The sequence below is a fragment of the Occallatibacter sp. genome (genome assembly GCF_049510455.1).
Classification (GTDB): Bacteria; Acidobacteriota; Terriglobia; order Terriglobales; family Acidobacteriaceae; genus Telmatobacter.
Map to the genome: position 1 here is coordinate 1 of NZ_JBEKYX010000059.1, position 57,671 is coordinate 57,671.

Below are 57,671 nucleotides of genomic sequence, written 5' to 3' on the forward strand. Positions count from 1 at the left end.
AAGCGGAGGCTAGCCTCCGAACCCTAGCGAGGGCAGCACGAGGAGGTTTCAAAATGAAGAGTTTTCGCCTGGTTCTGTTGGCAGCTCTGATGACGGTTGGCCTGGCCGCAACGGCCACAAAGGCCGATGCGCAGGTGGCTGTGGGCGTGGGTATTGGCCCTGCGGTTGTGGCCGCCCCGATGGTCTACGGTCCCCCGGCGTGCGACTACGGTTACTACGCGTATTACCCATACTCCTGCGCGCCATATGGGTATTACGGTCCTAACTGGTTCGCCGGCGGGCTCTTTATCGGCGTCGGCCCGTGGTACGGCTATGGCTGGGGCCGTGGATTTTATGGCTATCGTGGCGGCTACGGCTACAGGGCCGGTTACGGCTACGGTGGACGTTTCGGCTATGCCGGACGGCCCGGTTACGGCGGCTATGGAGCCAGACCCGGATACGGCGCTGCTCCGCGTGGCGGATATGCAGGCGGCGGCGGCCGAGTAGGTGGCGGCGGATACAGCAGCGGTCGCGTGGGCGGTGGCGGCGGCTTTGGTGGCGGCGGACACGGCGGCGGCGGCGGACACCGCTAATCCTAAAGATTCACGAGGTTAAAAGGCCCGTTCTGCTTCGGCAGGCGGGCCTTTTGTCTTGTGCGCGGCAATTATGGCGCTGATGGACAATCGGGTAATGGCTCAGTTTGAAAAATCCCGCAGGGGCTAAAGCCCAAAGACTTTATCAGCCGGATTTTCGGCACGACTCAAGTCGTGCCCTGTTACAAAGCCTGTTCACGGTGAGTTGGCGGGAGTGCTGTCCTACCCATGCGCAAAAAAACGCGCATGGATGGGGCACATGCTGAAGTCGTGCCCTGTTACAAAACAATTCAAACTGAGCCAGTACCGACAATCGCGAGAAAATCCGCATCCCGGTTCAGTCCGGTGTAGCAGGGGCTAAAGCCCAAAAACCTTGTAAGCGACTGTTTCGGCACGACTGAAGTCGTGCCCTGTTACAAAGCTGGTCCGATTTGAGTTTTTCCGCAAGCTGTGAAGTCGTGTCCTGTTACGAAGCTGGTGCTATTTGGGTTTTTCCGCAAGCTGTAAAGTCGTGCCCTGTTACAAAGCTGGTCCGATTTGAGTTTTTCCGCAAGCTGTGAAGCCGTGCCCTGTTACGAAGCTGGTGCTATTTGGGTTTTTCCGCAAGCTGTGAAGCCGTGCTCTGTTACGAAGCCAGGAGAGCCGAACGATCGATAAAACAGGCCTTGCGCAGCAGCGCCATAACAGCGTTTGTGAACAAGGGTTATTGAATTGCGTGGGTCATCACAGTGCCGAGGCTGGCGAGGCGGTCGGCAATGCGCTCGGCGGCGGCGGGGTGGGCCTGCGTTCGAGCGGCCTGCCCCATGGCGGCGAGCCGCTCGGGCGATTGCAATAGTCCGACGATCTTTTCGAGCAGCGACTCCGGGGCGTCGAGCTCCTGTTCCCGGAGCATGAGCGCGGCGCCGGCCTGAACCATGGCTTCAGCGTTACGCTGCTGGTGCTCGTCGGCTGCGGCGGCGAAGGGAATGAGCAAAGCCGGTTTGCAGGCGGCGGCGAGCTCAGCCACCGTGGAGGCTCCGCTGCGCGCCATAACGAGGTGAGCGGCAGCGAAGCGGGCAGGCATGTCGTCGAGAAACGGCTTTACCTGCCAGCGCGCGGGATCGGCTCCGGAGGCCTGGTAAGCAGCTTCTGTGACGGCGCTGTGGCGAACGCCGCTCTGGTGCAGAATGGTCAGGCCGGGCACGGCATCGAGTAAAGCCGGGACAATTTTCGGCAGGGTTTCATTGAAGAGCCGCGCGCCTTGCGATCCGCCGAAGATGAGGAGATGCGGCGGCGCGGGCGGAGGCGGTTCAAGCGTAAAGAACTCGGGCCGCACGGGAATGCCGGTGACTTCGACGTTCTGGAACCACTCGGCAGCCTGCGGAAAGTTTACGGCTGCCGCCTGGACACTTTTGCTCACGAGGCGGTTGGCGAGGCCGGGCATGGCATTGGGCTCAAAGACCATGGTTGGAATCTTCATGCGCAGCGCCGCCTGCGCGGCGGGACCGGAGGCATACCCGCCGACGCCGAAGACTACGCCGGGCTGGAACTCACGGATGAGCCGTTTGCACTCGCCGATGGATTTGGGAAGCTGCCAGAGGGTATGAATGCGCGTGGAGAGCGAAACATTGTTGAGCGGGCCGACATTGATGAGGCGCAGACGGAAGCCGGCGTCCGGAACGAGGCGGATTTCCATGCCGCGCGCCGTGCCGACGAAGAGAATCTCCGCCTGGTAACGATCTGTAAGCTCGCGGGCAACCGCGAGCGCGGGTATGATGTGACCTCCCGTACCACCACCGGCAATCAGCACGCGCAGTTGTGACAAAGTTTGAACCTTTCTGTGGGAGTGCGCGGAAGTGCGCGTCTTTAGTCTATCTTACGAGATATGTTGAGCAGGATGCCGATTCCGGCGAGGGTGAAGAACACGGAAGTACCGCCGGATGAGATGAGCGGCAAGGGAATGCCTTTGGTGGGAACGAGCGAAAGAACCACGCTGATGTTGAAGAATGCCTGCAGCAGAACGGCGGTGGTGAGCCCGAAGGCGGCAAGGCGCGAGAAGGGGTCCTGCACCTTGAAGGCGACACGCAATCCGCGATAGGCGAAGAGGACAAAGAGCAGCACGATGGCGAAGGCGCCGATGAAGCCGAGTTCCTCGGCGATGTTGGCATAGATAAAGTCGGTCGAGGCTTCCGGCAGATAGAAGAGCTTCTGCATGCCTTCCATGAAGCCGCGTCCGGTGAGGCCGCCGGCGCCGACGGCGATGAGCGACTGATTGATGTGGAAGCCCGCGCCCTGCGGATCGGAGTCAGGATTGAGAAAGACGAGCATGCGCTGACGACGCCAGGCGACGCCGAAGAGCAGCATGGCGAGCGGAGGAAGAGAAGCGGCAACGGCAAGCAGGAGATACTTCCACTCCATGCCGGCAACCACGAGCATGAGCGCAGTGACGCCGGCGAGGACAAGCGCGGTGCCGAGGTCAGGCTGCTTGACGATGAGCAGAATGAAGACCGCCGGCATGATGGCTGCGCGCAGGAGAGTGTTTTTCCAGTCGCGCATCTGGTCGAGCCGCGTGGAGAGAAACCATGCCAGGAACAAAATGAGGACGGGCTTGGCGATCTCCGATGGTTGGAAGGTGAAGTGGCCGCCGAAAACAATCCAGCGATGCGTATTATGCGAAGTGTGAAAGAAAAAAACCGCTACCAGGAGCAGCGTGGAGATGGAAAGCGCGGGAAAGATGAAGCGCGGGGAGTTGTAGTGTGAGACATCGACGCGCATGAGCACGATCATTGCGACCACGCCGGCAAGAGCCCAGCCGGCCTGACGGGCAACATCCATGTAAGGCGAGTTATATTGCGCCTGCGAGACGACGGCGGAGGCGGAGAAAACCATTGCCAGTCCGACAAGGACCAACAGAAGAGTGGTAAAGAAGATCCACTTGTCTACGCCTACCCGTTTTGCCATGCGCCTACCTGCTTCACCGTCTATCTACGCGTTCTGCGAAACCTTCCAACCTCGGCCATCGTGCACGAGTTCTTTGAAGACGCGTCCGCGATGCTCGTAATTCTCAAACTGATCGAAGCTGGAACAGGCCGGGGCGAGCAGGACGATTTCGCCGGATTGCGCCTCAGAGGCGGCTGCCTGTACGGCGCGAGCCAGGGTCTCACAGGAATGTATCGGCACGACGCCGCGCAACTGCGACTCGATTTTCTGGGCCGCGGAACCGATGGTGTAAACAGCCCGGACGCGCTGGCGCAGATCGGGGGCAAGCGCTGTGTAGTCGGAGTTCTTGTCCTTGCCGCCAAGGATGAGATGAATGCCGCCGGGAAATGCGGTGATGGCCTTCATCGTGGCGTCCACGTTGGTGGCCTTGGAGTCGTTGTAGAACTCGACGCCGTTGACGGTGGCGACGTATTCGAGGCGATGTTCGACGGCCTGAAAGCGCTCGACGGCGGCACGGATGGAAGCCGGGGGGATGCCGGCGAGGCGTGCGGCGCAGACTGCGGCGAGGACGTTTTCGACGTTATGCGTGCCTTTGAGCGGGATGGCGGCGAGCGGCAAGATGGTCTCCGCAGGCGCGCTCTCCGAGGCGCGGAAGAGGACAGTGCCGTTCTCTACCCATGCGCCCTGCCGGACGGTGCCTTCGATGGAGAAACAGTAGACCTGCGATGTGGCGCGCGAGGCTGCCTGGGCGGTGCGGGCGTTATCGGAGTTCAGAACAAGAAAGTCCTGCGCGGTCTGGCGGGCGAAGATGCGCTCCTTGGCGAGAGCGTAATTTTCAAAGGTGCCGTGGCGATCGAGATGATCCGGCGTGATGTTGAGGATGACGGCGATGAAGGGATGGAATTCCTGCGTGCTTTCGAGCTGGAAGCTGGAAACCTCAAGAACCGACCAGGTGTCGGGTGTGCTTTCGTCGATCAGAGCAACGACGGGAACGCCGATATTGCCACCGACGAGCGTGGGAAGGCCGGAATCCTTGAGGATTTCGCCGACGAGGGTGGTGGTGGTGGTTTTGCCGTTGGAGCCGGTGATGGCGAGGGTTTTGCCCTTGAGGAAGCGGGCGGCGAGTTCGAGCTCGCCGATGATGGGCAGGCTGAAGCTGCGCGCCTGGACGAGCTCCGGAGTATCGAGCGGCACGCCGGGCGAGACGACGATGAGGTCCTGGCGGCGGAACGTGAGCAGGCCGTGGCCGCCGGCTTCGACGTTGATGCCCTGGTCGAGCAGCGCGGGGATGTCCTTGGCCAGGGCTTCCGCGCTGCGGACGTCGGAAACGGTCACATACGCGCCGCGGCGACGCAGAAACATTGCCGCAGCCAGGCCGGATTTACCGAGCCCGACGACGAGCACTTTTTTGCCTCTGAGGTCGAATTCCTTGCCGTCCATGATGGGAGCTTTCTCCGCGAGCCGGAATTGCGCCGGCCCTCGATGTTTCAATTTTGTACCTCGCCCGGCAGGGCGCGAAGCTGTTAACGCAATTTGAGCGTAGTGAGTGCAAGCAATGCAAAGACTAGCGCGCCAATCCAGAAGCGCGCAATGACTTTTGACTCAGCCCAGCCGAGCTGTTCGAAGTGGTGGTGAATTGGAGCCATTTTGAAGATGCGCTTTTTCCGAAGCTTGTAACTGCCCACCTGGAGTATGACGGAGATCGCTTCCATGATAAAGATTCCGCCGATAAAGGGAAGAAGAAGTTCCTGGCGGATAGCGATGGCGACGGTGCCGATGGCGCCGCCGAGAGCGAGCGAGCCGACGTCGCCCATGAAAATTTCCGCCGGGTGAGCGTTGTACCAGAGGAAGCCGATGGATGCGCCGACCATGGAGCCGCAGAAGATGGTCAGTTCGCTGGCGAGCGGCATGCGCTGGAGCTCGAGGTAGTCGGCGTAAACGACGTGGCCGCTGACGTACGTGAGGACTGTGAGCGCGCCTGCGGCGATGATGGTGCAGCCGATGGCCAGACCGTCAAGGCCGTCCGTGAGATTGACGGCGTTGGACGAGCCGAGCAGCACGAAGACGACCCACGCGACAAAGGGGACGAAGGCGAGCAGCGCGAGGTGCGGTACATGATCGAACCAATGCAGCATGAGGTCCGGACGCCAGCTCTTGATAAATGGCACATTGAGGGCCGTTGAAAACATTCGAAACTGCTGGAGAACGATGAGCGCGGAAGCAACGAGGACCGCGGCGAACGCCTGGCCAAAGAGCTTGGCACGCGGGGTGAGGCCGAGACTGCGGCGCTTGACTACTTTTATGTAGTCATCGGCGAAGCCGACTGCCCCGAAAGCGAGCGTGGCAAACATGACGATCCAGACAAGCGGGTCCGTTAGATCCGCCCAGAGCAGCGTGGGCAGCAGAATGGCGATGACGATGAGCAGGCCGCCCATGGTGGGCGTGCCGGATTTCTTCAGGTGCGACTGGGGCCCGTCGTCGCGGACGTACTGGCCGATCTGAAACTCGCGCAGCTTGCCAATGACATACGGGCCGATGAAAAGCGTGATCAGCAGCGCCGTGAGTGAGGCAAAAACGGTGCGGAAGGTGACGTAGTGAAAGATGCGAAATGGATGGAAGAACGGGTAGAGCTGCCGGTACAGAAGCCAGTAAAGCAAGGTGCCTCCAAAGGGGGGCTAGAACGCGAATTTCAGTCGATTTTACAGGCCGGGATGCGCTCCGGGCTGAGTCTTCATGGGAGTTTTCCGCGCTGCGTACTGTTTTCGATACGCCGTTTCAAAGGCTTGCTCGCGGTCTGCAACGAACCTGGTGTAGCCGGCGGGGTCGATGAAAGCATTTTTGTCGCCACGCTTCAGGCGGGCATACTTCTCCGTCAGATCGAAATAACTGGCGTGCGCGCCGAGGAAGATGTCGCAGGGGAGGGATTTGAGGACTGCGAATTGATGACGGAAGTCGTCGGCGATGTGCGGGTAGGTTGGATTGCCGATGAGCTTGTAGCTTTCGAGAATGCTTGGACTGCCTACGATGACGACGTGGAGCGGCTTGCCAGGTCCGGACCCGGCTTCAGTTTCGTCGAAGGTGTAGGTGACGGTGCCGGGAGTGTGGCCGGCGGTGAGATGCGCAACGAGAGTTGTGCCGCCGAGGGTGATTTTTTCGCCGTCATGCAGGATGCGGTCTACGTGGGCGGGCGGATACCACATGGATTTATCGCCGGCGAATCGGAAATCGGTGCGACCGCCGGATTCGATGGCGCGTACGTCGGCGTCCATGACGAAGTACTTGGCGTGGGTCTGTTGCAGAATGGCCGCGCTGCCGGCGCTGTGATCGGGGTGCGCGTGGCTGATGAGCAGAATTTTGATGTCGCTGAAGTGGAAGCCGAGGGCTTCGACGCTGTGCTTGATTTGCGCGGGCGAGGTGATGAGGTTGCTGTTGATGAGGATGTTTCCCTGCGGCGTGGCGATGAGGAATGCGGCCAGCTCTTCACTGCCGACGTAGTAGAGATTGCCGGCGATGCGAAAGGGCGGAAACGGGCGCGTCCAGGAGGGATCGATGGAGAATGCAGGAGCGTCTGCAAAAGCCGGCACGCAGAGACACAGAAGTGCCGCGATGAGTAAGGAACGAACGAAACGCATTGGATTAGTGAGTATTTGGTGAATCATTTTGGATACATTCAGAAACAAAAGCGAAACCTCAGGGGCTAAAGCCCAGTGCCATTTCCTGGGTATTGCGGCACGACTCAAGTCGTGCCCTGTTACAAAACCTCGCCAAGACGATTCCCGAAACACTGTCTACTCCTGTGCGGGGGCGGATTTCAGGATTTCGATGGCGCGCTCCAGGTGAACACCGCGCGAGCCTTTGATGAGAACCACGTCTCCTTCGCGGAGATTTGCTTTGAGCCAGTTGCCGGCGGCTTCAGCGTCCGGAAGAAAGGCTGCGGGAACGCCTGCGATGGCTGCGGCAGTGACGAGATGCTGAGCGTTTCCGCGCACGCCGACGACGAGATCGATGCCGGCTTCCGCGGCGGCTCTGCCGCAGGCGGCATGCAGATCCGGGCCGTGGGAGCCCATTTCAAGCATTTCTCCAGCGACGAGGATGCGGCGCGCGGCGGGACGGGCTGCAAGCGTGAGGATCATGGAGAGCAGCGCTTCGGGGTTGGAGTTGTAGCTGTCGTTGAGAATGGTTGCGCCGCGAATGGCGAGAATTTCGCCGCGTTTGTCGCCGGCGCTGAGTGTGGCGAGTGCGGCAATGGCGGCGTCGAGATCCACACCTGCTTCAAGAGCGACCGCGATACCAGCCATGGCGTTGAGCGCGTTATGCACGCCGAGGAGCTGAAGAGTGAGGCCGGCTTCGCGCTCATCCGCGCGAAGGTGAATGTGGATACCTTCGGCGTCTTCTATCGCGGAGAGTACCTGCGGATTGGCGCAAGGACCGCGGCCGAAGTAGACGACTTTGCCGGCGAAGTCGCGGCCGAATTGCGAGACATACGGATCGTCGCAGTTGAGGAAGGCCATGCCGTTGCCGGGCAAGGAAGCGACGAGCTCAAATTTGGCGCGTGCAATGCCGGCCCTGCCATCCGCGAAGTTCTCAATGTGCGCGGTGCCTACGTTGGTGACAACGCCCCAGTCAGGTATGGCGATGCGGGCGAGCGCTTCAATTTCGCCGGAGTGGTTCATGCCCATTTCAAGGACGGCGATCTCATGCTCCGGTTCGAGCTTGAGGAGTTGCAGAGGCAGACCATAGTTGTTGTTGAGGTTGCCTTTTGACTTGTGGACGTGAAACTTTGCGCTGAGGGCGGCGGCGACGGCATCCTTGGTTGTGGTCTTGCCTGCTGAGCCGGTGATGGCGACGATGCGCTTGCCCCATTGACGACGGACGTGGGTGGCAAGGGATTGCAGCGCGGTGAGCGGGTCTTCCGCGATGAGCAAGGGAACGGCGAGAGCGGCGTCTGGCAGCGTGGCGACTTTAAGTCTGGAGACGACGGCGGCGACTGCGCCGCGCTCGATGGCGGAGGTGACGAAATCGTGGCCGTCAAAGCGATCTCCGCGCACGGCGAAGAAGAGCTCACCCGGAGCGATGGTGCGGGAGTCAATGGAATAGCCCTGCGCGATAAGTGCGCCTGCGTGTGGAATGGCGGATGGCGCTTCAAGAACCGCGGCTGCACCGATTGCCGCTTCGGCTAGTGTGAGCTTCATTGTGTTTCTCCATAACCCAAACCGTATCCAAGCTCAGCGAGAGCTGTGCGGGCGACTTCAGAATCATCAAAATGAATTGTGCGGTCAGCGAGAATCTGTTCCGTCTCATGGCCTTTGCCTGCGAGAAGAACGACATCGCCGGGCTTGGCAGATTCAAGAGCGAGGCGAATAGCGGTGGTGCGGTCGGGTTCGATGACGTAAGGCTTGCCAGTGGCCTTGAGTGCGGGTTCGACTTCAGCGAGGATTGCCAGCGGATTCTCCGAGCGCGGATTGTCGCTGGTGGCGACGACAAAGTCGCTTCCCTCACCCGCGGCCTGGCCCATTTTGGGGCGCTTGGTGCGGTCGCGGTCACCGCCGCAGCCGAACATAGTAATGACGCGGTTGCCGCTATTCACGCTCTTGCGCGCAAGAGAGATGAGATTGCGGAGTGCATCGTCGGTGTGAGCGTAATCGACGATGACGGAGAAAGGCTGACCGGCGTGAACGGGTTGGAAGCGGCCGGGGACGGGCTTGAGTTGCGGAATGGATGCAACAAGCTGATTGAATTCAACACCGCGCGCGTGGGCGGCGGTGAATGCGGCGAGAAGATTGAGGATGTTGACTTCGCCTGCGAGGCGCGACTGAATGTTGGCTGTGCCGAATGGAGTTTCGAGTGCTATTTCAGCGCCTGCCGGTGTGAGCTTGTAGGTGGAGGCGCGCCAGTCGCCTAGCGCGATGCCGTAGGTGCGAACTTCTGCTCCGGCTTTGTGCGCGGCGATGGTTAATTCTTCCGCACGCGGGTCGTGCGCATTGATGACGGCGACGCGCGGAGCGGGATAACGCGTTCCGTCAAAGAGCAGGCGCTTGGCGGCGAAGTAATTGTCCATCGTGCCGTGGTAATCGAGATGGTCGCGGGTGAGATTGGTGAAGATGGCGACATCGAATGCGACGCCGATGGCGCGGCCCTGATCGAGGGCGTGACTCGATACTTCGGTGATGAGCTCGGTTGCGCCTTGCGCTGCGCCTTCGGCCATTAACTCGAAGAGGTCGCGGGATTCCGGCGTGGTGTGAACCGAGGGGAGAATCTGGCCTGCGACGTGATATTCGATGGTGCCGACTAGAACGGTTTTGCGGTGTGCGTGATTGAGCAGCGATTCCGCGAGGAAGGCTGTGGTGGTTTTGCCGTTGGTGCCGGTGACGCCGATGGCTGCGAGCTTGCGCTCCGGATGATTGAAGAAGGCTGCGGAGGCCTGCGCGAGGGCGCGACGGCCGTGCGCGACTTCAAGAATGGGAAGGCCAGCGTTATAGACGAGCAGATGATCGAAGGTTGGAGATGAGTCCGTGATGATGCCGAGTGCGCCGGAGGCGATGGCTTTCTCGACGAAGCGATTGCCGTCTGTTGTGCCGCCGCGCATGGCGACAAAGACCGAGCCGGGGCGGACGCGGCGCGAGTCGTATTCGATGCCTGTGATGGGCGCTTCCTGCTCCGTGAGGGGCGCGCCTGCGGAGCCTTCAGAGGCGATTTCCGCGATGAGATCGTTCCAATTCATACTGTGCTCGATTGTAGAGTTTTTATACGACGGTATGTACGTTTGCGCAGGGGCTAAAGCCCCATTTCTTGTTGAAACTCATTTGGCACGACTGAAGTGGTGCCCTGTTACAAAGCAACGCGCATTCAACGGGCGCAATGAACGACGATGCGGGTGCCGGGCGCGACCATGGTTCCCGCCGCAGGAGCCTGTTCGCGGACGGTGCCACTGCCTATGACTTGTACTTCGAGGCCGGCATCGCCGGCAATGACGATGACCTGGCGCATGGGAAGGCCGATGAGCGAAGGCACTTTGAGAGTGTTCGCCGTGGGGATGATGACGGAAGCAGAGGATTGCGTTGGCGGCGTTGCGGCGGGCGACGGTGGTGTAGAGACGGTTGTTGCTGGATTTTGTGCGGGTGCTGAGCTTGCGGCAGGGGGCTGAGGTGAAGTGGCGGCTTGCGCGATTGTCTGCTGCACAGGCTGCTGACGCAGCGGATCGTCGCTGGGCAGGTCGTTGATTGCGGCGTAGAGCGCGTTTACATCGGGGGAGTCGCCGTGATCGTCTTCGGCTACGGACTTTCCGGAAGCAGGGGGCGTCTTTTGTGCGTGCACCGGCTCATCGTGCTGCACGCCGAGGTATTCGAGCACCTGCTGGGCAACTTCCTGAAAGACGGGTGCTGAGACCGCGGCGCCGTAGTATGAGCCGCCCGCCTTGGGGTTATCCATGACGATGGCGACTGCGATTACTGGGTTGTTGACGGGCGCGATGCCGGCGAAAGATGCGACGTGCATGGTTTTGGAATACTTGTGCGTGGCGGGATCGATCTTTTGCGCAGTGCCGGTTTTGCCGCCGGCGGAGTAGCCGTTGAGTTGCGCATCCTTGCCGGTGCCGTAGAGGATGACGCCTTCCATCATCTGGCGCATCTGCGCGGCGGCCATGGTGGAGATGACGCGATGCGCTCCGGTGGGAAGCGGATTGGGAAGCTGGCCGCCGGGCTTGAATGGCGATGGCTGCGGCTGCGCGGCCGGCTGGGCGCCCGATTGGGGCGCGGACATGAGGACATGCGGCGGAAGATAGATGCCGCCGTTGGCGATTGTCGAGACCATGGAGACAAGCTGAACGGGCGTTACGGCGATCTCCTGCCCCATGGCGATGGAGCCAATCGACGATGGGCCCCACTTGGTCACGGGACGGAGCAGGCCGCGTGTCTCGCCGGGGAGTTCCACACCGGAGCGCGAGCCGAAACCGAAGGAGCGCACGTAATCGCTGTACTTGTCCTGGCCGACCTTGAGCGCCATCTTGATTGCGCCTACGTCGCTGGAGATTTCAAGAGCCTTGTGGACGGGAATGACGCCGGGATGCTCGCCCTGGTTGTCGTGGATGACGCGGCCGGCAAGTGTGATCAAGCCGCCCTGGCAATCGACCATATCATCGGGCTTGGCAACACCCGCATCCATCGCGGCTGAGTAGGCGACAAGCTTGAAGGTTGAGCCGGGCTCATAGACATCACTGACGGCATGGTCCCGCAGCAACGCGGGCGTGGTGCGGCGGAATTGATTGGGATTGAAGGTGGGCCGGATGGCGAGCGCGAGAATCTGGCCGGTATGCACATCCTGAATCACGATGGTTCCGTTGTCGGCGTGCGTGCGCGCCATGACGTGATCGAGCGCGCTCTCGGCCATGAACTGAATTTGTTCGTCGATAGAGAGCACGAGGTTCTGGCCGGGCTGCGGCTCGCTCTCCGTGGAGCCGAGAATGTGTCGGCGCGCGTCCATGGCGGTGTACATGCGGCCCGGCACGCCGTGAAGCTGCGGCTCGAATTTCTGCTCGATGCCGCCGAGGCCGGTGTCGTCGATGCCAACATAGCCAAGCACCTGTGCGGCGATTTCAGTGTTGGGGTAGGAGCGCTGAAATTCCTTCTGAAAATAGATTCCTTTGAGATTGAGAGACTTGATTTTTGTTGAAACATCCGGCGTGACGCGGCGGGCGATCCACGCGAAGCCATTGTTTTTGGCGAGGCGGGCGGCGATCTGGTCTTCGCCGGTGGGAGCGTCAGCGGGGTCTGTGTGGACGATGGAGGCGAGTGTGGAGGCTGCGGATTTTTTGTCGTTAATCTCCGTGGGAACGGCGTAGATGGAGTCCACCTGCACGGTCATGGCGAGCTCGTGCAGATTGCGGTCATAGAGGATGCCGCGGCGGGGAGCTACTTCAAAGGTGCGCTGCTGCTGCTTTTGCGCGCGGTCAATGTAGTCGTGATGATGCACGATCTGCAGCCAGAAGAGACGAAATGCGATGGCGCCGAGCCAGACGATGAAGAAGAGGCAGACAAGCCAGAAGCGCGCGCGCCGCAGGGGTACGGTGCGGGGAAGTCCCGAGTTGCGCGTCGAGTAGGAACTCGGGATCCGGTTGGGCATTGCGGCGGGCTGCATCGGTGGTGTCACTCCGGAATCTATCTCTGGGTTCGAGTTTAGATGCAGAGCGCTTATTGTATGGGCGCGGCCTGCGGTGCGGCTGGAGGCGCAATCTGCGCGAGGGAGGGAGCGGCGTTTGTGCTGTCCAGAGCTGCATTTGGATGCACAACCTGCCCTGGCTGCGGCGAAGCAAGACCGTACTGACGCGCCATGCTGTCAATGCGCGAGGGCTGCGTGAGCTGCGCTTCCGAGAGGCGAAGCTGGCGGTTCTCTTCGCGGAGCTGATCGAGCTGCTGCTTTTCGCTTTCGACGCGATAGGACTTTTCAATGGCGCTGAAGTGCTGCAGGCCGTAAAACATGATGAGCGTGAAGAGCACTGTAACAGCGGCTGAGAAGACGCGCATTTCGCGGACACGCACGGGATCCGGCGCCTTGACGAGACGCGTGTTATCGAAGTGCCGGGTGAAGTAGAACTCCGGCGTGCGCACTCCGCGGCGGCGCGCCGGCTGGCTGGCCAGCACGTCTGTATTGCGCTCTACCGCGCGCGACCGGATGCTGCGGCCGGTTTCAAAATAAGTTGTCGCTGCTGCCGCCATGTTTTACCTCCGCCTATTCGTACTTACTTCTTTTTCCGCCGCTCTAAGCTTTGCGCTGCGTGAGCGCGGATTGCGTTCTGTCTCTTCTTCTGCTGCCGTGGCCGGTTTCTTTGTTAACAGGTTCCAGATTCCCTTGTGCGCTCCCTCGCGCAGGCTGTCTTTGACGAGGCGATCTTCCAACGAATGAAAACTTATGAGGGCAACTCTTCCGGAGGGCTTAAGCAACTTTGGCGCGGCCTCCAACAAGTCCCGTATCTCGTCCAGCTCGCGATTGACTACGATTCGTATGGCTTGAAATGTGCGCGTTGCGGGATGGATCTTGTCCTGTTTCATCGCCGGGGCAGCCTGGGCAACAATTCGCGCCAATTGCGCTGTTGTTGTGACAGGCCGCCCGCGGACAATGGCTCTGGCGATTCTCCGCGACCTCCTTTCCTCTCCGTATTCGTAGATGAGGTTGGCGAGTTCGCCTTCGTTCTCCTCATTTACCACCTGCTCGGCGGTGAGGCCGCTGCGCGTGTCCATACGCATATCTAACGGGCCATCCGCCATAAAACTGAATCCCCTGGGCGCTTCATTGAGCTGCATGCTGCTCACGCCGAAGTCTGCCAGCAGGCCATCGAGCGATGCGGGCTCGACATGCCGCTCAATCGAGCTGAAGGCTTCGCCGATCAACACGATCCGCGGCGCCTCGCTGCCGAGTTCGCTGCAAACTTCGTCGAGCCGAGCTTTTGCCAGCGCCAGGGCTTGGGGGTCGCGGTCAAATGCGATCAGCCTGCCCTTTGGCCCGAGCCGCCGCGCGATCTCCGCGGAATGGCCCGCAAGCCCGAGCGTGCAGTCGGCGATGGTGCTGCCGGGCTGCACCCTGAGAAATTCCAAAGTCTCTGTCAAAAGAACCGGCACATGGCGTACGTTCGGACCCACACTCGCCTTCGTCATGCGCTCCCCCCTGAGGGGTTCAACACCTAATCTTTGCGGCGGAGCAATTCCGCCATGGTGCGGCGATCGTCGGCGGTGAAGCTTTCCGCCTGCATCGCTGCTTCAAACTTCTGGCGATTGTGGACCTCAATGTGGTCCCGCATGCCAATCACCGTGACTTCGACGTCGTCCAGACCGGCTGACTTACGCAATAACTGCGGCAGAACGATGCGGGACTGTGCGTCCAATTCCACCTGCTGGCCCCAGTAGCTGGTGCGGGCCAGATATTTACGGGCGGCCTCTTCAAACTCGCTCGAAGCGGCGAGCTGGTCTTCCCTCTTCAGCCATTCCGGCAAAGGCCAGACCTGGGCAAAGTCGCCTTCGACGCTTGTCACGTAAAACTCGTTCACCTGCGCGGACTCCGCCAACTGCTTGAAGGCAGAAGGCAGCTTGAGCCTTCCCTTCTCATCGATCTTGGCTGGATGATTTCCGCGAAACATTGCTTTACCTGCTGCCTGAGGCGACTTTCATTGCCTCGTTGCCGAGATTGCTCAGAAAAGTGAGCACAATTGGTTCAATCGGCGTATCTTCTAAGTGGAAATAGGATGTCTTAATCCACTACACTCCATTTGGCTCCACTGGAGTGATATTAGCTTAGATTCAGTCTCGAACCCAAGGGAAAAATGGAGGCTGGTATTCGTCTTATGGAGACGGCGTCAAGAGGGTGAACCAAGCCTGCCAGCTTGGGGAGTTTCAAATCGGGAAACACAATATATAGTGTTTATTGCTTTGATTCCGCCAGTACAGAGTATGCATCGCGGGTGCTTGGCAAAGAGCGGGACTCAGTGTATGGCGAATAAAAAGCGAAGTTCGGCGATGATTGATTAAGGTAGTGTCTCAGTTTGAAGAAACTGCCTCAGGGGCTAAAGCCCAATTTCATTTTTATGGCCGTTTCGGCACGACTCAAGCCGTGCCCTGTTACAAAGCAATTCAAATTGAGACACTGCTTTGATTAAGCGCCTATTGGAGCGGCGGCACGATTCTTCCGGTGCCGCTCGACAACGATGACAATCAGATAGATGAGCACAACGACATTGATGATGAAGATGCCGACCCGCGTCCAGGTGAAGCGAAGCGCGAGTTCGCGGATCTCAATGGGCAGAAACGATGCGGTGATGGCGAGGGTGAGATATTCGGCCCAAGCCTTTTCGAGGTAGAGGCCGACACCTTCAACGATGCTGACCGCGGCATAGCAGAAGGCGCCGAGGCCGATGCGGCGCAGCGCGGGGTCGTCGAGGAGCGAGGCCTTATCGAAGACGAAGTTGACGAAGCGGCCTTCAGGATTGAAGCGCAGGTCGGAGATCAGGCTGGAGAGGAGATCGCCGACATCTTTGCCAACGAGGCGGAGCGCGCCGACGCCTACCGCGGCGAAGACCAGGGCGATGAATACTTTATAGGCCGCAATCATCACCAGACCTTTGTCGTGACGCTTGCGGGTACGCGCGATATGCGTGGAAGAAATAGTCATGAAGTCGGAGCTAAGGTTGGTTTTATTGTACGGGAAACGACAGAAATCATTTCTTCAGCGTCAGCAAGGCCTCACGATCCAGTACGTTGCCGTCGAGGATCAGGTTCACGATGCGGCGAACGTTCCAGACGGTTGCGGCGGGGTCTCCGTCGAGGACGAGTATGTCTGCGCGGCGGCCGGGAGCGATGAGGCCGAGATCATTCCAGTTGAACTGCACGGCGTAATTACTGGTGGCTGAGGCCAGGGCTTCGCGGGGCGTAAGGCCGAGACGAACGAGCATCTCAAGTTCCGTGTGCATGGAGATTCCGGGGAAGGCTCCTGAGACCGGAGCGCCGGAGGCGGCGAGATAGTGCGGATCAGCCGCGAAGAAAACTTCGTTGATGCGCCAGAGGCGCATGGCGGATTGATCCGCCTTTTTGCGCTGGCCCTCTTCCATCCATCGCTGCGAGACGTTGGGCAGGTGATGAGCCCAGTTGGAGATGGAATAATCCAATTCCCCGGTCTCGCGGTTGGGCGGGTTGAACATGTGCATGGGATCGAGGAGGGCCGCGGCGGGCTCATTCCAGAGGTTGCGATGGTCGGGAAGCTGCTGGTAGTAGATGCTGAAGGTGGGCATGAGCGCGGCACGATGCTCGGCGACGAACTTTGCATAGTTGCGCACGTGCGTGTCAGTAGGCGGCACGCGCTGGGAGTAATCGAGCGCGGTGGTGGCTGCTGAGCCGATGGGATCTTCGACGAGCGGACGTTGCAGTTCATCGGGGATAACGCCCAGCTCGTAGCGGCCCATGTGGAGAAGCGCATCGACGCCGGCCTCAATGCCGACACGATAGGGCGTGGAGGCGAACTCGCCGTAAGTGACAATGCCCATCTGATGCGCATGAGCGACGACCCACTGCGTGTTGGCGGCGGTGAGATTGGGACCGAGCCAGAGAATACGCGTGCCGAGCTTTGCGGTATCGGCGAGCTGGCGGAGAGTGTCCTGGGGATCAAGCTCGGTGGGACGCGGGCCCTCGTGGAGTTTGTCTTTCCAGGCGGGGTCTTCGGCGAGCAGGCTCCAGTCATCGGCGATGCCGATGGAATCAAGCAGGTAGATATTCGGCGAGGGATTGGCGTGCAGATCGACGTGGCCGCGACGGTCATCGGAGCTGGCGACGACGGTGGTGACGCCCATGTAGAGATTGGCGTTGGCTTCCGCCTGGCCGGCCATGCCGGCGAAGCCGTCGATGAGGCCGGGGACGATGTATTTTCCGGTGCAGTCGATGACGCGCGCGCCCTTGGGAATGACGATTGTGCTGCGCGGGCCTACATCGGTGATCTTGCCGTCGTGGACGATGACGACCGAATCATGCAGATCGTTTGCCGATTTGCCCCAGTTCGAGAGATCGACGACTGTGCCGCCCGAAAGGACGAGCGGAGCGGTCTGCGACCAGGAGAGAACGCCGCCGAGAACCAAAGCGAAGAACCAGGCTAAGAAAAGACGATCATGACGCATATAGATAAGTGCCTGAAGTGGATTGTCGCATGGTGGGAAGGCGATTCCCCGCGAAGGCGGCCGCGGCGGCGACGATGAAGATGGGAAACATCTGGATGGTGTAACGCGGCTCAGGGTTTTCCATTGTGCTGAGCAAGAGGCAGCGCATGACGAGATAACCGCCGAGCATCCATGCGAGGGGAACGCGGCGCTGCATGAAGCCCCATATCGCGGCTAAGACGAATGCGAGGTTGATGAGACCGAGCGCGATGGCGGCGATGGTCTGGCCGGGATGCCGATTCCAGGACCACCAGTCGACTTCGAGATCGAATTCGAGAGTGCGTGGGCGAAGGAGCATATCAAAGACGCGGAGGACGGGAACACCTACTAAGCATTGGACGGGGTGGTTGTGAATTCGCTCCCGCGCGAGAGCTTCAAAGCGGTTGTCGAGGTCGGCGGAGATGGAGTGGGTCTGGTTGTACTCGCGGATGAGGGCCTGTGTGCGCTGCCGCTGCGCGGGTGAGTCGAAGGCGCGGGCGGGGATGTCGTCCATGTCGATGGATTCCGAGCCGACGTTCCAGAAGACGTTTGCGGTGGTGATGAATTCGGTGGACCAGGTGCGGAGCCAGTCGTAGAAGCCCTTGTTGAAGCGCTCGCCGGGGTCGTTGAGGTGTCGCGGGGCGAGTGGTTGAAAGACGTGGAAGGTCTGCCAGTTGCGGAGGGTCCAGATGGCAATGGGCGCGAGAGCTACGGCGGCGTAAATGACTGAGGGGGCGATGGCGCGGCGGATTGCTTGAAACGAGACAGGACGCGCGGTGTACCAGAGGATGCCGGCGGCGAGGGCGATGAATTGCAGAATGCCGTCGGGGCGCAGGAGCATGGCGAAGGCGGAGGATGCGGCTGCCAGGAGCAGGAACCCGATGCGGATGCGGCTGGTTTCGTTTTCTGCGAGGACGCGGCCGGTGGCGTAGATGCCGAGGGCCAGGGCGAAGACGGAGAAGGATTCCGTGAGAGCGATGCCGGCGAAGGCTGCGGTGAAGGGGCAGAGCATGGCTAGAGCCAGGGCGATTTCGCCGGCGCGGGGGTTGAGGTAGCGGCGGGCGAAGGACGCTAGCAGCAGGCCGGAGAGGATGTCGGTTGCGGCTTGCGTGACGAGTAGAACTGTTTGCCAGCTTGTGGCGAAGGCCGATTCGAAGAGGCCGAGGAGGATGGGGTAGCCGGGCAAGCGGAAGAGGGTTGGCGCGAGGTCGTCCGGAGTGCCCTGGCCGTAGACGCCGTAATGCAGGAGATTGTGGCCGAGGGCGAGGTAGTCGGTGGTGTCGTCGTCCGATGGCCGAGGGAACCAGATGAGGAGCAGACGCAAGGCGAGACCAAGCGCGATCCACAGCCAGATACGCCGGGAACGTGTGAACCAGGGGCCCAATCGGAGCATGATCTGGAGGATACAGGAAGACAGGGACTATGGGGACTGAGGGACTTGAACTGTAAAAGCCGGTCCTTCCCTCCGTCTGATGGGCTGTGTTCAGCGACTGTCTGGGCTTTGGTTGGTTGAGGGGAGTGCTATCCCCGGTCTCAAAATCGAGACCCTTCGGCTGCGCTCAGGGCAGGCTCTGAGGCACCCGGCGACTGCGCCAAGAATGGGACACCTGAGTGTTATGGTGAGCGAACGAGAGACATGGGCAAGAACAACTGCCGATAACTATGACACTGAGCCGTCACAGGCGGCGTTCAGGCCACAAGGAGAATATTCATGTCCCAAGTCAAGATTAGTTGTAAATACTGCCCACCTCCCCCTCAGAAGTATCCGTTTGGTGACGGAAAGCAGGACTGGAAGATGCACCCGTCATGGACTTCGGGCGTGGACGCTCTTAATACTTACAACGACTGGGTAAGCGCCGTTGTTTTTCCCATTGCGTTCCAGTGGATTGAGGAGCACAAGGCAGAGGTTTACGCGACGGTGCCGGACGAACTCCGAGATGATGTGGGCGTAGTGATTGCTGCCGCATTCAAGCTGATCGAAGAGCTGCCGGCCTACAAAAACGGCCTGGAAAAGAGAGCGTATCTCGAAGCGGCGGCGGCGAATGAGCCGGATGGCACGGCGAGGATCAATCCGGTGTGGACGGGCATTGCGAAAAAGATTCGAGCCGGCACAGAAGAAGCATTTGAAGAGCAATCTTCGGTTCTTGGGAATCCGTTTGAGAAGTACTGAGGAAAGGACCATCCCGCTGCCAGCAATCGGAACAAGATTGCTGGCAGCAGGAAGCTAGACTTCGTGAAGCGGGGCATCCATCTCGACGGGAACAATGCAATTCCGTCCATTGTTTTTTGCCTGATAGAGAGCTGCATCGATGGCCCGGATGACGGCTTCCGTTTCATGGTGAGACGAAGAGGCTGAGGTTACGCCGAAGCTTGCGGTTACCTGGAGGATGGTTTCGCCATCCACGATGCGGGCTGACTCTACGGCCTGGCGTAGTTGTTCGGCGCGGTGAAGGGCGCTCTCCATTCCGCAATTGGAGAGGATGAATAGAAATTCCTCGCCGCCGTACCGGCCCGCATAGTCATAGGAGCGCAGATCACGCGTGAAGATGGCACCGATCTCCTTAAGGACAAGGTCGCCTGCGAGGTGGCCATGACTATCATTGATCTTCTTGAAATGGTCGACATCGACAAGGATCACGCTGAGTGGAGTTTTTTCGCGTAGTGAGCGGTTGATCTCTTCGCCGAGGCGATCGACGATGGCGCGGTGATTCCAGAGGCCGGTTAAACCATCGTGCTCGGCCTTATGACGCATGCGGTTGCTTTCGTGCTGTAGTTCCAGCTTCTCCTGTTCCAGCGCGTCCTGACGGCGCTGGTCCTCGCGAATGCTGTTATAGACCGCATAGACAATGGCGATGAGGAGTAGCGATCCGGCGAGCGTGGAGATGGTGATTCCATTGCCGTCAATGAAAAAAAGGGGCGAGTCGACTCTGGACGAGATAGGCCAGTCGGTAAATTGGCGGCCTTGTTTTACGACGTTGACGAAGGCGATCATCATTCCGTCGAGGAAGGCGAGGATGGCTACCAGCCAGCGGGCCGGATTGAACTGCCTGCGCTGAAAAAGCGCATTGCCCACCAGGAACAGCGGAAAAGCTTCAAGCGCAACCGAGATGGCAGTCGATATGGCATCGGAGGTCTGAGCGAATCCAGTCCATTGGGGATTCCATGTGAGGACAACCAGGATTCCATCCAGGAGAGAGTTGACAAAGTAAATGCAGGCGAGGATGCGCGTGAGGCGGCAAATGGCGTGGTTTTCACGGAGAGGAAGAAGCCAGAGGAGGAGAAACCAGAGCGATATATCCTGTACGGCGCCGACAAGCTGGTCTGCTCCCATGGCCAGGCCGTAGGGCCATCCCATGTGTGCGTTGAGGAGCAGGACAGTTGCCGGTTGAGCAAGAGCAAAACCCGCGGTCCAGAAGAGAATCCATCGGGCAGGAGCCCGCAACCAGAGAAGAAAACTCAGGAGAGCAATGACGGCGCAGAGGAAATTGGCGCCAAATTGGAGTTGGCGGCTGCGCAGCCACTGAAACTCCTGTGCGGCCCTGGCAGTGGCAATGGCTTCAGAACTGCCGATGAGAGGAGCGGCACCAAAACCGCCATTCTCGCCGGAGTCGTGGGAGAGCAGAGGGGCTTTCCAGACGCGCACGGCGAGGACGCCATGCTGAAGCTGGCCGAGGCTGAAGGTCTGCACCGGCTGCGAATAGTACCAGACGGCGCCGGGCGGCAACTTGCCGTTGTGGCCGATGAGTGCGCCGTTCCAGTAGATTTCGTATGCGTCATCGACTGTTGGAATCAGGAGCGAAAAGGGCGGCGAGACGCCGGGAGCCGGGGTGAATGCGATGTTGCAGCGGTACCAGGCAAAACCTGTGAGACGGGCATGACCCTGAGCGCCCCAGGGCCGGTCTGCGGTCAGTTGTTCCCAGCTTGAGCTGTCGAATGCCGGGTTGGCCCATGCGGGATCGTCGCCAGGATGGAATTGCCAGGGGCCGCTGAGAGGGAAGGTTCCTTTGCCCAGGCCTTCGATTGCATTGGGCGCGGCCGGTGCGAGCTTTGCGCCTGCCTGCTCCGCGTGCAGCCCATGCAAAACGAGGGCAAGCATGGCGAGGGCAGCTATCTGGCGAAAGGCTCGACGGCGCGAGGGCATACTACTCAGCATACAAATTGTATCATCGGCTTGGCACGAGAAATTCAGATGGGGTGGGGGCTATTCCGTGGCCTGAAGCCCCGGCTCCCTCCGTTCAGGAAGCGACGAGGGTGCGGCGTTTGCGGGGAGCGAGGAGCGGGACGAGCTGGGACCAGGCTTCTTCTACGCTGACGCCGTGCTTCTGGCGGAGGGCGTCTACTTTGCCGTGCTCGATGAACCGGTCTGGCCAGCCGATGCGAACTACGGGGACGTGGCTGTCCATCTCTTCGAGGGCTTCCATGACAGCGGAGCCGAAGCCGCCGGTTTTGGCGTGATCCTCAAATGTGACGAAGGCGGCTACGCGGTTTGCGAATTTTGCGAGCATCTCGCGGTCAAGCGGCTTGACGAAGCGGGGATTGATGAGCGCGGCGGAGAAGCCTTCGCGGCTTAAGCGCGCGGCGAGGTCTTCTGCGAGGGGCATCATGTTGCCGAGGCCGAGGATGGCGACGTCTGAGCCTTCGGAGAGGATCTGGGCTTTGCCGACGGGGAGCGGTTGCGGCGTGGGTTTACGTTCGACACCTGGGACGGCTCCGCGGGGATAGCGGATGGCGGATGGACCGGAGAGAGTGAGCGAGGTCTTCATCATGTCGGCCAGCTCGTCTTCATTGCTCGGAGCCATGATGGTCATGTTGGGAATGCTGCGCAGGTAGGCGATGTCGAAGAGGCCGTGGTGCGTGGGGCCGTCGTCGCCGGAGAGGCCGGCGCGGTCCATGCAGAAGAGGACAGGCAGCTCCTGCAGGGCGACGTCGTGGACGATGGGGTCGAAGGCGCGCTGGAGGAATGTGGAATAGATGGCGCAGACGGGACGGAAGCCGCGCGTGGCCATGCCGGCGGCGAAGATGACGGCGTGCTCTTCCGCGATGCCGACGTCGAAGTAGCGGCTGGGGTGGTGCGGGCGGAAGTGATCGAGGCCGGTGCCGTTGGGCATGGCGGCGGTGATGGCGACGACGCGGGGGTCCTGATTGGCTAGCTCAACGAGTGTGTTGGCGAAGGCTTCCGACCAGGTGAGCTCGCCGGGTTTGGTGGTGCCGGTTTCGGGATCGTAGGGTCCGAGGCCGTGGAACTTCTTGGTGAGGTCCATGGCGGGCTGAAAGCCACGGCCTTTTTGCGTGAGGACGTGGAGCAGGACGGGGCCTTGCGCGTTCTTGAGGAACTTGAAGGTTTCGACGAGCTGCGGGAGATTGTGGCCGTCGATGGGGCCGTAATACGAGAGATTGAACTCCTCAAAGAGAACTGAGGGCCAGAGCATGCTTTTGGCGGCTTCTTCTGCGCGGCGCAGGACTTTGACGGCGGTTTTGCCGCCGATCTTTTTAACGATGCGCTGGGCGGAGTTGTGCAGGTTCTCGTAGTGCGGATTGGTGACGATCTTGTGGAAGTAGCGGGCGATGGCGCCGACGTTGCGGTCGATGGACCACTCGTTGTCATTGAGGACGATGATGAGGCGCTTGGTCTGCTCGGCGACGTTGTTGAGAGCTTCAAAGGAGATGCCGTTGGTGAAGGCGGCGTCTCCGGCGACGGCGACGACGTACTCCTCGCCTCCGGCAAGATCGCGGGCGGCGGCCATGCCGAGCGCGGCGGAGAGAGCTGTCCCGGCGTGGCCTGCGCCGTAGGAGTCGTGCTCGCTTTCGGTGCGGAGCATGAAGCCGTTGAGGCCGTGCGGCTGGCGGAGTGTGTCGAAGCGGTCGCGGCGGCCGGTGAGGAGCTTGTGGGTGTAGGCCTGGTGGCTGACGTCAAAGACGAACTTGTCCTGCGGCGTGGAGAAGACGTAGTGCATGGCGAGGGTGAGCTCGACGACGCCGAGGTTGGGCCCGAGATGACCGCCGGTTTTGGCCAGGGATTGGATGAGAAAGGCGCGAATTTCCTCTGCCAGGGTCTCCATCTGCGCGAAGCTCAGGAGTTTGAGATCGTCTGGCGAGTGGATTGAGTCAAGCAGTGCTTCCATGAAATTCCTTAACACCGGGGAGTCGCATAGGTTGCAGGGGAGGATGCTTCCCTGCCCTTTTTTGCCGAGCCGAGGTCTATCTTTCAGTATATCAATGCGGAGATTTTGAAAAACGTCCGTTAGGGGCTAAAGCCTTATGAAGTTTTTATAACTTTTTCGAGACGACAAAGGTTTTGCCTAACACAAAATCTCCGCTGCGATTAGACGCTTTTGCCAGAACATTGGATTTAGGATGAGGGCGGAGAGATACATGAATATCAGAACGAAATTATTGGTTGCGGTGGTTTTGGCGGCTGGAGTGACTACGGCGGCGTGGGGGCAGTTGCTGACGCCGCATGAGCCGGCGAGTGCGATGAATCCGCTGGACCCGACGATGCGGCCGGGTAAGGCTGTGCTGCTGGATCTGGAGGCGAAGTTTGCCAAAGATGTGGCAGAGCGCGGGGGAGAGGCGTTTGCGACGTGGTTTGCCGAGGATGGGGTGTCGATGAGCAATGGGGCGGCTCCGCTGATTGGGAAGGTGGCGATTGCTAAGTCGGCGAAGTGGGACCCGAAGACTTACCAGCTTGCGTGGACGCCTACGGATGCGGTGATGGGGCCTTCTGGGGATATGGGCTATACGTGGGGGCACTATGAAGGCAAGAGCAAGGATTCGAATGGGAATCCGGTGCTGACGGCGGGGCGGTATATGACGATCTGGCGCAAGGGGAGCGATGGGAGCTGGAAGGTGGTGCTGGATGCCGGGGCGAATGATGTGCCGGAGGGTGGGGATTGCTGTAAGTTGCCTAATTAGCAAAAAATAACTTGACACCTTGAAACTTCGAATGCATTATTCCGACGCGGGGTGAAACTATGTCAAAACTAAAGGCTATCGCTTTGAGCTCTCTATTTGGGCTATTGCTCAGTCGGCTGGCATTCACACAGTCTTCCCGCATGTCGACTTCAAACAACGTTGTAGATACCCTTAACAAAGCGGCTGAGGCAAATGATCTGGAGGGAATCCGTACGTACAGTAAACAAGTAGCTCTGCTGTTTGTCGCAGACTATACAGACAGAGCTTATGTAAGGTTATTTGCCGACCGTCTTAATGAAGCAGAGGTAATGGCGCGACACGGAGAACGGGCGTTGGTTTCCGAAGAGCAAATTGCAAACTCTTTTAATGACATTATGAAACGAGTGGGAGCCCCAGGTAGTCTACGTACCAATCCTGAAACAGTGCATAGATATCGAAATGCAATTTTACAAGGCGGAAATGCAACCCGGTTGATTTCCGTCAAGAGCAATGGACATAATAGCAATCCAGCTGAAGCAGTATTTCTATTGTATCTTTTGATATTCAACAACGCTGCCTTTAACAATGCAATTCCCACCGGACAAACCCCTGTGAGTAACCCACATATCACATTAATTCAACACCAAAAATCAGATCCTAATGTTCGCAACCTTCTCTCAACCTACTCCAAGAGCCATTCAAAAAGCGAATTAAGCGGACTATTCAATACTGTTGCAAATGAGCTTAATTTCTAAGGGAGGGCATCATGAGCGCAAAGTCACTTATCCTCTTGGCGCTAATCCTTTTTGCATCCATTGAGATAACTGCGTGTAAACAAGCCGTTAACTCAAGCCAGGGATTTTCATTTGAGACCGGCTCGAACTATGCGTTCAACTGCACACAAGAATCTCCCACTTGTGTCTACTCTCCTACTGTTCCATACCCTGGCATACAGGTGAACGGCTTTTATCAGTATGACGACACAGGTGCGGCCGGAACTGTTCAGACTTTTAGCGAATACACGCAAGGCGCCAACGCTAGTTTTTATGTTAGCAATGGCAGAGCTCCGGCAGTATGGAATGTATTTTCAATTTGGCCCGTTTATTGCGGAACTAGCAACTTATATGCCCAAGAACCAAACTGGCTTGTGCCCGGTGATACTCTTTATGAGTATTTGAATGCAGACGAAAATATTCCTAATTTATCCACAACTGAAATCACTTGTACTACTTATCAGAATGTGGCTCCAGCTTCATCCCGCTTCGCAATAGTAGGTAACCTTCCAGCATCGATCTCACTAAATTCGCTTACGCCTTATGTTACGACTGATGGCGAACCGCTCCTCTACGTATACGACCAAAACGGAAATATTGCAGCACAGGAGACGGCCTCGAGTATCACAAGTGGTGGTAGTTCCGCCACATTTCCGTTTCCTACCAGTCTCGGCCAAGGCGCCTATGGGCTAGCTGTTGTAAATCAGGCTGGGAGCGGAAGCATCCAACCAGCAAGCACTAACTATTTATCAATTGCGAGCAGTCAGACCGTTACAGGCAGTCCGTTTGGCGTGGCTGTCGGAGCGCGGCGGCGAGGGATTTACGGCTTGGTTTGCCGAGGATGGGGTTTCAATGAGCAATGGGGCGGCTCCGCTGATTGGGAAGGTGGCGATTGCCAGGTCAGCGAAGTGGGACCCGAAGGAAGTGGGACCCGAAGGTTTACCAGCTTACGTGGACGCCGACGGAGGCTGAGATGGGGCCGAGCGGCGATATGGGATATACGTGGGGGCATTACGAGGGCAAGAGCAAGGATGCAAATGGGAATCCGGTGCTGACGGCGGGGCGGTATATGACGATCTGGCGCAAGGGGAGCGATGGAAGCTGGAAGGTGGTGCTGGATGCGGGGGCGAATGATGTGCCGGAGGGTGGGGATTGTTGTAAGTTACCGGGGACGAATTAGAAACAAAAATAATTGAATTAAATTCCAAAAAGGTCTTGACGAGCTGCTGTTTTGGTGCATTAATGAAGGCGCTCCGTTAATGCCACTATTGCTTGCGCGTTCTCTTGAGGCTACTGATGCGTGCAATTAAAATGCTCTCCGGATTGGTCTTTGTTGCGGCACTAGCAGTCTGCCTTTCTTCAATGCTTGCCGCACAGCCAGAACATTGTGCACAGAACTTATTCTGTCTGTTCAACCAGGAAGCGGCTGTATCCGATCACGCGGGGATTCACAAATACAGTGAGGATTTAATTGGATTGATCGTGCCTAATCCGGGAGGCGACAACTCTCTTCATAAACTTACGAGCCAGCTTGCAGACCGTCTCGCCAAAGCGGAACAAGGAACGCGTGACGGCACAGGAAAGCTCGTTACCGAGGCAGTCGTTGCCAAAGCCTTCAATGAACTGGCGCAGGAGATCGAGGCTCCGCCCTCAGCGAAGATTGACGAAGCGGCCATTCACCAGTTCAGAGCACACGCCGCGTCGATCAAGGCCTTTCCCGCATTATTTTCAGCGGACCGCAATGGGACGAATTGCAATCCGGGCGAAGCTGTATTTCTCCTTTCCCTCCTAATCTCGGATAACGGTGTACTTCTCAAAGGAAATCTAGACAGCGCTGTTGCGTTGATGAAGTGGAACGGTCAGCAAGGCGGGGGCGGTGTCGGTGTCTCTCGCATTGCACCTATGTATTCAAGTACGCAGGATCTGCTTGCCAGGTATTCGTCCCATCACAATTTTGGCACGAATAAGGCGCTGTTCGACCACGCAATGAACACATTGAGCTTTTGAGAGGAGGGGTATGCTGTCGAAATTTACGTTGAAGGGAATTTTATTTCTCGCAGTGGCTTTCGGACTTTCAGGCTGCGGACTGTTAGGCGGAAATCCAACGCAAGGCATCGCACTTTTAGCCAAGAATTGCTATGCCGCAAGCTCGTCAACCGTCAATCACCCTGCGTGCCTTCCTGGCACAAACTTGACAGTCACCCCATACGTTCCAGTGTGGGGAAACAAAATTAACGATTATTACAATCTAAACACGAATCCGATAGTCGATGAAACTCTCGGTTCGGTAGACGCCTTTGGGAATGATGGGCTTCAGCCTTATATATCTCCTGAGAACGGGCCACTTATCATAAATAATGGAGAGGCGCCCGCATTTTGGAATATAACCTGGCTCGTGCCATGGGATTGTGGTTCCAACTCCAATCCCCAAACCGGCCCAATCCTAATAGAGCTGGGATACTACAGCACCGATTATTATTCAGGCACAGGGTATGAAATGGAAATTGAGACGAGTCAGTTAAATGCGCCGAATCAGCAGCCAATACCGAATTTTTACAGCACGAACAATGGATTAGAACTAAATTGTTACATTGCTCCCCCTTACATCATGCCAGCCTCTACTCGGTTCGCGATTTTAGGAAATCTTCCGAGCACTCTTACACTAAATTCCCGGGCACCGCTGATTACGCAGTACGGGATGCCACTCCTATACGTATATGACAAAACCGGAAATGTTGTAGCTACTCAAACCGCAACCATCGTCAGTAATGACGGTACACAAGCGACCTTTCCATTTCCTTCATCTCTTACCGAAAGCGGCTATTCATTAGCTATCGTCAACAGGAATGCAACAAGTACCGGGTTTGCACCCGCTGGCGATAACCTGCTGTCTATTGCCAGCAGCCAGACGATTTCCGGTAGTCCTTTTGGCGTGGCTGTTGGCGCGCAGACTACTGAGACGATCAATTGTGTCTATGTTGAAGTGGGAAATCCACCTCACCAGACTACGCAATGCACGACGAGTTCTTCCAATCCCAACACTATCCCGGTTGTTTCTTTGTATTCGGCCAATCAGGTTATGATCGGCAGCACGCTCGTGAATGTGGGCGCTAACCCTACTGCTGTTGGCACCTACGCTGTCAGCCCTGTGACCAACACGACGAGTAACGGCAGTGGCTACGTTACAACGATTCTCTCAGGATCGCTGCGCGCCATCGTAGCCAATTCCGGGTCCAACACGGTCACGATTCTCAATACAGTTACTTACGCGCCCGTTGCCACTGTGACAGTGGGAAACCAGCCCGTTGCCCTGACGGTCGACAGCACTGGAGGATATGCGTATGTCGCCAATTACACGGACAGCACAATCTCCCGCGTCAACCTCAGCACCAACACTGCCGCAGGAACCGTCACCGTGGGCGGACATCCAACGTCGGTAGCGCTGACTTCTGGAGGGACGCTGTGGGTGGGAGGAGTAGGATTTCTTACCGAAGTCAACACATCCACTATGACGGCAACCGCGACTGAGGCGATCAGCGGCAAAACTATTGTCGGGCTTGGCTACAGCGATTCGGTAGGCCAGATTGTGGCCACTACAGTGGACAGCAGCAACAACGTTTACGTTGACCAGATAGCTCCCTCCAGTGTTACGGCCGGCGGAACTTACGCCACGGTTGCTTCCAACCAAGTTTCCAGCGTGGGCACGCACCTGAATACACACACGGAAGCGCAGGTTCGGTCTTTTACGAATACTCTTGCAAGCCAGAGCATTTTGAATACAAATCAGCCGGGCGCGCCGCCACTTGTAGTTCAAGACGGTTGGGCTGTGGTTACCGCGACTCCAACCGGATTCAGCATTACGGACATAACGGGCAACGTTGTTCTTGTGTCGGAGCAAACGCCGTCCCCTATCACGGCAATTGCGATTGATCCGAATCTGAATGTTGTCTATCTCACGATGCCGGATTCGAATACGCTCCTGAAGGTCCCGTTGCCGGGCACAAACTGATTCACATCTCCGTGTGGAGGCGCGTGAGAGAATTCGGGGACGGCGTTCAGGCTGTATCGAGCTAAAATTCAGACGCCGTGGATGTGATGAAAGCTTTATGTCCATTACCGGCAATGCACTGAATTTGCTGTTTGGCCGCCCGCTGGCAACGAGCGAGGAGCGCGCTGAACATATTGGCCCGATTGCGGGCATCCCGATTTTTGGCCTGGATGCGTTGAGTTCCGCGGCGTACGGGCCTGAGGCGGCGCTGACGCTGCTGCTGCCGCTGGGGTTGATGGGCGTGCAGTACATTGTGCCGATCAGCACGGCGATTATTGTGCTGCTGACGATTGTGTTCTTCAGCTATCGGCAGACGATTGAGGCGTATCCGCATGGCGGCGGCTCGTACACCGTAGCCTCAGAGAATCTGGGTCCGAATGCGGGGCTGCTGGCGGCTGCGGCGCTGATGATCGATTACATTTTGACCGCCGCGGTGGGTATTTCAGCGGGCATTGGCGCGCTGATTTCCGCGATGCCGAGTTTGCAGCCGTACACGCTGGAGATGTGCCTGGCAGTGCTGCTGATTCTGACGATTGTGAACATGCGCGGCGTGCATGACACGGGCGTGGTGTTCATGATTCCCACATACCTGTTTACGGCAACGCTGCTGATTGTGATTGGGGTGGGCGGGTGGCATGTGCTGGCTTCGGGCGGGCATCCGCAGCCGATTTCGCAGATGCCTGCGATACCGCCGGCAACGGCGACGATAGGACTGTGGCTGCTGCTGAAGGTGTTTTCATCCGGCTGCACGGCGATGACGGGCGTGGAGGCTGTGAGCAATGGCGTGATGGCGTTCCGCGAGCCGACGCGGAAGAACGCGAAGACTACGCTGACGATCATTATTGTGCTGCTGGCGATTCTTCTGGCGGGGATTGCGCTGCTGTGCCGGTCGTATGGGATTGCGGCGACTAATCCGGAGGGCAAGGGCTACGAGAGCGTGCTTTCCATGCTGACGCGCGCGGTGATGGGGCATGGATGGTTCTATTACGTCACGATTGCGAGCGTGCTGCTGGTGCTGGCGCTTTCGGCGAATACGGCGTTTGCGGATTTTCCGCGGCTGACGCGAGCGATTGCGTTTAATGACTACATGCCGCATGTGTTTCTGCTGCGCGGACGGCGGCTGCTGTACTCGTGGGGGATTTATATCCTAGTAGCGCTGACGGCGCTGCTGCTGATTGTTTCTCGCGGTGTGACGGACTGGCTGATTCCGCTGTATGCGATTGGCGCGTTTATGGCGTTTACGCTTTCGCAGGCGGGGATGGTGGTGCACTGGTGGAAGCAGGACAGGACGAAGACGCGCGGCGTCGGGCTGAAGATCTTTCTGAATGGTCTGGGTGCGTTTGCGACGGGCATTACTACGCTGGTGGTGCTGGTGGCGAAGTTTCTGAACGGCGCGTGGATCACGGTGATACTGGTGGCGGTGCTGATTCTGCTGATGAAGTCAGTGAAGCGGCACTATGCGGAAGTGGATAAGGAATCCGTGCTGAACCGGCCATTTGCACGAGCGGAGACCGGACACCCCATCATGATTTTGCCGGTAGACGGCTGGAACCGGATTACGGAGAAGGCGCTGTCATTCGCGATGTCGTTGTCGAGCGATATTCGCTGCGTTCATGTGCAGGTGGGGGACGAGCCGGATACGATCTGCACGACGTGGGATGAGTATGTAACGGCTCCGCTGAAGGCCGCAGGCCGGCCGGTGCCGCAACTGAAGGTGATCAAGTCGCCGTATCGGACGATTCTGCAGCCGATTCTGGACTATATTCACGAGGTGGAAGGCGAGACGGATCACCAGAAGATCTGCGTGCTGGTTCCGGAGATGATGGTGAAGCACTGGTGGGAGGGTTTGATGCACAACCACCGCGCGAGCCTGCTGAAGGTTCTTCTGCTGGTGAAGGGAAATCCGCGAACCTTCGTGATCAACATTCCGTGGTACCTGGATACGCATTCGCACTGAGTGTGGGTGCGTGGCGCGTGTTGCGGCTTTCGTTTTGCCGCGCGCGGCGTCCTAGGACTTGGCTGCTTCCGGCTTCGTGGAAGCAGGGGTAACGGGATAGTCTATAGAGGTACCGGACCACGCCAAAGGCAGCGGCTCCAGCGGGAGCGGCGAGCGTGTGCCGATTGAGGAGAATTGCCCTTTGAAGAGCAAGTGGTTGTTTTTGGTGTTGGCCGCGGGAATGCCGCTGGCCGCATTGGCCCAGATTGCACCGGATAAGCCGGCCCCTGCGGAAAATCCCGATGCCGGACTGAAGTGGCAGGTCTACGCAGGCGCGAGTTATACAAGCATTAACCAGGTGAACCAGTCGCGGTACGGATTGATTGGCGCGGATTTTGGGGTGGCTCGCGATTTAGGCCGGTTCTTTGCCGTGGTAGCGGATGGATCGTACTACCCTGGCTCATACGCGTCGGGGAACCCTGGGAACCCGAAGGTGAGCATGGTTCTTGCCGGGCCGGAGGTGCATGGGCCGATCCTTGAGAAGTGGAACCTGTTTGGCCGCGTGCTGCTTGGCGGCGCGCATACCGGCGGCACGGGACAGACGCCGGATATCTCCTTTGCCGGCGGGCTGGGCGGCGGCGTGGAGTATCAGTGGAGACCCCGTATCTCATTCCAGGCTTACGGCGACGACATTGCGTCGTCATTTTCGTTGATCAATAACTCGCCGGAGCTGGGCTACTCGCCGCATCGGCTTTGGAATCCGCGCGCCGGGATCAACGTGGCTTACAGGTTTTAGAGATTCCGGAAATTCAACTGGATCAAGAAGCGGCCCGAGTCCTGATGGATTCGGGCCGTTGTTTTTGCTCAGGCCTGCCGGCGGGCCATCGATGGCTGCTTGCCGAAGGCTATTTATGGAGTTCGATGGTGAGGATCTGGCCGTCAATGGTTTTATCGGTCGTTTCGGCGTATGAGATGAGCGCCGCGCGGCCTTCAAAGTCCTTGCAGGGATTCATGGAGCCGGTTGGGGTGAAGCCGACTGCGCTGAGATCGATCTTCATAAAGTTGTTGTTGTAGAGAGTGACGGTCTGATTGCGCGCCTTGAGCTGAAGCTCGATGACAGCGGGATAGGAACACGTTACGGACTGGATGATGCCGGTAAGAGAGTGTTTTGGACCTGAGGCCGTGTCAGGATGCTTCGGCGTAGTGTCGGCTGCGACTTTCTGCACGATCCGGACAGTTTGAACTCCGGGCTGGACTCCAGCATCGACGCCTGGAATATCGGCAGTTGTGACAACCTCCCCTTGCGAAGGCTGTGCGGCGTGGGCGCGAGCCTGCTGAATCTTGGTGACCTGAGAGATGCGGCTCTGGACAAGATTTACTTCGCTGGGGGTCTTTGCGACTTTTACGGCAGTCTGGAGACCGGAGAGAGCCTGGTCGAAATGGCCCTGCGTCATGAGCACATTGATGGCGTTGAGGCGGTAGTACAGGTTGGAGGGGTCGAGCCGAATGGCCTGCAAGGAGAGCTGGAGGGCTTGATCGCGCTTATCAGGCTCCCGGACGTAGAGGCCGGAGAGGCGGTCATAGGCGGGAGCGAATTTGGGATTGAGCTTGATGGCGGCCTGCAGGCTGGATTCGATGAGCGCGTCATCTGCAGGGCTACCGCCCTGCGACATGGCGGCGAAGTAGTAGTTGGCGAGATAGCTCTGGGAATCGAGCTTGACGGCCTGCGCGTACCACTTGCGAGCATCTTCATGATTGTTCGCTCGCAGCTCGATGTTGCCCATGGTTTCCATAGCCTCAACGTTGTTGGGATCGGCCTTGAGGATGGAATCGATGAGGGCGCGGGCTTCCTGCTCCCGCTGGACATCGGCGAGGACATCCGCGCGGGCGGCATCGGCCTGGAACTGGGTGAGCGTGCGAACGGTGTAAGTGGACTCGTCAATGGGCGCTGCGGCGGAGTTGAGGACGAGCTCTTTGTAGTCGCCTGCGCTGATGTAGCCCTCGAGTTGGGACTGAAGCTGCTTGAGATTTCCGAAGGCTTGCTCAGCAGCTGCGACCGAATCTGCGTGATTGGCTACGAGATTGAGGTAGTCGTAAAGGCGGTGGGTTCCCTTTTCCTTATCGGTCATCTCGAAATAATGTGTCAGGGCCCAGGATTCCGCGTAAAAGACGGAGCCTTTTTCCTCTTCGTGATAGTAGGGCGAGCTGGCATCGATCTTGAAGAGCACGGGAAGCGGGATGAGCTTTTGCTGGCGCAGATAGAGGATGTCGTCGGAGCTTGGCTTGCCCAATTCTACGTTCTTGTCGTGGATGGTGGTGTTTTGAAAGAACTCGGCGATGCCTTCGTTGAACCAGAGTGGAATCCAGTCCGCGGCGGAGCGGAAGAGGAGGTGGGTGTACTCGTGGTAGACGGTGGCGAAGGGGTTTTCCTGCTCGGCGTCCAGGCGCAGAAGGATGTAATTCTTGTCGGGCGTGCTGAGGAAATAACCGGCCAGGTTGAGCTGGCCCTTGGCTAGATAGGCCTGGGGCTCGAAGGATTGAAAGGTCTTTCCGTTTTTGGCGGCGAAGATGAGGATGGGTTCCGGCGGATCGACATCGAACTTTGGAAAGAGCGTGGAAAAAACCCAGCGCATGCGCTCGAACTGATCGAGGGCGTGACGGCCTGATTTCTCTCCGGCGTTGGTGATGACGTTGAAATGAGGGCTGCGGACTTCTACCCATTGATCGGGCGCAGCGAGGGCCGGAATTGAGACAAAGCTGAGGAAAAGAACCAGGCGAAACAAATGTGGGCGCATGAGAGCGGACAGTGTAGCAAAGCGAGAGATCGGATGGGCAGAAAAAACGTGGGCTGTGTTGGCTGTGTCAGCGGGCGATTGAGTAGCGCAGGCGGAGGGTGCCGCTGGGGAGTGCGGAGGATTCTTCGAGGCGTAATGGACAGCGGCTGCCTGCGGGGAGCAGCGGAGTTCCGGAGCCGAGCAGGATGGGGATGACGCTGAGTTCGACTGTATCGACCAGGCCGGCGTCGAGAAGAGTGCGAAAGAGCGCGCCTCCGCCCATGAGCCAGATGTCCTTACCGGGTGGGGGGCCGGATTCGGCTTTGAGGGCGGCGACGGCTTCGGGGATTTTCTCGCTGAGGATGGTTGCGCCGGGACATTGCTTGAGGGTGGTGGAGACTACGACTATTTTCTTTCCCATGGCTTCGAGGGATGGGAGGCGCTTGATTGCGACTTCAAAGGTGCGGCGGCCCATGAGCAAGGTGTCGAATTCATTCCAGAGCGCGGCAAAGTCAAAGGATGGATCGGCAACGATCCAATCGTGTTCGCCGTTGGGTCCGGCGATGAAGCCATCGAGGCTTGCCGCGACGCTGTAGCGGAGCTGGCGCATGGAGTGGACAGTTTAACAAAGGGATGGCGTGAAAGGACTGCAAGGCTCAGATAAAGGATGGGTTGTGGCATTCGATTCATTCTGCAAAAACATAAAAATGGAGGGTGCGACCAACCTAATGACGATTTTGCTCACCTAATTTAAGGTTAGATGGTAAGTTTTGCAGGCCCTGGAGGGTATATAGATGTTGACTCGATGGAAATCATTGACTTTTGTCGCTCTCACCTTTGCTCTGGTGTGTAGCTCGCCTAAAACTCCCGTAGCGCACGCAGCCCAGGTTGCAGTCGGCATCGGTGTTGCTCCTGTATGCCCCTACGGATATTTCGACTACACGCCGTATGATTGCGCTCCTTATGGCTACTACGGACCCGACTGGTTTTCGGGCGGAATCTTTATTGGCGCAGGCCCGTGGTTCCATGGCCCGCATGGTTTTTATGGACACGTAGATAATCGCTACGATCCACACAATGGGTATCATGGTCCGCTGCCAGCGCGCGGAGCGCAGCCGTTTACGCACTTCCAGGGCAATGAAGCCCGGGATGGGCACGGCAACGTGGGCAAGGCCGGACACGAACCAACCAATGAACATAGCGCAGGATTTTCAGGCGGCGCACGCGCCGGGGGTGGACGGCCGAGCGGCGGCGGTCACCCGCGGTAAGCTGCTGGTCGTGGAAGGTGAAAGGCCCGCTCCGAGGAGTGGGCCTTTTGTTGTTGGGCGAAGAATGGATCAGCCTTCTTCGGTTTCGCGGAGTTTGGCGATTACGGAGAAGTCTTCGAGGGTGGTGGTGTCGCCTTTGATTTCGCCGTTGGTGGCTAGTTCGCGGAGCAGGCGGCGCATGATTTTGCCGGAGCGAGTTTTGGGGAGCGCTTCTGTGAAGCGAATGTCGTCGGGACGGGCGAGTGAGCCGATCTCTTTGGAGACCCACTTCCGAAGCTCGTCTTTCAATTCTTCCGAGGGCTTGTTTCCGGATTCGAGAGAGACGAAGGCAGAGATGGCCTGACCTTTGAGATCGTCAGGACGGCCGACTACGGCGGCTTCCGCCACTTTGGGATGGGCGACGAGGGCGGATTCGACTTCCATGGTGCCGAGGCGATGGCCGGAGACGTTGATGACGTCATCGACGCGGCCCATGAGCCAGAAGTAGCCGTCTGCGTCCTGGCGCGCGCCGTCGCCGGTGAAGTAACAGCCGGGAACGTCAGACCAATAGGTCTTCTCATAGCGTTCGGAATCGCCGAAGATGGTGCGGGCCATGGAGGGCCAGGGCTTGCGAATGACGAGCAGGCCGCCACCGGAGCCGGCGGGGACTTTTTCGAATTTACCCTCCGCATCGGGCTTGGTGACCACTTCCGGCTGAATGCCAAAGAAGGGGCGTGTGGCGGAGCCGGGCTTGGTGGCGACGGCGCCGGGGATGGGCGAGATCATGATGGCGCCGGTTTCGGTTTGCCACCAGGTATCGACGATGGGGCAGCGGTTGTGGCCGATCTTCTCGCGATACCACATCCAGGCTTCAGGATTGATGGGCTCGCCGACGGTGCCGAGGAGGCGGAGTGAGCTGAGGTCGTGCTTTTCTACGTGCTCATTGCCCCACTTCATGAAGGCGCGGATGGCTGTGGGCGCGGTGTAGAAGATGGTGACCTTGTGGTCGTCGATGATCTTCCAGAAGCGGGAGAAGTCGGGGTGGTTGGGCGCGCCCTCATACATGAGGACGGTTGCGCCGTTCTGGAGCGGGCCATAGACGACGTAGGAGTGGCCGGTAACCCAGCCGATGTCGGCGGTACACCAGTAGACATCGTGGTCCTGGATGTCGAAGACGTACTTGGTGGTGAGATAGGTGCCGACGGCGTAGCCGCCGGTGGTGTGGACGAGGCCCTTGGGCTTGCCGGTGGTGCCGGAGGTGTAGAGGATGTAGAGCGGGTCTTCGGAGTCGAGCGGCTCGGCGGGGCAATCTGTTGGCGCGTTGGCGATGAGATCGTGCCACCACCAGTCGCGTCCGCTGGCCATGTTGATGGGCGAGCCGGAGCGCTTGTAGACGACAACGTTCTGGACGGTAGGGCAGAGCTTGAGGGCTTCGTCGACGGTGGCTTTGAGCTTGATCTCTGTGCCGCGGCGGTAGGAGGTGTCCTGAGTGAGTATGGCGACGCAGGAGGAGTCATTGACGCGGTCTGCGATGGCCTGCGCGGCGAAGCCTCCGAAGATGACGGAGTGAACAGCGCCGATGCGGGCGCAGGCGAGCAGAGCGATGGCAAGCTCCGGCGTCATGCCCATGTATACGGCTACACGGTCGCCTTTCTTGATGCCGAGGGACTTGAGGGCGTTGGCGAATTTCTGAACTTCTGCGTGCAGCTCGGCGTAGGTGAGGCGGCGGACTTCGCCGGGCTCGCCTTCCCAGAGGATGGCGGTCTTGCCGGCGCGATCAGAAAGAGCGTGGCGGTCAACGCAGTTGTAGCTCAGGTTAATCTGGCCGCCGACGAACCATTTGGCCCAGGGAAGATTCCAGTCGAGGACTTTGTCCCATTTTTTGAACCAGTGGAGATCGCTGGCTGCGTTGGCCCAGAAGGTTTCGGGATCTTCGATGGACTGCTTGTAGAGCTCTTCGTACTGCTCGATGGACTGGATGTGGGCGTGGGCGCTGAACTCCGGCGGCGGCGGGAAAAGGCGATTTTCGCGGAGGGTGGAGTCGAGGGCCTGGCTTGAAGCGGAGGGCGTGGAAGACATCGATCGGTCCTTTTATATGAGCAGAAGAATGCGTGGGTGCGGCGCGGATTTTTGGGATGAACCCTGCGCACAGAAAACCTGTATGGGGAAACTTTATCGGGCTAGAGGTACGAAGGGCAAGCTGAGGAATTTCTCCTCCCACCCAAGGCGCAAAAAACAAAACGCGCCGTGGATGGGGCACGCGGAAGATGATTGCGAAAATTTATGCCGCGCTGCGCTGATCCGGAGCAGGATGCGCATTCTGTGGGGTAGAGCACACCTTTTTATGAAGGTGCGAACGCGGATGAAACGCGCCTAGAATTGAGGGATGAGTTCCAGGACTTCCCTTTCGTCGCTGGCAGAGTTGAATGAACGGATTGTTGCGTGCACCAAGTGTGCGCGGCTGCGGGAGCATTGCCTGGATGTGGCGGCGACGAAGCGGCGCGCTTACATGGATTGGGAGTATTGGGGCAGGCCGGTGCCGGGGTTTGGCGATGCGCGTGCGCGGGTGCTGGCGCTGGGACTTGCGCCGGGAGCGCATGGATCGAACCGTACCGGAAGGCCGTTTACCGGGGATGGGTCAGGAAATTTTCTGTATCCGGTGCTGTATGAGGCGGGGTTTGCCTCGCAACCGGAGGCCGTGAGCCGCGAGGATGGGATGAAGTTGACGGATCTGTGGATCAGCTCCGTGGGGCGATGCGCGCCGCCGGGGAATAAGCCCACTCCGGAGGAGTTGAGGAATTGCCAGCCGTGGCTGGATGAGGAGATGCGGCTGCTGAAGCGGCTGCGAGTGGTGGTTTGCCTGGGGAAGATTGCCTTTGATGGGCTGCTGGGATGGGCACAGAGGACGGGAATCGTGAGTTCGCGCAGTGGATATGTTTTTGGGCATGGAGCGGAGGCGACGCTGCCGAATGGGCTGCGCGTGATTGCGAGCTATCATCCTTCGCTGCAGAATACAAATACCGGAAAGCTGACGCGGACGATGTTTCTGGAGGTGTTTGAGCGGACGAAAGTGCTGGCGGAGCGCGCGTAAATTACATGAAAGTGGAATTTGTCTGAAAAGAAGCTTCCCGCAGGGGCTAAAGCCCGACCGATTTTTCCGCCATTTCCGGCACGACTAAAGTCGTGCCCTGTTACAAAGCAATTCAAGTTGGGACACTACGGAATCCGTGGTGAGGATGCGTCGCATGTCGTATGCCGGTATAGTGGATGGAAACGGGCGCATTGCACGCGAAGAGGCCAGCGCATGAGCAGAAGCCACACGGGGCATTTCATCAAGACGAACACGACTCTGAACGGAGACCCGGGACGCGAGATGGGTGGGGAGTTGAGCGGCGTGGATGCGATCGGGCAGGATTTTGACGCGCGTGAGCCGGCTGGCAGAGATGCGGCCAATAGAGACGCGGCCAGTAGAGATGCTGCTCAAATGACTGGAGCGCCGGTAGGCCGAAGCCTGAATGGGGCTCCGCTGGCGGGCGCCTTAGGCGGCAAGGTCAAGGGCCTGGGCCGCGCGGTGGGGCTGGGACGGCCTTTGGGAGCCGCGGATGAGACGCAGCAGTCGAATCAGGGCGGCGGGCACAAGGCGCTGTCTGTGCTGAGGCAGGCGCTGCCGGTGGTGAAGAATCTGCTGCCGCTGCTTGAGGGAAATCTGCTGGCGGTGGTGAGCAACCTGCTTACTACGCGACCGCAGCCGCCGGCGAAGGTGGACCTGGCGCCGATTGAAACCCAACTGACGGAGATTCAATTGTTGCAGCACGACGTGCGCAGCAAGGTGGCGGAACACCATACGACGCTGAAGCGTGTGGAAGATCAGTTGGAGATGGTGAAAGAGGCCACGGACCGCAACACGATGGAGCAGCAGGAGCTGATGGAAGACCTTCGCGCGATGGGCAGCAAGGTGAATCTGTTTGCGGCGATGCTGATTGGGCTGCTGGTTCTTTCCGTGCTGCTGAATTTCCTGTTGTTCATGCATATCAAGCAAGTACTTCCTTAGGCTCGGGCGGCGATGGCGTTCTGGAAAAAAGAAGAAAGAACGTCTCGCAATCTCGCGGAGCCTGAATTCCGCGAGATTGTGGATTCTGCCGGCTCGATGGTGGTTGTGATCGGTACGGATGGAACGGTTCTGCATGTGAACCCGGCGGCGGAGCGGCTGCTGGGCTATTACGCATCCGAGCTGGTGGGGCAGCAGACAATTGAAATCCTTGCGCCGGGAGAAGGACGGCGCGTTGCGACAGAGTTGCTTCGGCTGCGCGGCGCTTCGATTGACCCAGGCGCGGGGCCACAGGAACGGCGGACAGCGGTAGTGGGTGCGATTAGCGAGGTTGCGCCCAGCCAGGTTCCAACGGCTGAGACCCGCTGCCGGCGCAAGGATGGCTCGACATTTCCGGTGATGTTGCAGGTTTCCGCACTGCGCGGCGCCGAGGGGACGATACGCGGCCTGGTGTTAGTGGGGCTGGACCAGTCGGCAACGATTGAGCAACAGCAGGCGACGCGGGAGTCCCAGGAGCGGTATCGCGACCTGTTTGAAAACTCGAGCGAGATGATTGCGACGCTGAGCCCCAGCGGGCAGTTTCTGTATGCGAATCCGGTGTGGAAGCGGAGCTTTGGCAGGGATGCGGAGGAGCTGATGGTGGACGGCTTCTTTGCGGATGTCTTCCACGAGGAGTGCCGAGCGTATGTAAAGGAACTGTTTCGCGATGCGCTGGATGGGCACGCGTCAGACCGGGTGCTGTTGCGGAATCCCACGAAGGATGGGCGAGTGCTGGAGCTGGAGCTGAGCCTGAGCCGGCGGCAGAAGGCGGGAAATTCGCTGGCTGTGCGCTGCCTGCTGCGCGATGTGACGGAGCAGAAACAGCGCGAGCACCGGCTGGCGCTGCAGTTGGCCGTGAGCCAGATTATGGCAGAGAATTCCGGGCTGGCCACAGCGGCGGAGCGCGTGCTGGAGGTGCTGTGCGTAACGCAGGAGTGGGACCTGGGCGTGCTGTGGGAGACGGATGCGGTATGGAACCGGCTGGTGTTCTCAACCGCGTGGGGAGCGCCGGAGCTGCCCGCGGAGAGCATGATTCGGCAGAGCATGGGCCTGCAGACGGTGGCGAGCAGCGAGCTTGCGGGCAAAGCGCTGGCCAAGGGCCGCACGGTGTGGATTCGCGACCTGACCGAAGCAGCGGAAGACGCTCGTATTGCCACTGCGATTCGGCATGGAATGGCGTCGGGATGGGCGATTCCGGTGCGCGTGGGCAACAGCGTGCTGGCGGTTCTGGAGTTTTATTGCCGGCGGCAACTGCGCGAGGATGTGGAGGCTCTGGCTTCAGCCGAGGCAGTGGCGGCGTCACTGGGCCAACTGCTGGCGCGCAAGCGCGAACAGGGGCGAGCGGACGATCTGACGCAGCAGCAGGAGGTTCTGCTGAATGCGGTGGCGGACGGAATCTGCGGGCTGGACCGAAGCGGACGCGTGACATTCGCGAATCCTGCCGCGGCGCGGCTGCTGGGCGCATCTGCCAGCAGCATGACGGGAAAGCCGATTCATGAGCTGCTGCACCCGGCAGGACAATGCGGCACGGAGTGCCCGCTGCGCGAGATTACGGCGGGAACGGCGCCGCATGCGGCCGAGACGACGATGGCGCGCTCTGACGGCAAGGAGTTTCCGGGCGAGTATGGCTTTACGCCGATCTTTGAGCGCGGGCAGTTTTCGGGATCGGTGCTGAGCTTTCGCGACATCAGCCAGCGGTATGCGCTGGACCGCATGAAAGACGAATTTCTGGCCACTGCGGGACATGAGCTGAGGACGCCGCTGACCTCGATTCGCGGAGCGCTGGGCCTGCTCTCCTCGGGAATGCTGGGCGAGATCAGCGAGAAGGGAAACAACCTGCTGCGCATTGCGCTGAACAACTCTGAACGGGTGATACGGCTGATTAACGACATGCTGGATCTCGAGAAAATTCAGCACAGCAGCGATGCGGTAGAACTCAAGCCTGTGCAACTGGCGGAGATAGTGCAGGTGGCGATTGAGGGAGTGCAGCCGGTTGCGGACGCCGCGGGAATACAGCTGATTCACGACATGGTGCGGGCGGAGATTTCCGGCGACGCGGACCGGCTGACGCAGGTGTTGACGAACCTGCTGGCGAACGCGATCAAGTTTTCGCCGGCCAAGTCGTCGGTTTCCGTGATGATGCGTGTGGAAGATGCGGGAGTAACGATCTCCGTGATTGATGAGGGACGCGGAGTTCCCCAGGCGATGCTTGAGACGATCTTTGATCGCTTCCGGCAGGTGGATGCATCGGATTCGCGGCAGAAGGGCGGCACGGGATTGGGACTGGCTATTTGCCGGACAATTGTGACACAGCATGGCGGCCGCATCTGGGCGGAGCGCAACCCGATGCGCGGCACGACATTTCGCTTTTTTCTGCCGTGGCGGCGCGTTGAAAGAAAAATGGAACCGGAAGCTGTTGCCGCAATCGAAAAGATAGAAGACAATTAAGCCAATGCCCCACAACATACTGATCATCGACGACGAGGACGACATCCGCGCCGTTGCGGCGCTGAGTCTCGAGACAGTTGCAGGCTGGGAAGTGGCGACGGCCAGCTCCGGCGCGCAAGGCGTGGAGCGGGCGCAAAGCCTGCAGCCAGAGGCGATTTTGCTGGATGTGATGATGCCGGGGATGGATGGGCGCGCGACCTTTGCTGCGCTGCAACAGAATCCGAAGACGGCTGCGATTCCAGTAGTGCTGCTGACGGCAAAGTCGCAGAGCAGCGAACGCGAACAGTTGGCGGCGCTGGGAGTGGCCGGGGTGCTGACCAAGCCGTTTGATCCGCTGACGCTGCCAGGAGCGATTGCAGCGGTGCTGGGCTGGGAGACTTAGACCGGAATTCTGAAATTGGTTCCTGGAGCAAAAATTAGATAAGGCACGTGCGGTTGCAGGCAGCTTGAGTGGTGGCCGCTGCGGAATGTTTTTGCTGCATCTAACTGTAGACATGATTGCGAGGCCGCGAAACTCAGATATAGTGGCTTCTGAATTCAGCATCTCTGGGTTTGCCGAAGGCTGGAGCTGAGGACCGATGGCTACGAGAAACGCGGAACAGTCCGGAATGGTTGATGCGCTGAACCGGCTGTGGAAGCAGTATCTGCCCACGATGGAAGAACGCGTGGCGATTCTTCAGAAAGCGGCGCGGAATCTGGCCGGGCGGGAGCTCTCCGACGACGAGCGCGCGGAGGCGAATAGTGCCGCGCACAAACTGGCCGGAGTACTGGGCACATTCGGGCTGACCAAAGGTACGGTTCTTGCGCGCGAGGCAGAGATTCTCTACTCCGGCGATAACGGCACGGACCCCGAGAACGCGAAACAGCTTGTGAAGATTGCGGAACAGCTGCGGGCGATGATCGCGGCGCGCTAGCATGAGCGTGCCGGAAGCAAGAGCGTGCCAACAATTACACTCGAAAAGATGATGCTGCGCGAGCCAGAGGCGGGACAGCTTGCCCTGATCTTTCAAGATGCGGGCGAAGATGCGGGAGCGGGGCGGCGCATCTGGCCGGTACGCGAGCTGGTGGGGCGGGCGCGCGAGCTGGTGGAGCGCGAGTTTGCCGATGTGTGGGTGGAGGGCGAGATTTCGAACCTTCGGCCCGCGGCTTCAGGACATCTTTACTTCACGCTGAAGGATGCGGAGGCGCAACTGCCGGTGGTGATGTTCCGGCGGCAGGCGGCTTTGATGCGCTTTCGCGCTGAGGATGGGCTGCATGTGCTGGCGCGCGGACGCGTGAGCATCTACGACCAGCGCGGACAGATGCAGCTTGTAGCGGAGACGATGGAGCCGGTGGGCGCGGGCTCGCTGCAGGTGGCATTCGAGCAGTTGAAAGAGAAGCTGAAAAAGGAAGGGCTCTTTGATGCGGGGCGCAAGCGGCCGCTCCCGGCTTTTCCGCAGACCGCGGGCATTGTGACTTCGCCGACAGGTGCGGTGATCCGCGACATTCTCAATATTGTGGGGCGGCGGCACAGCGGACTGAACATTCTGCTGTACCCGGTAACGGTGCAGGGCGAGAGCGCGCCGGAAGAGATTGAAGCCGCGATTGCGTACCTGAATGATTCCAGTCTGGTGGATGTGATTGTGTTGGCGCGCGGCGGAGGGTCGCTTGAAGACATGGCGGCTTTTAACTCCGAGCGCGTGGCGCGGGCGATTGCAGGCTCGCGTGTGCCGGTGGTTTCCGCCGTGGGGCACGAGACGGATTTCACGATTGCGGATTTTGTGGCTGACCTGCGCGCGCCTACTCCTTCTGCCGCGGCAGAGCTGATTACAGAGGCGCAGCACAAAGTGGGCGAGCATGTGGAGCGGCTGGAGAAGCGGCTCGAGCGCGGCATGCAGTTTCAATTATTGCGGGCGCGGCAGAGCATGGCGCATGTGAGTGTGAGCGGAACAGAGACGCGCATGACGATGCTGCTGCATAGGCTGGAGCAGCGGCTGGACGATGCGGCAGACCGCATGACCGAAACTGTGGACGCGCAGATGCGCGAGCGGGGGCGGCGTGTGGATGCACTGAGAGCCGCGGTTCTGAGACATGACCCGCGACAGAGGATTGCGCTGGCGCGGCATAACTTTGCCGCGGGGCAGGCCAGGCTGGAACGAGTACTGGAGCGCGCGATCGATGCGAGACGAGCTCGGCTGGATGGGCTGGCGGCGCGGCTGCGATCGCTTTCTCCGCTGGCAGTGCTGGAACGCGGCTATGCGCTGGTAACAGATGCGGAGGGCAAGCTGATTCGGTCTACTGCACAGGTGAAGACAGGCGAGACGATGAAGACACGGCTTGGCGATGGGCATTTTACGAGTCGCGTAGAAGACGTAACGCAAGCGACACAGAAATCGAGACGGAGACGATGAGCACAGGCGCACGAAAGTTATTTGGGACAGATGGAATTCGCGCAGTTGCGGGCGAGGCGCCGCTGGATCCGGGAACGATTTATGCAACGGGGCTTGCGCTGGGACACTCGCTGAGCGCGAAGACAGAGCGCCCGAGGGTGATTCTGGGACGCGATACACGCGAGTCAGGTCCGTGGATTGCCGCGACGATTGCGGCAGGACTGAGCGAGGCGGGCGCGGAGGTGGAAAGCGCGGGAACTGTGCCAACACCTGCGGTGGCTTTTCTTACGCGCAAGCATGGCTTCGACGCGGGCGTGGTGATTTCCGCCTCGCATAATCCGTGGCGCGATAACGGCATCAAGCTTTTTGGCGGCGATGGATTCAAGCTGCCGGATGCGGTGGAGTTGGAGATTGAAAAAGAGATTTTTGAGCGCATAGGCACGATGGCTGTGCCGGATCACACAACGCTGGAGCCAGTGAAGGGCAACTCCGCATACAAGCTGGATTACATTGATTTTCTGCTGAAGGCTGTGCAGTACCTGAAGCTGGATGGGATGAAGATTGTGGCGGATTGTGCGAATGGAGCCGCTGCCGCGATTGCGCCGAGCCTGTTTCGTCCGCTGGGCGGCGAGGTGGAGCTGATGAATATCTCGCCGGATGGACGCAACATTAACGATGGATGCGGCGCGCTGCATCCGGAGTGGGTGGCGAAGCAGGTGAAGGAGCGCGGCGCGAATTTGGGCCTGACTTTTGATGGCGATGCGGACCGCTGTATGCTGGCGGATTCACAAGGCAAGGTGATCAATGGCGATGCGATTCTGCTGATTGCCGCGCGCGATATGAAGGAGCGCGGGTTGCTGACGGGCGACATGGTGGTGGCGACGACGATGTCGAACATGGGGCTGGAGGCTGCGCTGAAACGGTCAGGGATCACGATGCTGCGCGCGCCGGTTGGCGACCGCTATGTGCTGGAGATGATGCAGAAGGAAAATGCGGCGCTGGGCGGAGAGCAGTCGGGGCATGTGCTGTTTCCGCACCTGGCTACTACGGGGGACGGGCTGCTGACGGCGCTGGTGGCGCTGGATCTGATTGTGCGCAGCGGCAAGAGTATCGATGAGCTGACCGCGGATCTGAAGGTGTATCCGCAGGTGATTGTGAATGTGAATGTGCGCGAGAAGAAGCCGCTGGAATCGATTCCGTCCGTGGCGGAGAAGATTCGTGCGGCGGAAGAAGAGTTGCGCGATACGGGGCGGGTGGTGATTCGCTACTCCGGCACGGAGCCGCTGGCGCGCGTGATGATCGAGGCGGAGAGCGAAGAGGCTATGCGGCGTAATGCGGATGCGATTGCGGACGCGATTCGGGCGGAGTTGGGAGTTTAGTTGATTTCTAATGCGCGCCTTTACAAGTCGCGCCAGTTGGGGCCGAAGCCTAGATCCGCGACGATGGGCACGTTGAGTTGCACCACACCTTCCATCTCCGCGCGGACGAGTACGGCAATTTCTTCGCGTTCGTCTGCGGGGACTTCAAAGATAAGTTCGTCGTGGACCTGAAGAACCATACGGGTTTTGAGTTTGCGCTCGGTGAGCTTGCGGTCGAGTGAGATCATTGCCAGTTTAATGAGGTCAGCGGCTGTGCCCTGTAGCGGCGTGTTGATGGCTGTGCGCTCGGCGAAGCCACGCTGGTTGGGATTGCGGCTTTCGATGTCGGGAATGGGACGCAGGCGGCCGAACATGGTGCGGACGCTGCCGGTGCGGCGCGTTTCGGCGAGCGTCTTGTCGATGAATTCACGCACGCCGTGATAGCGGGCGAAGTAGCGATCGATGTATGCCTTGGCTTCAGCCTGCGGAATTCCAAGTTGCGTGGCAAGGCCGAAGGGTGAGATGCCATAGACGATGCCGAAGTTGACGGCCTTGGCGCGATTGCGCGTTTCTTTGTCCATCTGGTCAGCGGGCACGCCGAAGACCTCACTGGCGGTGAGGGTGTGGATGTCTTCGTCGTTTTGATAAGCACGCGTGAGGAGCGGGTCGCCGCTGAAGTGCGCGAGAAGGCGGAGTTCGATCTGCGAGTAATCGGCGGAGAGCAGCTCTGTGTTTGGCGCGGAGATGAAGGCGGCGCGGATCTCACGGCCAAGCTCTGTTTTGACGGGAATGTTCTGGAGATTTGGATTGATGGATGAGAGGCGGCCTGTAGCAACGGCAGCGGATTGGAATGTTGTATGGACGCGCGAGTCGGCATCGGCGAGTTGCGGAAGCGCATCGACGTAGACGGATTTGAGCTTGGAGAGATGGCGGAATTCGAGCACGAGGCGCGGGAGTTCATGCTCTTCCGCGAGCTGTTCAAGGACGTTCTGCGCGGTAGAGATGGATTTGCTTTTGCCGCGTGCGGCGGGTGCGGGCAAGCCCATGTCTGTGAAGAGCACTACGCCGAGCTGCTTTGGCGAATTGATGTTGAAGGTTTTGCCGGCAAGCTCAAAAATGCGGGAGCTGGTTCGTTCCATTTCGGACGCGAAGCGCGTGGAGAGGCCGTTTAGAGCGGCTTTGTCGATGCGGATGCCTGCTTGCTCAACGCGATAGAGGACGGGCGCGAGCGGCAGGTCGATTTCGGTGTAGACGCGCGTGAGTTCAAGCTCGTCAACGTATGCGCGGAGAGCGGGGACGAGTGCGTTGATGGTGGATGCGGCGGCTGGTAGGGAGTTTGGCGCGGGCTGGTTGCTGCGTGCGGCAACATCGGCGAGGGTCTGCGTGGCGTGTGTGGGATTGAGCGCGTACGAGAGCAGCATGGTGTCGTCCGCGGGGCCGCGGAGGGTGATGCCAACGCCATGCAGAACGTGGAGAGCGAGCTTGAGATCGTGGGTGCGCTTGGGAACGGCAGCGTCTTCGAGGAGTGTGCGCAGCTCTGGCGTTAATGGAAGAGCGAGAGCGATTCCCTGCTCTGCGGAGACGCCTATGGTGAAGTGCTTTTTCTTTTCGGCTTCTTCGACTGCTTCCAGCAAGGAAAGATTGAGTGGTTCTTGAGTATCGTCATCCTGCTCAATGGATGTGGGTTCGGCGGCGTCGAGTGCGAGAGCGAAGCCATGCTGGCGTGCGGCGGCGTAAAAGGCTGCTGTCTGCTCATCTGTGGGTGCGTCGATGAGTTCGGTGTGTGACTGCTGCGGCGCGGGAGCTAGTTCGCGAAGCATGGAGGTGAATTCAAGCTCCGTAAAAAGCTCGCGGCAGGCTTCGAGATCGAGGTCCTGCGTTTCCATGGCTTCGAGGTCGAGCGGGACCGGCACGTTGCAGTGGATGGTGACGAGTTCTTTGGAGAGCAGCACAGCTTCGCGGTTTTGTTCGAGAGATTCGCGATAGCTTTTACGCTTGACCTCGGCGGCGCGGTCGAGAACAGCTTCGACGGTGCCGAATTCCTTGATGAGATCGACGCTGCCTTTATCGCCGATGCCGGGCGCGCCAGGCACGTTGTCGATGGCGTCGCCACGCAGGGCCATCACGTCGATGACTTTGTCGGGAGGCACGCCGAGGACTTCGGTGACTTTGTCGGCGTCGAGGATGAGGTTGTCTTTCTGCGGGTTGAGGATCTTTACGCGCTGGTTGACGAGCTGCATCATGTCTTTGTCGCCGGAGACGATGAAGACGTCGTAGCCCTGCTCGGAGGCGCGGCAGGAGAGTGTGCCGATGACGTCATCGGCTTCGAAGCCTTCGGCTTCAAGGATGGGAATGCGGAAGGCTTCGAGTGAGCGGCGGATGTAGGGAATCTGGCGGCGAAGGTCTTCCGGCATGGCTTCGCGCTTGGCTTTGTAGCCGTCGTAGCTGACTTCTTCAAAGCTCTGCGACTTGGCGCTCCACTTGCGCAGGGTGCCGATGGCGAGGGCGCGCTCATCGCGGAAGACTTTGCCGCTGACATCGAAGACCGCTGCGAAGTAATGCGGTGAGAAGTCCTGGCGCAGCTTCTTGATCATGTTGACGAAGACGAATGTGGCCGCTGTAGGCAGCCCGGAGCGCGTGGACATGGGGCGCGAGCGCTGCATGGCGTGATAGGCGCGGAAGATGAACGCCATGGTATCGAGGAGGAAGACGGGTTCTTTTGCTCGGGCTAGCTCGCTGTTTGACACGCTACAGAGTTTATCAGCGAAGAGTGTCAGTGAAGGAACATGCAGTCGCCGTAGCTGAAGAAGCGGTAGTTAGATGCGACGGCGTGATTGTAGGCGGCTAGTACTTGCTCCCTGCCTGCAAAGGCGCTGACCAGCATGAGCAGGCTTGATTGCGGGAGGTGGAAGTTGGTGAGAAGTGCGCTGACGAGCTGGAATTTGAAGCCGGGGGAGATGAAGATTTCTGTGCTGCCGGAGTGGGGTTGGAGTGGGGCTCCATTGGCTGTGAGAGCGCAGTGTTCCAGCGTGCGGACGGTGGTGGTGCCTACGGCTACTATGCGTCGTGACTCGCTGTGGGCTTTGTTGATGGCGGCGGCGGTTGCTGCGCTGAGAGTGTAGCGCTCGCGGTGGAGATGGACTTCATCGACGCGCTCAACGCGCAGTGGGGCAAAGGTGCCGAGTCCGACGTGGAGAGTGATGCGGACGACTTCTACGCCGCGGGATTGAATGGCTTCGAGGATTTGTGACGTGAAGTGCAAGCCCGCGGTGGGTGCGGCTACGGAGCCGCGTTCGTGCGAGAAAACTGTCTGATAGCGCTCGCGGTCGGTGTCGGCGTCATCGCGGTGTATGTAAGGCGGCAGAGGCATGTGGCCGATGCGGTCTAATGCAGCGAAGAAATCGGCGCACGGTGCGAACTGTAGGAGGCGATCACCGAATTCGCCGCGTTCGAGGATTTCGGCTTCTAGTGCGATGCTGCCGTCGGCTGCGGGGAAGGCCAGTATTTCGCCGATGGCGACTTTGCGGCCGGGCTTTACGAGAGCACGCCAGCGGTTCTTGCCTTGCGGCTCGGTGAGCATGACTTCGATGCGGCCTGTTGCGGCTTCGCGATCACGAATTGTCGTGCGGCGGGCATAGAGGCGAGCGGGGATGACGCGGCTGTCGTTGAGGACTAGAAGGTCGCCGGGCTGTAAGAGTGAGGGGAAATCGGCGAAAAGCTTGTCAGAGAGTGCGCCTGTTTGGCGATCCATGACTAACATGCGGCTTGCGCCGCGGGTCTCCGGCGGCTGTTGCGCTATGAGCTCCGGTGGGAGATGGAAGTCGAAGTCGGAGATGCGAAGGTTGCTCATGATTGCACCTTGCCGAGGTGCGCGAGTGCGCGGAGGCGGGCGGTTTCGATGGCGGCATTGAGTTCTTGGCGCTTTGGCTCGAATTGATCTGGCGCTAGCTCAGTGGGGACGTGTGTCCATGGTCCCCAGCTTACAACGATGCGGGTGAAGGGCATGGGAATGAGAAAACTGTCCCAGGAGTTTAGTTTCCAGGCGTGTTCTGGTTCGAGGTGAAAGGCTCCAATGGGCGCGCCGCTCATTTGGGCGAGTTTGATGGGGCCCATTTTGGTTTGATAAATGGGGCCGCGCGGGCCGTCTGCGGTGAAGATGGCAGGCATGCCGTTTTCTAAGACTTGAGCGAGACCGATCAGGCTTTCGCCGCCGCCGCGGGAGCTGGAGCCGCGCACAGCATTAAAGCCGAAGAGGCGCAGGATGCAAGTGATGAGTTCCCCATCGAAGCTGCGGCTGATGAGGATGACTGCGCCGGTGCGGCGGAAGTAATGCGCGCAAGGAAGAACGCATTGGTGCCAGAAGCAGAAGACTTGGGAGCCTGCGCCGCGGCCTTCGATGAGTGGTGTGACACCGGGGGGCGCGATGACTTCATAGCGCCAGGTGAGGCCGACTAGCCAGAGGAGAGCCTGCACGATGCGCGGCACTATGGCTAGAAGAGTGCGCTGGGTGAAGGTGAATGATTTTTCCGCGCCTGGGCTCACGTGTTGATTGTAAAAGGTGCAGGTGTGGAGAAAAGCATGCATCAGGGGCTAAAGCCCCCGCATCACTCCCTCAAGATTGCCGGGGATAAATCCCCGGCCTACCAATCTTGCTTAACCAATGCACTCCTAGCTGTAGCGGAGCCAGCGGAGCAGCTCTGGCAGCGTGGCGCGCTTGCCGTACATGAGGATGCCGACACGATAGAGGCGCGCGGAGACCCAGAGAACGGCCCAGACGCTGATAGCCATGATGGCAAGAGAAGCGGCGAACTGCCACGCCGGCGGGGTTTGCGCGCCCATGCGGAGCATCATGACGATAGGTGCGGTGGCGGGAAACAACGACGCGGCGATGGACCAGAAGGAGCTGGGATTGTTGATGATGAGCCAGATGAGCGAGAAGCTGAGCCAGATGGGCACGGCGGCGAGCGGCGTGTACATCTGCAGCTCCTGCTCAGTCTCGCAGCTCGCGGCCAGGCCGGCAAAGAGCGAGGCATAGAGCAGATAGCCGAGGATGAAGTATGCCGCGAAGAGAAGGCCTTCCGTGATGGACACATGAATGGAAAGCTGGCCGCTGAGCACGGGAGCGGCAAAGGCAGAGCCGGCGAGAGCCGCTGCGGCGACAGCCCAGATGGCGAGCTGCGTGAGGCCGACGGCACCGATGCCAAGGAGCTTGCCACCGAGAAGATCGCTGGCTTTGACGGAGGCGAGCATGACTTCAAAGATGCGGGAGGTTTTCTCCTGAATAATGGACCGGGCCACGTTCATCCCGTAAATCATGGTGGTCATGGCAAGCATGATGCCCATAATGTAGCCCTTGAGATAGGCGCCGAGGCCGTTGCTTTTGACTTCCTTGCCGCCCTTGTCCACCTGCATGGTGTCTACAGTGACGGTTTTCATGACGAGATCGACTTCCGCCTTGCTCATGCCGCGCGCGGTGAGGCGCTCGGCTGCGAGTGCGTGATTGAGCGCGGATTCCAGGCGGCTGCCGATGACGATGTCACCGGAGGATGTGGAGATGTATGTGGCTGTGATTTTGCTGGGTACGGCGCTGTCGATCCAGAAGAGGCCGTCAATCTCTTTTTCACGCACCTTGGCGACAAGGCTGTCACGTTCGGACGGCGAGGATGGAACGATCACATCCACGGTGGTCTTGGAGTCCTTGTCGTCGGTGAGTTGCGATTGAATGTCGGCAGCGAGCTTGCTGTCTGTGGTGGCGATGAGGACATGCTTGCCGACGCCGGAGTTTTTGCCTGCGAAGACAGCGACGGCGATGATGACGGCGAAGACGACGGGGACGAGAATGGTGGACATGCGGAAGGCGCGTCCGCGAACGCCTTCAAGGTATTCGCGCTTTGCAACGAGCAGAATATTACGCATCGGCTTTGCCTCCCACGGTCTGGATGAAGATCTCTTCTAACGATGGCTCGACGAGCTCAAAGCGATAGATGTTGGCTTTGGCGGCGGCCTCATGCAAAAGCTTCTGCGCGTCGCCGTTGGGCTTGAGCTGGATCTCGGCGTGGCCCGAGTAGTTGTTGGCCATGCCGATTTCGGAGCTTTGCAGGAAAGAGGCGTCGCCTTCAAACTCGATGATGACGCGGTCGCGCGGATAGCGGGATTTGATTTCGCGAACGCGGCCGGTAAGGACTGCCTGTCCTTTATTGATGAGGCAGATGGAGTCGCAGAGCTTTTCCACCTGATCCATGCGGTGCGTGGAGAAGATGATGGCTTTGCCCTGCGCTCCAGCAATATGGCGTTGACGGGGTCGAGGCCGGAGAATGGCTCGTCCATGACGATGAGGCCGGGATCGTGGAGCAGCGTGGAGATGAACTGAATCTTCTGCTGCATGCCTTTGGAGAGCTCTTCAGTCTTCTTGGTCAGCGAGTCGGCGATCTCAAGGCGCTTGGCCCAGGAGACGGCGCGGGTTTGCGCGTCTGCGGCGCTGACGCCGTGCAGTTCGCCGAAGAAGATGAGCTGGTCGATGACCTTCATCTTCTTGTAGAGGCCGCGCTCTTCCGGCAGATAGCCTACGCGCTCCAGGCTTTTGCGCTCAAAGGGCTTGCCAAAGAGATTGATCTTGCCGGAGTCCGGCATGGTGATGCCCATCATCATGCGAATGGAGCTGGTTTTTCCTGCGCCGTTAGGTCCGAGCAGGCCGAACATCTGGCCGGCTTCAATGGAGAGGCTCAGGTTATTGACTCTCATAGGCTTTGGTCACGCTTGCGAGTTCGACGACTGGCATGCATTCTCCCGAAGGGTGTCTTCACGCGATTTTTGCACGATTTGAGGGGCGAAGAGACTGCGAGCAGTGTAGCAAAGGCTCCCGCAGGCGCAGAGTTTCCCCATTGTCTGATACGCAGGGCAATGGGGAAAGTTCCATCCCACCCTGGCGCCAAAAACAAAGACGGCGCGAGGGTGGGGCACCCGGTTTGGTGCTGAGCTATGAGAGGAGCTTCATGTTGTCGGGGTCCCAGTGGACGATCTGGCCGCGCTCGATGCTGAGGTTGGAAAGCAGTGCCGCACCCGCTGCGCGGTAGCCGAATGTAGCGTCTTCCACCACAGGCTGGCGCGAGCGAACCGACGCAAAGAAGTTTTTGAAGTGGTCGTAGCTGTCGCTATAGCCTTTGGGTGGAGAGAACTTCTCTGTTGCCGCAAGAGATTGCTGCGCCACGCCGGGAGGATATTTTTCGTCGTACGCGGCGATGATCTCTTTCTGCATGGCTTGAGGGAAGGTTCCAACCATGTAGCCGGGCGCGGTCTGACGCGGCACGTGGTTGATGGTGAGGCCGTCTCCGCCGATGGTCATGGTGCCTTCATCGCCGGCAAAGGTAAAGCCTTCGCCTTCTTCGCCGCCATCAACAAAATTGACATGCAGGCTGACGTTGAAGCCTTCGCGGTAATCGAAGAGACCGAGCACGACGTCGTTGGCGTCACGGCCGTCTTTCCAATAGCGAATGGCGCCGGTGGCCATGGCGCGCGTGGGGCCGTTGGAGCCGGTGATGTAGTGGATGCCGCTGAAGAGATGCACGAAGAGATCGCCGGCGACGCCCGAGCCGTAGGCTTTCCACTTGCGCCACTGGAAGAAATGCTCGGCATTGAAGGAAATCTTGGGCGCAGTGCCTAGCCAGCGCGGCCAGTCGCAGGTGGTTGTGCTGGCGTCGGGCGGAACGGTGTAGTTCCATGCGCCGAGAGAGGAGTTGCGGTCCCAGTAGGCCGTGACCATGTTGAGCTTGCCGATGGCGCCCGAGGCGAGGACTTCCTTTGCCTTGGCGTAAACGATGTTGCTGACGCGCTGGCTGCCTACCTGAAGGATTTTATTGGTCTGCCGAGAGGCTTCGATCATGGCCGGGCCATCGTCGTAGAGATGGATCATGGGCTTTTCGCAGTAGACGTCTTTGCCGGCCTTCATGGCGTCGATGGAGGCCTGCTTGTGCCAGTGGTCGGGCGTGCCGATGATGACGGCGTCGATGTCTTTGCGCGCAAGGATTTCGTTGTAGTCGCGCGTGGTCTGGATGTCGCTGCCCCAGACTTCCCTGGCGCGAGCGAGGCGGCCGTCGTAGCAGTCGGCCACGGCGACGATTTTGACGCCGGGAACGCGGATGGCTACGCTTGCGTCTCCGGAGCCTTGCCAGCCTGCGCCGATGAGGGCGATCTGGATGTGGTCGTTGGCGGCGATGTTGGTGGCTTCGGGTTCTTCCGCTGAGAGTAGCGGAATTCCGGGTAGCGCGGTTGCAGCGGATACAGCGCCGGCGGCGCGGAGAAAGTTACGGCGGTTCCAGATGACCATCCAGGGGTACTCCGGGAAGTGAATTTCTTGCCGTAGACAACGATACTGCATGAGGGCGGCACGTGGCCGCTCGCACATAGCCTCATGTTTTAGCATCCTCTTTGTGACCAGACTTGAAGACAAGGTGATGTATGCGCGCGGCGTGGGCCCGCGCGTGGCGGAATTGATTGCCGCCAAGGGCATTGTCACCGCGGAAGATCTGCTGTATCACCTTCCCTTTCGTTACGAAGACCGGCAGAACCCGCGCAGCCTCGACGAGCTGAAGCCGGGTGAGATGGCGAGCGTGATTGCCGAGGTGCGCGGGTCGGCGCTGCTGCGAACCAAGCGCGCGCCGATCTTTGAAATCACCATTGGCCAGGGACGGCTGGCAATGAAGTGCATGTGGTTCAACGGAACCTATCTGCAAGGCAAATTCCAGGCCGGGCAGACGGTGGCGGTCTTTGGCAGAGTGGAGCCTTCGCGGTCCACGTCGAACATGAAGATGATCAATCCGCAGTGGGAGCTGCTGCCGGATGCGAGCGACGACGCCGAGACGCGACTGCTGGAGGTGGGCCGCATTACGCCGGTGTATGAGTCACTGGGATCGCGGCTGGCTTCGCGCTGGCAGCGCAAGGTGATCTTTCACTTGCTGGAATCGATGCACGGCGCGGTGCCGGAGTGCCTGCCCGCGGCGATGATTGAGCGGATGGGGCTGCCCAGTCGCGAGAGGTCGCTGCGCGAAGTGCATTTTCCGCCGGAAGGCACGGCGATGACGGATCTGCAGGCGGCGGCTACACCGGCGCATCGGCGGCTGATCTTTGAGGAGCTGTTTTTTCTGGAACTGGGGCTGGAGCTGAAGCGGCGCAGGATGCGCGAGCGCGCCGGCGTTGCGTTTGAGACGAATGCCAAGGTGCGCGAGGCGATTCGCGAGGTGTTGCCGTTTCATCCCACGGCGGCGCAGAAGAGGGCTCTGGGCGAGATTGTGAGCGATATGAAGCAGCCCAGCCCCATGCGCAGGCTGTTGCAGGGCGATGTGGGATCGGGCAAGACGATTGTGGCGCTGCAGGCGATGCTGGTGGCGATGGAAAATGGCTACCAGGCCGCGCTGATGGCTCCGACGGAGATTCTGGCGACGCAGCATTATCTGGCTGCGAGAAAGCTGCTGGAGCGGTCGTCGCGCAAGTATCGGATTGTGCTGCTGACGGGCTCGCTCGATGAGGATCGAAAGCGCCACAACCGTGGACTGATCAATCGCGGTGAGGCGCACCTGGTGATTGGCACGCATGCACTGATTGAAGAGAAGGTGGAGTTCGACCGGCTGGGGCTGATCGTGGTGGATGAGCAGCACCGGTTTGGCGTGATGCAGCGGTTCAAGTTGATGAAAAAGCCCAGGCCGGATGGCACGGAATGGGCTGAGCCCGACGTGCTGGTGATGACGGCGACGCCGATTCCACGCACGCTGGCGCTTTCGCTGTATGGCGACCTGGATTTGAGCGTGCTGGATGAGCTGCCGCCGGGGCGCACGCCGATTGTGACTCGGCGCGTGGCGGATGAGCGCGCGGATGAGGTGTGGGAGTTTGTTCGCAAACAGGTCAAGCTGGGCAGGCAGGCGTACATTGTCTATCCGGTGATTGAAGGCGCGAAGGACGACCAGCCGGAGCTGGATTTCAGCGCCGATGCGACCGAGGCCAGCGAGAAAGCGGCAAAGCCAGCCGTCCGCAAAACTACTCCGAAGGGTAAGACAGCGAAGCTGTTTCCGAAGGCGGTGCAGGAGGCCAGTCCGAATGCGAAGCTGGGGCTGAAATCGGCGGTGCAGATGTACGAGAAGCTGCGAGCCGGACCGCTGAATGGGCTGCGGCTGGGTTTGCTGCATGGGCGGCTGGATGCCGACGAGAAGGAAATCATCATGCGGCGCTTTCAGCGGGGCGAGATCGACGCGCTGGTTTCAACAACGGTGATTGAAGTGGGCGTGGATGTGCCGAATGCCAGCGTGATGGTGATTGAACATGCGGAGCGCTTTGGGCTGGCGCAGATGCACCAGTTGCGCGGGCGCGTGGGGCGCGGCGCGGCCAGGAGCTATTGCGTTCTGATGACGGGCGCGCGGGTCAGCGAGCAGGCCGAGGAGCGGCTGAACGCGATGGTGCGCACGCAGGACGGCTTTGAGCTGGCCGAGCTGGACCTGGCGATGCGCGGGCCGGGCGAGGTCTTTGGCACGCGGCAGGCTGGGCTGCCGGATTTTCGCGTGGCGAACCTGGTGCGGGACCGCAAGCTGCTGGAAGTGGCCAAGATGGAGGCGGCGCGGTTTGTAAACGCCAAGCCGGATCGGGCCGAAGGCACCGAGGCCGAGCGGGCCCGCGTATGGACGCGGCTCAAGGAAGCGTGGCAGCGCAAGTATGGGCTGGTGGAAGCAGGCTGAGGGCTACCGTGTCTGTTCCGGCAGGTTACCGCCGGGTGCGGAGCTGCCGGCGATCTTGAGCGGACTGGTCTGGATTTCTAGCTCGATGCTTGCGATCTGCGCACCGCACTCGCTCAGTTGATTGCGCGTGCAGTGGCAAAGCTCCGTCATGCGGATGTGCCCGTTGCGGGTGAGTTCGACTCCACAGGCGATGACAGCGGTGTAAATCTCCACGCAGGCCGCGCGCTCGAATTCAAAGAGAATGCTGACGCGCCCGCTGTCAGTGGTGGAGCGTGTGAGCACCCACCCGCCGCAGCCCAGGATGGCTCCGCTGAGCATGCGGACGAGATTCGACGGCTCCACCGAGGAGACCGCCTGAATCTCCAGCGCCCAGGGCATGAGCGGGGGCTGTGCGGGAGCGCGTTTTGGAGTACCAAATTGCACAATGGGCTTATCGGAATTCGATTGAGCATCTTGATGCCTGTGCGGGAGTTGAACGATGTTTGACCTGCTTTGAAACAAGCGCGGCGAAATGGTGCGTGCCGGCCCGGCGTTAAAATCCATAAACCCGCGGCTTGAAGTCATTGGAAAATCTTTATCCATGTTGGCCGGCGGTTTGGCTGCGCCTTGGCCGAGGTGCCGGTATCGTGTAGTTTCATATTCATGATCCTCGGCTCGGGAATTGACCTGGTGGAGATCGACCGGATCCAGAACTCGCTGGACAAGTTTGGCGAGCGGTTTCTTGATCGCGTGTATACCAAGGCGGAGCAGGCCTATTGCCTTCGCAAGCACAATGCGGCAGAGAGCCTGGCGGCGCGGTTTGCGGCAAAGGAGGCTGCGGCCAAAGCGCTGGGCACGGGCATTAACCACGGCATTACCTGGCGAGAGATCGAGGTGCAGCGCGCGCCGGGCGGACGGCCTTCACTGCAGTTTTATGGGCGGGCGGCGGAGTACGCAAAGCAGATCGGCGTGCGGAATGCGGCGCTTTCACTGACGCACTCGCGCAGCACAGCCATGGCATCGGTGGTGCTGGAAGATGGGCGCTGAGCGGGCTGGAATCCGGCGGTGGTCTGCTATGCTCAATGAATTACGGTCGGGTAAGTATCCCTCCAGAGGAGAATCGTGCCAAGCCGCAAAGAGGTCCAGTGGTCCCAACTGAAAGTAGGCGCGCTGGTTCTTGCAGGCGCCGCCATCCTCATCTTCCTGATTTTCCTCATGTCAGGATCGACCGGTGGTCTGTTTGCCAAGAAGCTCACTCTACGGGTCTATTTTGAAAACGCCTCGGGGTTGAAGCAGGGCGCGCCGGTCACGCTGGAAGGCGTCACGATTGGAAATGTGACGCGGATTCGCGTGGTGCCGGAACGCAGCCCCACGCCGGTGGAAGTCACCATGAAGGTGCCGGGTAAGCTGACGTCGTTTCTGCATACGGATTCGGCGGCCTCGATTGCCTCGGCCGGTGTTCTGGGCGACAGCTATATCGACATCACTTCAACCAATGCAACAGGCCCTCCGCCGGCGAACAATGCGGAGCTGTTGTCGCATAACGTCTCGGGGCTTCAGCAGGTGATGAACACCAGCCAGGATGCGCTGAAGGAAGCAACGAAAGTGATGAAGAAGACCGGTCTGCTGATGGATGCGCTGAATTCCCAGCAGGGCTCGGCGGGCAAGTTTTTTCACGACCCGGAGCTGTACAACCACCTGAATCAGGTGAGCGCGAATCTTGAAAGCGTGACGAAGAGCATCAACGCGGGCAATGGAACGCTGGGTAAGCTGACGAAAGATACTGAGCTTTACGACAAGCTCAATTCAACTGTGGACCAGCTGCATCAGATTGCTACGAACTTGAACGGCGGCAAGGGCTCGGCGGGCAAGCTGCTTACCGATGACTC

The 57,671-nt window shown here is 59.4% G+C and carries 47 protein-coding genes and 1 pseudogene (1 of these 48 running past the window's edge); 21 read left to right on the plus strand and 27 right to left on the minus strand.

What is annotated here, in order from left to right:
- Positions 1-53: 53 nt before the first annotated feature.
- The gene (locus ABSG47_RS12290; protein ID WP_424169982.1) at positions 54-572 is read left to right on the plus strand and encodes a hypothetical protein; all 519 of its coding nucleotides are present in this window, start codon (positions 54-56) and stop codon (positions 570-572) included.
- Positions 573-1,275: 703 nt separating this feature from the next.
- Here ABSG47_RS12290 and murG read toward each other — a convergent pair.
- The 14 genes from murG to ABSG47_RS12360 form a co-directional block, all read right to left on the minus strand.
- Complete coding sequence (gene murG, locus ABSG47_RS12295) at positions 1,276-2,376, minus strand: undecaprenyldiphospho-muramoylpentapeptide beta-N-acetylglucosaminyltransferase (RefSeq protein WP_424169983.1); 1,101 nt, start codon at positions 2,374-2,376, stop codon at positions 1,276-1,278.
- 41 nt (positions 2,377-2,417) lie between these two features.
- A complete protein-coding gene (gene ftsW / locus ABSG47_RS12300) occupies positions 2,418-3,512 on the minus strand; it encodes a putative lipid II flippase FtsW (protein ID WP_424169984.1) in 1,095 nt (364 codons plus the stop codon).
- A gap of 24 nt (positions 3,513-3,536) precedes the next feature.
- Entirely contained in the window at positions 3,537-4,931 is a 1,395-nt protein-coding gene (murD, locus tag ABSG47_RS12305) for a UDP-N-acetylmuramoyl-L-alanine--D-glutamate ligase (protein ID WP_424169985.1), read from the minus strand.
- A gap of 83 nt (positions 4,932-5,014) precedes the next feature.
- Entirely contained in the window at positions 5,015-6,148 is a 1,134-nt protein-coding gene (gene mraY / locus ABSG47_RS12310) for a phospho-N-acetylmuramoyl-pentapeptide-transferase (RefSeq protein WP_424169986.1), read from the minus strand.
- Positions 6,149-6,190: 42 nt separating this feature from the next.
- Complete coding sequence (bla, locus tag ABSG47_RS12315) at positions 6,191-7,123, minus strand: subclass B3 metallo-beta-lactamase (RefSeq protein WP_424169987.1); 933 nt, start codon at positions 7,121-7,123, stop codon at positions 6,191-6,193.
- Between the two features lie 156 nt (positions 7,124-7,279).
- Positions 7,280-8,683 carry a UDP-N-acetylmuramoyl-tripeptide--D-alanyl-D-alanine ligase gene (locus ABSG47_RS12320; RefSeq protein ID WP_424169988.1) on the minus strand — a complete coding sequence of 468 codons (1,404 nt, stop codon included), beginning with the start codon at positions 8,681-8,683 and terminating at the stop codon, positions 7,280-7,282.
- Complete coding sequence (locus ABSG47_RS12325) at positions 8,680-10,212, minus strand: UDP-N-acetylmuramoyl-L-alanyl-D-glutamate--2,6-diaminopimelate ligase (protein ID WP_424169989.1); 1,533 nt, start codon at positions 10,210-10,212, stop codon at positions 8,680-8,682. The genes ABSG47_RS12320 and ABSG47_RS12325 overlap by 4 nt, the downstream gene beginning before the upstream one ends.
- A gap of 125 nt (positions 10,213-10,337) precedes the next feature.
- Positions 10,338-12,608 carry a penicillin-binding transpeptidase domain-containing protein gene (locus ABSG47_RS12330; RefSeq protein WP_424169990.1) on the minus strand — a complete coding sequence of 757 codons (2,271 nt, stop codon included), beginning with the start codon at positions 12,606-12,608 and terminating at the stop codon, positions 10,338-10,340.
- Positions 12,609-12,676: 68 nt separating this feature from the next.
- Complete coding sequence (locus ABSG47_RS12335; protein WP_424169991.1) at positions 12,677-13,201, minus strand: cell division protein FtsL; 525 nt, start codon at positions 13,199-13,201, stop codon at positions 12,677-12,679.
- A 3-nt stretch (positions 13,202-13,204) separates the two neighbouring features.
- Positions 13,205-14,137 (minus strand): 16S rRNA (cytosine(1402)-N(4))-methyltransferase RsmH, encoded by a 933-nt coding sequence (rsmH, locus tag ABSG47_RS12340; protein ID WP_424169992.1) that lies wholly within the window; start codon positions 14,135-14,137, stop codon positions 13,205-13,207.
- 26 nt (positions 14,138-14,163) lie between these two features.
- Positions 14,164-14,616: a division/cell wall cluster transcriptional repressor MraZ gene (locus ABSG47_RS12345; RefSeq protein WP_424169993.1), complete on the minus strand. Its 453-nt coding sequence runs from the start codon at positions 14,614-14,616 to the stop codon at positions 14,164-14,166.
- Positions 14,617-15,128: 512 nt separating this feature from the next.
- Positions 15,129-15,644, minus strand: a complete 516-nt coding sequence (locus tag ABSG47_RS12350; RefSeq protein WP_424169994.1) for a DUF2127 domain-containing protein — start codon at positions 15,642-15,644, stop codon at positions 15,129-15,131.
- A 46-nt stretch (positions 15,645-15,690) separates the two neighbouring features.
- Entirely contained in the window at positions 15,691-17,136 is a 1,446-nt protein-coding gene (locus tag ABSG47_RS12355) for an amidohydrolase family protein (RefSeq protein WP_424169995.1), read from the minus strand.
- Positions 17,126-18,547, minus strand: coding sequence for a hypothetical protein (locus tag ABSG47_RS12360; protein WP_424169996.1), 1,422 nt, complete (start codon positions 18,545-18,547; stop codon positions 17,126-17,128). The genes ABSG47_RS12355 and ABSG47_RS12360 overlap by 11 nt, the downstream gene beginning before the upstream one ends.
- Positions 18,548-18,865: 318 nt before the next feature.
- On the opposite strand from ABSG47_RS12360, the gene ABSG47_RS12365 reads away from it, so the two are divergent.
- A complete protein-coding gene (locus ABSG47_RS12365; RefSeq protein WP_424169997.1) occupies positions 18,866-19,324 on the plus strand; it encodes a hypothetical protein in 459 nt (152 codons plus the stop codon).
- 54 nt (positions 19,325-19,378) lie between these two features.
- Here the strand turns inward: ABSG47_RS12365 and ABSG47_RS12370 are convergent, their stop codons facing one another.
- Both ABSG47_RS12370 and dxs read right to left on the minus strand, forming a co-directional pair.
- The gene (locus ABSG47_RS12370; RefSeq protein ID WP_424169998.1) at positions 19,379-21,295 is read right to left on the minus strand and encodes a GGDEF domain-containing protein; all 1,917 of its coding nucleotides are present in this window, start codon (positions 21,293-21,295) and stop codon (positions 19,379-19,381) included.
- Positions 21,296-21,389: 94 nt separating this feature from the next.
- Positions 21,390-23,276 carry a 1-deoxy-D-xylulose-5-phosphate synthase gene (gene dxs / locus ABSG47_RS12375; RefSeq protein WP_424169999.1) on the minus strand — a complete coding sequence of 629 codons (1,887 nt, stop codon included), beginning with the start codon at positions 23,274-23,276 and terminating at the stop codon, positions 21,390-21,392.
- Between the two features lie 250 nt (positions 23,277-23,526).
- Between dxs and ABSG47_RS12380 the strand changes: the two genes are divergently transcribed.
- From ABSG47_RS12380 to ABSG47_RS12415, 8 genes are all read left to right on the plus strand, one after another.
- Positions 23,527-24,066, plus strand: a complete 540-nt coding sequence (locus tag ABSG47_RS12380) for a YybH family protein (protein ID WP_424170000.1) — start codon at positions 23,527-23,529, stop codon at positions 24,064-24,066.
- A gap of 59 nt (positions 24,067-24,125) precedes the next feature.
- Positions 24,126-24,800 carry a hypothetical protein gene (locus tag ABSG47_RS12385; RefSeq protein WP_424170001.1) on the plus strand — a complete coding sequence of 225 codons (675 nt, stop codon included), beginning with the start codon at positions 24,126-24,128 and terminating at the stop codon, positions 24,798-24,800.
- 804 nt (positions 24,801-25,604) lie between these two features.
- The gene (locus ABSG47_RS12390; RefSeq protein WP_424170002.1) at positions 25,605-25,790 is read left to right on the plus strand and encodes a hypothetical protein; all 186 of its coding nucleotides are present in this window, start codon (positions 25,605-25,607) and stop codon (positions 25,788-25,790) included.
- Position 25,791: 1 nt separating this feature from the next.
- Positions 25,792-25,998 carry a YybH family protein gene (locus tag ABSG47_RS12395; protein WP_424170003.1) on the plus strand — a complete coding sequence of 69 codons (207 nt, stop codon included), beginning with the start codon at positions 25,792-25,794 and terminating at the stop codon, positions 25,996-25,998.
- Positions 25,999-26,114: 116 nt separating this feature from the next.
- Positions 26,115-26,825: a hypothetical protein gene (locus ABSG47_RS12400; protein WP_424170004.1), complete on the plus strand. Its 711-nt coding sequence runs from the start codon at positions 26,115-26,117 to the stop codon at positions 26,823-26,825.
- Positions 26,826-27,516: 691 nt separating this feature from the next.
- A complete protein-coding gene (locus ABSG47_RS12405; protein WP_424170005.1) occupies positions 27,517-28,827 on the plus strand; it encodes a YncE family protein in 1,311 nt (436 codons plus the stop codon).
- Positions 28,828-28,924: 97 nt separating this feature from the next.
- A complete protein-coding gene (locus tag ABSG47_RS12410) occupies positions 28,925-30,823 on the plus strand; it encodes an APC family permease (RefSeq protein ID WP_424170006.1) in 1,899 nt (632 codons plus the stop codon).
- A 181-nt stretch (positions 30,824-31,004) separates the two neighbouring features.
- Entirely contained in the window at positions 31,005-31,598 is a 594-nt protein-coding gene (locus tag ABSG47_RS12415) for a hypothetical protein (RefSeq protein WP_424170007.1), read from the plus strand.
- A gap of 109 nt (positions 31,599-31,707) precedes the next feature.
- Here the strand turns inward: ABSG47_RS12415 and ABSG47_RS12420 are convergent, their stop codons facing one another.
- Positions 31,708-33,597 (minus strand): DUF1570 domain-containing protein, encoded by a 1,890-nt coding sequence (locus tag ABSG47_RS12420; RefSeq protein WP_424170008.1) that lies wholly within the window; start codon positions 33,595-33,597, stop codon positions 31,708-31,710.
- 67 nt (positions 33,598-33,664) lie between these two features.
- Positions 33,665-34,186 carry a dihydrofolate reductase family protein gene (locus ABSG47_RS12425; RefSeq protein ID WP_424170009.1) on the minus strand — a complete coding sequence of 174 codons (522 nt, stop codon included), beginning with the start codon at positions 34,184-34,186 and terminating at the stop codon, positions 33,665-33,667.
- A gap of 184 nt (positions 34,187-34,370) precedes the next feature.
- Between ABSG47_RS12425 and ABSG47_RS12430 the strand changes: the two genes are divergently transcribed.
- On the plus strand, positions 34,371-34,844 hold the full coding sequence (locus ABSG47_RS12430) for a hypothetical protein (protein ID WP_424170010.1): 474 nt from the start codon (positions 34,371-34,373) through the stop codon (positions 34,842-34,844).
- Between the two features lie 69 nt (positions 34,845-34,913).
- Here ABSG47_RS12430 and acs read toward each other — a convergent pair whose 3' ends face one another.
- Positions 34,914-36,902 carry an acetate--CoA ligase gene (acs, locus tag ABSG47_RS12435; protein ID WP_424170011.1) on the minus strand — a complete coding sequence of 663 codons (1,989 nt, stop codon included), beginning with the start codon at positions 36,900-36,902 and terminating at the stop codon, positions 34,914-34,916.
- Between the two features lie 307 nt (positions 36,903-37,209).
- Between acs and ABSG47_RS12440 the strand changes: the two genes are divergently transcribed.
- The 7 genes from ABSG47_RS12440 (at position 37,210) to glmM (ending at position 45,106) form a co-directional block, all read left to right on the plus strand.
- The gene (locus ABSG47_RS12440; protein WP_424170012.1) at positions 37,210-37,914 is read left to right on the plus strand and encodes a uracil-DNA glycosylase; all 705 of its coding nucleotides are present in this window, start codon (positions 37,210-37,212) and stop codon (positions 37,912-37,914) included.
- A 213-nt stretch (positions 37,915-38,127) separates the two neighbouring features.
- A complete protein-coding gene (locus ABSG47_RS12445; protein ID WP_424170013.1) occupies positions 38,128-38,874 on the plus strand; it encodes a tropomyosin in 747 nt (248 codons plus the stop codon).
- 12 nt (positions 38,875-38,886) lie between these two features.
- Positions 38,887-41,358: a PAS domain S-box protein gene (locus ABSG47_RS12450; RefSeq protein WP_424170014.1), complete on the plus strand. Its 2,472-nt coding sequence runs from the start codon at positions 38,887-38,889 to the stop codon at positions 41,356-41,358.
- Positions 41,359-41,362: 4 nt separating this feature from the next.
- On the plus strand, positions 41,363-41,740 hold the full coding sequence (locus tag ABSG47_RS12455) for a response regulator (RefSeq protein ID WP_424170015.1): 378 nt from the start codon (positions 41,363-41,365) through the stop codon (positions 41,738-41,740).
- Between the two features lie 196 nt (positions 41,741-41,936).
- Positions 41,937-42,272 carry an Hpt domain-containing protein gene (locus ABSG47_RS12460; protein WP_424170016.1) on the plus strand — a complete coding sequence of 112 codons (336 nt, stop codon included), beginning with the start codon at positions 41,937-41,939 and terminating at the stop codon, positions 42,270-42,272.
- Positions 42,273-42,296: 24 nt separating this feature from the next.
- Positions 42,297-43,748: an exodeoxyribonuclease VII large subunit gene (gene xseA, locus ABSG47_RS12465; protein WP_424170017.1), complete on the plus strand. Its 1,452-nt coding sequence runs from the start codon at positions 42,297-42,299 to the stop codon at positions 43,746-43,748.
- On the plus strand, positions 43,745-45,106 hold the full coding sequence (glmM, locus tag ABSG47_RS12470) for a phosphoglucosamine mutase (protein WP_424170018.1): 1,362 nt from the start codon (positions 43,745-43,747) through the stop codon (positions 45,104-45,106). The genes xseA and glmM overlap by 4 nt, the downstream gene beginning before the upstream one ends.
- Positions 45,107-45,126: 20 nt before the next feature.
- Here the strand turns inward: glmM and polA are convergent, their stop codons facing one another.
- The 7 genes and pseudogenes from polA to ABSG47_RS12505 all read right to left on the minus strand — a co-directional run bounded on the left by polA (position 45,127) and on the right by ABSG47_RS12505 (position 53,408).
- Positions 45,127-47,832, minus strand: a complete 2,706-nt coding sequence (gene polA, locus ABSG47_RS12475; protein ID WP_424170019.1) for a DNA polymerase I — start codon at positions 47,830-47,832, stop codon at positions 45,127-45,129.
- A 26-nt stretch (positions 47,833-47,858) separates the two neighbouring features.
- On the minus strand, positions 47,859-48,935 hold the full coding sequence (queA, locus tag ABSG47_RS12480; protein ID WP_424170020.1) for a tRNA preQ1(34) S-adenosylmethionine ribosyltransferase-isomerase QueA: 1,077 nt from the start codon (positions 48,933-48,935) through the stop codon (positions 47,859-47,861).
- On the minus strand, positions 48,932-49,669 hold the full coding sequence (locus ABSG47_RS12485) for a lysophospholipid acyltransferase family protein (protein WP_424170021.1): 738 nt from the start codon (positions 49,667-49,669) through the stop codon (positions 48,932-48,934). Before ABSG47_RS12485 ends, queA begins: the two co-directional genes overlap by 4 nt.
- A gap of 84 nt (positions 49,670-49,753) precedes the next feature.
- The gene (locus ABSG47_RS12490; protein WP_424170022.1) at positions 49,754-51,001 is read right to left on the minus strand and encodes an ABC transporter permease; all 1,248 of its coding nucleotides are present in this window, start codon (positions 50,999-51,001) and stop codon (positions 49,754-49,756) included.
- The gene (locus ABSG47_RS12495) at positions 50,994-51,326 is read right to left on the minus strand and encodes an ATP-binding protein DrrA1-3 family domain-containing protein (RefSeq protein WP_424170041.1); all 333 of its coding nucleotides are present in this window, start codon (positions 51,324-51,326) and stop codon (positions 50,994-50,996) included. Before ABSG47_RS12495 ends, ABSG47_RS12490 begins: the two co-directional genes overlap by 8 nt.
- A gap of 131 nt (positions 51,327-51,457) precedes the next feature.
- Positions 51,458-51,826, minus strand: a pseudogene (locus tag ABSG47_RS12500) (ABC transporter ATP-binding protein); the annotation flags it as partial.
- Between the two features lie 235 nt (positions 51,827-52,061).
- Positions 52,062-53,408 (minus strand): Gfo/Idh/MocA family protein, encoded by a 1,347-nt coding sequence (locus ABSG47_RS12505; protein ID WP_424170023.1) that lies wholly within the window; start codon positions 53,406-53,408, stop codon positions 52,062-52,064.
- Positions 53,409-53,511: 103 nt separating this feature from the next.
- Between ABSG47_RS12505 and recG the strand changes: the two genes are divergently transcribed.
- Complete coding sequence (gene recG / locus ABSG47_RS12510) at positions 53,512-55,803, plus strand: ATP-dependent DNA helicase RecG (RefSeq protein WP_424170024.1); 2,292 nt, start codon at positions 53,512-53,514, stop codon at positions 55,801-55,803.
- Positions 55,804-55,806: 3 nt separating this feature from the next.
- Here the strand turns inward: recG and ABSG47_RS12515 are convergent, their stop codons facing one another.
- Positions 55,807-56,226, minus strand: a complete 420-nt coding sequence (locus ABSG47_RS12515) for a hypothetical protein (RefSeq protein ID WP_424170025.1) — start codon at positions 56,224-56,226, stop codon at positions 55,807-55,809.
- A gap of 219 nt (positions 56,227-56,445) precedes the next feature.
- Here ABSG47_RS12515 and acpS point away from each other — a divergent pair, with 219 nt between their 5' ends.
- Together acpS and ABSG47_RS12525 are read left to right on the plus strand one after the other, a co-directional pair.
- A complete protein-coding gene (gene acpS / locus ABSG47_RS12520) occupies positions 56,446-56,829 on the plus strand; it encodes a holo-ACP synthase (protein WP_424170026.1) in 384 nt (127 codons plus the stop codon).
- A gap of 75 nt (positions 56,830-56,904) precedes the next feature.
- A protein-coding gene (locus ABSG47_RS12525) for an MlaD family protein (RefSeq protein WP_424170027.1) crosses the window boundary here: on the plus strand, positions 56,905-57,671 show its 5' portion. Its footprint extends 310 nt past the window's final position; the window shows 767 of its 1,077 coding nt (coding positions 1-767); the start codon lies at positions 56,905-56,907; its stop codon lies beyond the right edge, outside the window.

Coding starts and splice junctions, on each gene's coding strand:
- ABSG47_RS12395 (WP_424170003.1), top strand. CDS start 25,792: ATGGGGCCGAGCGGCGATATGGGATATACGTGGGGGCATTACGAGGGC.
- ABSG47_RS12460 (WP_424170016.1), top strand. CDS start 41,937: ATGGCTACGAGAAACGCGGAACAGTCCGGAATGGTTGATGCGCTGAAC.
- rsmH (WP_424169992.1), bottom strand. CDS start 14,137: ATGACGAAGGCGAGTGTGGGTCCGAACGTACGCCATGTGCCGGTTCTT.
- bla (WP_424169987.1), bottom strand. CDS start 7,123: ATGCGTTTCGTTCGTTCCTTACTCATCGCGGCACTTCTGTGTCTCTGC.
- ABSG47_RS12335 (WP_424169991.1), bottom strand. CDS start 13,201: ATGGCGGCAGCAGCGACAACTTATTTTGAAACCGGCCGCAGCATCCGG.
- ABSG47_RS12445 (WP_424170013.1), top strand. CDS start 38,128: ATGAGCAGAAGCCACACGGGGCATTTCATCAAGACGAACACGACTCTG.
- ABSG47_RS12350 (WP_424169994.1), bottom strand. CDS start 15,644: ATGACTATTTCTTCCACGCATATCGCGCGTACCCGCAAGCGTCACGAC.
- acs (WP_424170011.1), bottom strand. CDS start 36,902: ATGTCTTCCACGCCCTCCGCTTCAAGCCAGGCCCTCGACTCCACCCTC.
- ABSG47_RS12420 (WP_424170008.1), bottom strand. CDS start 33,597: ATGCGCCCACATTTGTTTCGCCTGGTTCTTTTCCTCAGCTTTGTCTCA.
- ABSG47_RS12385 (WP_424170001.1), top strand. CDS start 24,126: ATGTCAAAACTAAAGGCTATCGCTTTGAGCTCTCTATTTGGGCTATTG.
- ftsW (WP_424169984.1), bottom strand. CDS start 3,512: ATGGCAAAACGGGTAGGCGTAGACAAGTGGATCTTCTTTACCACTCTT.
- dxs (WP_424169999.1), bottom strand. CDS start 23,276: ATGGAAGCACTGCTTGACTCAATCCACTCGCCAGACGATCTCAAACTC.
- ABSG47_RS12345 (WP_424169993.1), bottom strand. CDS start 14,616: ATGTTTCGCGGAAATCATCCAGCCAAGATCGATGAGAAGGGAAGGCTC.
- ABSG47_RS12380 (WP_424170000.1), top strand. CDS start 23,527: ATGAATATCAGAACGAAATTATTGGTTGCGGTGGTTTTGGCGGCTGGA.
- ABSG47_RS12320 (WP_424169988.1), bottom strand. CDS start 8,683: ATGAAGCTCACACTAGCCGAAGCGGCAATCGGTGCAGCCGCGGTTCTT.
- ABSG47_RS12405 (WP_424170005.1), top strand. CDS start 27,517: ATGCCACTCCTATACGTATATGACAAAACCGGAAATGTTGTAGCTACT.
- ABSG47_RS12410 (WP_424170006.1), top strand. CDS start 28,925: ATGTCCATTACCGGCAATGCACTGAATTTGCTGTTTGGCCGCCCGCTG.
- ABSG47_RS12450 (WP_424170014.1), top strand. CDS start 38,887: ATGGCGTTCTGGAAAAAAGAAGAAAGAACGTCTCGCAATCTCGCGGAG.
- ABSG47_RS12490 (WP_424170022.1), bottom strand. CDS start 51,001: ATGCGTAATATTCTGCTCGTTGCAAAGCGCGAATACCTTGAAGGCGTT.
- ABSG47_RS12325 (WP_424169989.1), bottom strand. CDS start 10,212: ATGAATTGGAACGATCTCATCGCGGAAATCGCCTCTGAAGGCTCCGCA.
- ABSG47_RS12370 (WP_424169998.1), bottom strand. CDS start 21,295: ATGCCCTCGCGCCGTCGAGCCTTTCGCCAGATAGCTGCCCTCGCCATG.
- ABSG47_RS12495 (WP_424170041.1), bottom strand. CDS start 51,326: ATGGATCAGGTGGAAAAGCTCTGCGACTCCATCTGCCTCATCAATAAA.
- ABSG47_RS12440 (WP_424170012.1), top strand. CDS start 37,210: ATGAGTTCCAGGACTTCCCTTTCGTCGCTGGCAGAGTTGAATGAACGG.
- ABSG47_RS12400 (WP_424170004.1), top strand. CDS start 26,115: ATGCGTGCAATTAAAATGCTCTCCGGATTGGTCTTTGTTGCGGCACTA.
- ABSG47_RS12360 (WP_424169996.1), bottom strand. CDS start 18,547: ATGCTCCGATTGGGCCCCTGGTTCACACGTTCCCGGCGTATCTGGCTG.
- ABSG47_RS12430 (WP_424170010.1), top strand. CDS start 34,371: ATGTTGACTCGATGGAAATCATTGACTTTTGTCGCTCTCACCTTTGCT.
- ABSG47_RS12505 (WP_424170023.1), bottom strand. CDS start 53,408: ATGGTCATCTGGAACCGCCGTAACTTTCTCCGCGCCGCCGGCGCTGTA.
- ABSG47_RS12330 (WP_424169990.1), bottom strand. CDS start 12,608: ATGCCCAACCGGATCCCGAGTTCCTACTCGACGCGCAACTCGGGACTT.
- murD (WP_424169985.1), bottom strand. CDS start 4,931: ATGGACGGCAAGGAATTCGACCTCAGAGGCAAAAAAGTGCTCGTCGTC.
- ABSG47_RS12365 (WP_424169997.1), top strand. CDS start 18,866: ATGTCCCAAGTCAAGATTAGTTGTAAATACTGCCCACCTCCCCCTCAG.
- glmM (WP_424170018.1), top strand. CDS start 43,745: ATGAGCACAGGCGCACGAAAGTTATTTGGGACAGATGGAATTCGCGCA.
- ABSG47_RS12485 (WP_424170021.1), bottom strand. CDS start 49,669: ATGCATGCTTTTCTCCACACCTGCACCTTTTACAATCAACACGTGAGC.
- ABSG47_RS12425 (WP_424170009.1), bottom strand. CDS start 34,186: ATGCGCCAGCTCCGCTACAGCGTCGCGGCAAGCCTCGATGGCTTCATC.
- queA (WP_424170020.1), bottom strand. CDS start 48,935: ATGAGCAACCTTCGCATCTCCGACTTCGACTTCCATCTCCCACCGGAG.
- ABSG47_RS12290 (WP_424169982.1), top strand. CDS start 54: ATGAAGAGTTTTCGCCTGGTTCTGTTGGCAGCTCTGATGACGGTTGGC.
- ABSG47_RS12455 (WP_424170015.1), top strand. CDS start 41,363: ATGCCCCACAACATACTGATCATCGACGACGAGGACGACATCCGCGCC.
- acpS (WP_424170026.1), top strand. CDS start 56,446: ATGATCCTCGGCTCGGGAATTGACCTGGTGGAGATCGACCGGATCCAG.
- ABSG47_RS12355 (WP_424169995.1), bottom strand. CDS start 17,136: ATGCGTCATGATCGTCTTTTCTTAGCCTGGTTCTTCGCTTTGGTTCTC.